The organism is Frigoribacterium sp. PvP054 (genome assembly GCF_040547465.1).
In the GTDB taxonomy this organism is placed as follows: domain Bacteria; phylum Actinomycetota; class Actinomycetes; order Actinomycetales; family Microbacteriaceae; genus Frigoribacterium.
In genome coordinates, this window is sequence record NZ_JBEPPU010000001.1 from 344,751 (window position 1) to 402,421 (window position 57,671).

The 57,671-nt window shown below is 71.0% G+C and carries 51 protein-coding genes (2 of these 51 cut by a window edge); 21 read left to right on the forward strand and 30 right to left on the reverse strand.

Annotation, left to right across the window (positions count from 1 at the left end; all coding sequences use genetic code 11):
- From ABID81_RS01590 to ABID81_RS01610, 5 genes are all read right to left on the reverse strand, one after another.
- A protein-coding gene (locus ABID81_RS01590) for a right-handed parallel beta-helix repeat-containing protein (protein WP_354593090.1) crosses the window boundary here: on the reverse strand, window positions 1-726 show its 5' portion. It extends 519 nt beyond the left edge of the window; the window shows 726 of its 1,245 coding nt (coding positions 1-726); the start codon lies at window positions 724-726; its stop codon lies beyond the left edge, outside the window.
- 1 nt (window position 727) lies between these two features.
- Window positions 728-958, reverse strand: coding sequence for a hypothetical protein (locus ABID81_RS01595; RefSeq protein WP_194594265.1), 231 nt, complete (start codon window positions 956-958; stop codon window positions 728-730).
- Window positions 959-1,012: 54 nt separating this feature from the next.
- On the reverse strand, window positions 1,013-1,864 hold the full coding sequence (locus tag ABID81_RS01600; protein WP_354593091.1) for a M15 family metallopeptidase: 852 nt from the start codon (window positions 1,862-1,864) through the stop codon (window positions 1,013-1,015).
- 114 nt (window positions 1,865-1,978) lie between these two features.
- Window positions 1,979-2,839, reverse strand: coding sequence for a glucose-1-phosphate thymidylyltransferase RfbA (rfbA, locus tag ABID81_RS01605; protein WP_354593092.1), 861 nt, complete (start codon window positions 2,837-2,839; stop codon window positions 1,979-1,981).
- A gap of 6 nt (window positions 2,840-2,845) precedes the next feature.
- Window positions 2,846-3,454, reverse strand: a complete 609-nt coding sequence (locus ABID81_RS01610) for a dTDP-4-dehydrorhamnose 3,5-epimerase family protein (RefSeq protein WP_354593093.1) — start codon at window positions 3,452-3,454, stop codon at window positions 2,846-2,848.
- Window positions 3,455-3,577: 123 nt separating this feature from the next.
- On the opposite strand from ABID81_RS01610, the gene ABID81_RS01615 reads away from it, so the two are divergent.
- The 3 genes from ABID81_RS01615 to ABID81_RS01625 are packed head-to-tail and all read left to right on the forward strand — an operon-like array spanning window position 3,578 to window position 9,098.
- Window positions 3,578-4,930: a rhamnosyltransferase WsaF family glycosyltransferase gene (locus ABID81_RS01615; protein ID WP_354593094.1), complete on the forward strand. Its 1,353-nt coding sequence runs from the start codon at window positions 3,578-3,580 to the stop codon at window positions 4,928-4,930.
- Window positions 4,927-6,456 carry a glycosyltransferase family 2 protein gene (locus ABID81_RS01620; protein WP_354593095.1) on the forward strand — a complete coding sequence of 510 codons (1,530 nt, stop codon included), beginning with the start codon at window positions 4,927-4,929 and terminating at the stop codon, window positions 6,454-6,456. Before ABID81_RS01615 ends, ABID81_RS01620 begins: the two co-directional genes overlap by 4 nt.
- On the forward strand, window positions 6,453-9,098 hold the full coding sequence (locus ABID81_RS01625) for a glycosyltransferase (RefSeq protein WP_354593096.1): 2,646 nt from the start codon (window positions 6,453-6,455) through the stop codon (window positions 9,096-9,098). The genes ABID81_RS01620 and ABID81_RS01625 overlap by 4 nt, the downstream gene beginning before the upstream one ends.
- A 133-nt stretch (window positions 9,099-9,231) precedes the next feature.
- On the opposite strand, the gene ABID81_RS01630 is transcribed toward ABID81_RS01625, so the two are convergent.
- Together ABID81_RS01630 and ABID81_RS01635 are read right to left on the reverse strand one after the other, a co-directional pair.
- A complete protein-coding gene (locus ABID81_RS01630) occupies window positions 9,232-9,912 on the reverse strand; it encodes an ABC transporter ATP-binding protein (protein WP_194594272.1) in 681 nt (226 codons plus the stop codon).
- Between the two features lie 44 nt (window positions 9,913-9,956).
- Complete coding sequence (locus tag ABID81_RS01635) at window positions 9,957-10,775, reverse strand: ABC transporter permease (RefSeq protein WP_354593097.1); 819 nt, start codon at window positions 10,773-10,775, stop codon at window positions 9,957-9,959.
- Between the two features lie 166 nt (window positions 10,776-10,941).
- Between ABID81_RS01635 and ABID81_RS01640 the strand changes: the two genes are divergently transcribed.
- From ABID81_RS01640 to ABID81_RS01650, 3 genes are all read left to right on the forward strand, one after another.
- Window positions 10,942-12,312 carry a glycosyltransferase family 4 protein gene (locus tag ABID81_RS01640; protein ID WP_354593098.1) on the forward strand — a complete coding sequence of 457 codons (1,371 nt, stop codon included), beginning with the start codon at window positions 10,942-10,944 and terminating at the stop codon, window positions 12,310-12,312.
- Window positions 12,309-13,760, forward strand: coding sequence for a glycosyltransferase family 2 protein (locus ABID81_RS01645; protein ID WP_354593099.1), 1,452 nt, complete (start codon window positions 12,309-12,311; stop codon window positions 13,758-13,760). The genes ABID81_RS01640 and ABID81_RS01645 overlap by 4 nt, the downstream gene beginning before the upstream one ends.
- Before the next feature lie 359 nt (window positions 13,761-14,119).
- Window positions 14,120-15,199, forward strand: coding sequence for a glycosyltransferase (locus ABID81_RS01650; protein WP_354593100.1), 1,080 nt, complete (start codon window positions 14,120-14,122; stop codon window positions 15,197-15,199).
- On the opposite strand, the gene ABID81_RS01655 is transcribed toward ABID81_RS01650, so the two are convergent.
- Genes ABID81_RS01655 through ABID81_RS01665 form a run of 3 tightly spaced genes read right to left on the reverse strand, consistent with a single transcriptional unit; the run spans window position 15,140 to window position 20,679 of the window.
- Window positions 15,140-16,990 (reverse strand): glycosyltransferase family 2 protein, encoded by a 1,851-nt coding sequence (locus ABID81_RS01655; protein WP_354593101.1) that lies wholly within the window; start codon window positions 16,988-16,990, stop codon window positions 15,140-15,142. The genes ABID81_RS01650 and ABID81_RS01655 overlap by 60 nt on opposite strands.
- Window positions 16,987-18,546 (reverse strand): polysaccharide pyruvyl transferase family protein, encoded by a 1,560-nt coding sequence (locus ABID81_RS01660; protein ID WP_354593102.1) that lies wholly within the window; start codon window positions 18,544-18,546, stop codon window positions 16,987-16,989. Before ABID81_RS01660 ends, ABID81_RS01655 begins: the two co-directional genes overlap by 4 nt.
- Window positions 18,547-18,588: 42 nt before the next feature.
- Window positions 18,589-20,679: an acyltransferase family protein gene (locus ABID81_RS01665; RefSeq protein WP_354593103.1), complete on the reverse strand. Its 2,091-nt coding sequence runs from the start codon at window positions 20,677-20,679 to the stop codon at window positions 18,589-18,591.
- An 83-nt stretch (window positions 20,680-20,762) separates the two neighbouring features.
- Between ABID81_RS01665 and ABID81_RS01670 the strand changes: the two genes are divergently transcribed.
- The 4 genes from ABID81_RS01670 to ABID81_RS01685 are packed head-to-tail and all read left to right on the forward strand — an operon-like array spanning window position 20,763 to window position 25,532.
- Complete coding sequence (locus ABID81_RS01670) at window positions 20,763-22,487, forward strand: hypothetical protein (protein ID WP_354593104.1); 1,725 nt, start codon at window positions 20,763-20,765, stop codon at window positions 22,485-22,487.
- Window positions 22,488-22,544: 57 nt separating this feature from the next.
- Complete coding sequence (rfbB, locus tag ABID81_RS01675) at window positions 22,545-23,528, forward strand: dTDP-glucose 4,6-dehydratase (RefSeq protein ID WP_354593105.1); 984 nt, start codon at window positions 22,545-22,547, stop codon at window positions 23,526-23,528.
- On the forward strand, window positions 23,528-24,418 hold the full coding sequence (gene rfbD, locus ABID81_RS01680; RefSeq protein WP_354593106.1) for a dTDP-4-dehydrorhamnose reductase: 891 nt from the start codon (window positions 23,528-23,530) through the stop codon (window positions 24,416-24,418). The genes rfbB and rfbD overlap by 1 nt, the downstream gene beginning before the upstream one ends.
- A complete protein-coding gene (locus ABID81_RS01685) occupies window positions 24,408-25,532 on the forward strand; it encodes a glycosyltransferase family 4 protein (RefSeq protein ID WP_354593107.1) in 1,125 nt (374 codons plus the stop codon). The genes rfbD and ABID81_RS01685 overlap by 11 nt, the downstream gene beginning before the upstream one ends.
- 134 nt (window positions 25,533-25,666) lie before the next feature.
- Here the strand turns inward: ABID81_RS01685 and ABID81_RS01690 are convergent, their stop codons facing one another.
- The 3 genes from ABID81_RS01690 to ABID81_RS01700 all read right to left on the reverse strand — a co-directional run bounded on the left by ABID81_RS01690 (window position 25,667) and on the right by ABID81_RS01700 (window position 28,709).
- The gene (locus tag ABID81_RS01690; RefSeq protein ID WP_354593108.1) at window positions 25,667-26,962 is read right to left on the reverse strand and encodes an LCP family protein; all 1,296 of its coding nucleotides are present in this window, start codon (window positions 26,960-26,962) and stop codon (window positions 25,667-25,669) included.
- Between the two features lie 47 nt (window positions 26,963-27,009).
- Window positions 27,010-27,477 (reverse strand): 5-(carboxyamino)imidazole ribonucleotide mutase, encoded by a 468-nt coding sequence (gene purE, locus ABID81_RS01695; RefSeq protein ID WP_354593312.1) that lies wholly within the window; start codon window positions 27,475-27,477, stop codon window positions 27,010-27,012.
- 95 nt (window positions 27,478-27,572) lie between these two features.
- Window positions 27,573-28,709 (reverse strand): 5-(carboxyamino)imidazole ribonucleotide synthase, encoded by a 1,137-nt coding sequence (locus ABID81_RS01700; protein WP_354593109.1) that lies wholly within the window; start codon window positions 28,707-28,709, stop codon window positions 27,573-27,575.
- Between the two features lie 123 nt (window positions 28,710-28,832).
- On the opposite strand from ABID81_RS01700, the gene ABID81_RS01705 reads away from it, so the two are divergent.
- Entirely contained in the window at window positions 28,833-29,339 is a 507-nt protein-coding gene (locus ABID81_RS01705; protein ID WP_354593110.1) for a GtrA family protein, read from the forward strand.
- Between the two features lie 3 nt (window positions 29,340-29,342).
- Here ABID81_RS01705 and ABID81_RS01710 read toward each other — a convergent pair whose 3' ends face one another.
- Genes ABID81_RS01710 through ABID81_RS01720 form a run of 3 tightly spaced genes read right to left on the reverse strand, consistent with a single transcriptional unit; the run spans window position 29,343 to window position 32,035 of the window.
- On the reverse strand, window positions 29,343-30,650 hold the full coding sequence (locus ABID81_RS01710; protein ID WP_354593111.1) for a UDP-glucose dehydrogenase family protein: 1,308 nt from the start codon (window positions 30,648-30,650) through the stop codon (window positions 29,343-29,345).
- Between the two features lie 46 nt (window positions 30,651-30,696).
- Window positions 30,697-31,251, reverse strand: coding sequence for a PH domain-containing protein (locus ABID81_RS01715; protein ID WP_354593112.1), 555 nt, complete (start codon window positions 31,249-31,251; stop codon window positions 30,697-30,699).
- 4 nt (window positions 31,252-31,255) lie between these two features.
- On the reverse strand, window positions 31,256-32,035 hold the full coding sequence (locus ABID81_RS01720) for a biotin--[acetyl-CoA-carboxylase] ligase (RefSeq protein WP_354593113.1): 780 nt from the start codon (window positions 32,033-32,035) through the stop codon (window positions 31,256-31,258).
- Between the two features lie 106 nt (window positions 32,036-32,141).
- On the opposite strand from ABID81_RS01720, the gene ABID81_RS01725 reads away from it, so the two are divergent.
- On the forward strand, window positions 32,142-33,755 hold the full coding sequence (locus tag ABID81_RS01725) for an acyl-CoA carboxylase subunit beta (RefSeq protein WP_354593114.1): 1,614 nt from the start codon (window positions 32,142-32,144) through the stop codon (window positions 33,753-33,755).
- Window positions 33,752-34,015, forward strand: a complete 264-nt coding sequence (locus tag ABID81_RS01730) for an acyl-CoA carboxylase epsilon subunit (RefSeq protein ID WP_354593115.1) — start codon at window positions 33,752-33,754, stop codon at window positions 34,013-34,015. The genes ABID81_RS01725 and ABID81_RS01730 overlap by 4 nt, the downstream gene beginning before the upstream one ends.
- A 283-nt stretch (window positions 34,016-34,298) precedes the next feature.
- Here the strand turns inward: ABID81_RS01730 and ABID81_RS01735 are convergent, their stop codons facing one another.
- From ABID81_RS01735 to ABID81_RS01750, 4 genes are all read right to left on the reverse strand, one after another.
- Complete coding sequence (locus ABID81_RS01735; protein ID WP_354593116.1) at window positions 34,299-35,345, reverse strand: DUF8320 family protein; 1,047 nt, start codon at window positions 35,343-35,345, stop codon at window positions 34,299-34,301.
- Window positions 35,342-36,676 carry a sensor histidine kinase gene (locus ABID81_RS01740; protein WP_354593117.1) on the reverse strand — a complete coding sequence of 445 codons (1,335 nt, stop codon included), beginning with the start codon at window positions 36,674-36,676 and terminating at the stop codon, window positions 35,342-35,344. The genes ABID81_RS01735 and ABID81_RS01740 overlap by 4 nt, the downstream gene beginning before the upstream one ends.
- Window positions 36,666-37,370 (reverse strand): response regulator transcription factor, encoded by a 705-nt coding sequence (locus ABID81_RS01745; RefSeq protein ID WP_194594294.1) that lies wholly within the window; start codon window positions 37,368-37,370, stop codon window positions 36,666-36,668. Before ABID81_RS01745 ends, ABID81_RS01740 begins: the two co-directional genes overlap by 11 nt.
- A gap of 75 nt (window positions 37,371-37,445) precedes the next feature.
- Entirely contained in the window at window positions 37,446-38,687 is a 1,242-nt protein-coding gene (locus ABID81_RS01750) for a class I SAM-dependent RNA methyltransferase (protein ID WP_354593118.1), read from the reverse strand.
- A 26-nt stretch (window positions 38,688-38,713) separates the two neighbouring features.
- Here ABID81_RS01750 and ABID81_RS01755 point away from each other — a divergent pair, with 26 nt between their 5' ends.
- The 4 genes from ABID81_RS01755 to ABID81_RS01770 all read left to right on the forward strand — a co-directional run bounded on the left by ABID81_RS01755 (window position 38,714) and on the right by ABID81_RS01770 (window position 43,828).
- Window positions 38,714-39,403, forward strand: coding sequence for a Maf family protein (locus ABID81_RS01755; protein ID WP_354593119.1), 690 nt, complete (start codon window positions 38,714-38,716; stop codon window positions 39,401-39,403).
- 79 nt (window positions 39,404-39,482) lie between these two features.
- Window positions 39,483-41,240, forward strand: coding sequence for an acetyl/propionyl/methylcrotonyl-CoA carboxylase subunit alpha (locus ABID81_RS01760; RefSeq protein WP_354593120.1), 1,758 nt, complete (start codon window positions 39,483-39,485; stop codon window positions 41,238-41,240).
- A gap of 60 nt (window positions 41,241-41,300) precedes the next feature.
- Window positions 41,301-42,134: a purine-nucleoside phosphorylase gene (locus ABID81_RS01765; protein WP_354593121.1), complete on the forward strand. Its 834-nt coding sequence runs from the start codon at window positions 41,301-41,303 to the stop codon at window positions 42,132-42,134.
- Window positions 42,131-43,828 (forward strand): phospho-sugar mutase, encoded by a 1,698-nt coding sequence (locus ABID81_RS01770; RefSeq protein WP_354593122.1) that lies wholly within the window; start codon window positions 42,131-42,133, stop codon window positions 43,826-43,828. Before ABID81_RS01765 ends, ABID81_RS01770 begins: the two co-directional genes overlap by 4 nt.
- Window positions 43,829-43,910: 82 nt before the next feature.
- Here ABID81_RS01770 and ABID81_RS01775 read toward each other — a convergent pair whose 3' ends face one another.
- From ABID81_RS01775 to ABID81_RS01820, 10 genes are all read right to left on the reverse strand, one after another.
- Window positions 43,911-44,183, reverse strand: a complete 273-nt coding sequence (locus tag ABID81_RS01775; RefSeq protein ID WP_354593123.1) for a PTS sugar transporter subunit IIB — start codon at window positions 44,181-44,183, stop codon at window positions 43,911-43,913.
- Window positions 44,184-44,211: 28 nt separating this feature from the next.
- Window positions 44,212-44,658, reverse strand: a complete 447-nt coding sequence (locus ABID81_RS01780; protein ID WP_354593124.1) for a PTS sugar transporter subunit IIA — start codon at window positions 44,656-44,658, stop codon at window positions 44,212-44,214.
- 2 nt (window positions 44,659-44,660) lie between these two features.
- Window positions 44,661-45,782: an adenosine deaminase gene (locus ABID81_RS01785; protein ID WP_354593125.1), complete on the reverse strand. Its 1,122-nt coding sequence runs from the start codon at window positions 45,780-45,782 to the stop codon at window positions 44,661-44,663.
- Between the two features lie 135 nt (window positions 45,783-45,917).
- Complete coding sequence (locus tag ABID81_RS01790) at window positions 45,918-47,213, reverse strand: thymidine phosphorylase (protein ID WP_354593126.1); 1,296 nt, start codon at window positions 47,211-47,213, stop codon at window positions 45,918-45,920.
- 83 nt (window positions 47,214-47,296) lie between these two features.
- Entirely contained in the window at window positions 47,297-47,734 is a 438-nt protein-coding gene (locus tag ABID81_RS01795; protein WP_354593127.1) for a cytidine deaminase, read from the reverse strand.
- Entirely contained in the window at window positions 47,731-49,020 is a 1,290-nt protein-coding gene (locus tag ABID81_RS01800) for an ABC transporter permease (RefSeq protein ID WP_488627343.1), read from the reverse strand. The genes ABID81_RS01795 and ABID81_RS01800 overlap by 4 nt, the downstream gene beginning before the upstream one ends.
- Window positions 49,017-50,291 carry an ABC transporter permease gene (locus tag ABID81_RS01805; RefSeq protein ID WP_354593128.1) on the reverse strand — a complete coding sequence of 425 codons (1,275 nt, stop codon included), beginning with the start codon at window positions 50,289-50,291 and terminating at the stop codon, window positions 49,017-49,019. The genes ABID81_RS01800 and ABID81_RS01805 overlap by 4 nt, the downstream gene beginning before the upstream one ends.
- Window positions 50,288-51,808, reverse strand: coding sequence for an ABC transporter ATP-binding protein (locus ABID81_RS01810; protein ID WP_354593129.1), 1,521 nt, complete (start codon window positions 51,806-51,808; stop codon window positions 50,288-50,290). The genes ABID81_RS01805 and ABID81_RS01810 overlap by 4 nt, the downstream gene beginning before the upstream one ends.
- 159 nt (window positions 51,809-51,967) lie before the next feature.
- A complete protein-coding gene (locus ABID81_RS01815; RefSeq protein WP_354593130.1) occupies window positions 51,968-53,053 on the reverse strand; it encodes a BMP family lipoprotein in 1,086 nt (361 codons plus the stop codon).
- A gap of 179 nt (window positions 53,054-53,232) precedes the next feature.
- Window positions 53,233-54,351, reverse strand: a complete 1,119-nt coding sequence (locus ABID81_RS01820) for a mannose-1-phosphate guanylyltransferase (protein WP_354593131.1) — start codon at window positions 54,349-54,351, stop codon at window positions 53,233-53,235.
- A 96-nt stretch (window positions 54,352-54,447) separates the two neighbouring features.
- On the opposite strand from ABID81_RS01820, the gene ABID81_RS01825 reads away from it, so the two are divergent.
- The 4 genes from ABID81_RS01825 to sdhA form a co-directional block, all read left to right on the forward strand.
- On the forward strand, window positions 54,448-55,590 hold the full coding sequence (locus ABID81_RS01825) for a glycosyltransferase family 4 protein (RefSeq protein WP_354593132.1): 1,143 nt from the start codon (window positions 54,448-54,450) through the stop codon (window positions 55,588-55,590).
- A gap of 181 nt (window positions 55,591-55,771) precedes the next feature.
- A complete protein-coding gene (gene sdhC, locus ABID81_RS01830) occupies window positions 55,772-56,224 on the forward strand; it encodes a succinate dehydrogenase, cytochrome b556 subunit (protein WP_354593133.1) in 453 nt (150 codons plus the stop codon).
- Between the two features lie 4 nt (window positions 56,225-56,228).
- Entirely contained in the window at window positions 56,229-56,678 is a 450-nt protein-coding gene (sdhD, locus tag ABID81_RS01835) for a succinate dehydrogenase, hydrophobic membrane anchor protein (protein WP_354593134.1), read from the forward strand.
- A 58-nt stretch (window positions 56,679-56,736) separates the two neighbouring features.
- On the forward strand, window positions 56,737-57,671 hold the 5' portion of the coding sequence (sdhA, locus tag ABID81_RS01840; protein ID WP_354593135.1) for a succinate dehydrogenase flavoprotein subunit. Its footprint extends 874 nt past the window's final position; only the first 935 of its 1,809 coding nucleotides appear in the window; it begins with the start codon at window positions 56,737-56,739; the stop codon falls past the right edge of the window.

Sequence of the window (57,671 nt, forward strand, 5' to 3'; positions counted from 1 at the left end):
GTTGTCGTGGATGCAGTTGCCTCCGATGAGGTAATTGCGCGGCGCCGCAGCCGCCAGCTGGGCGGTCGACCCGGAGGCAGTCGTCGCGTTGACCAGCACGTTGGCCACGCCGCGTGTTCCCTGCACCTCGTTGTTGGTGAACGACCACCCGTCGCCGCCCGACATCAGCACCACCGATTGACCGGTCTGGATGGCCGAGTTGTACGTGAAGCGGATGCCGTTGATGGTCCAGTGGTCCGCCGAAGCCATGATGAGCGTCCCGTTGACCTCGACTCGTTCCCCCGGGCTCGCCTGCAGGACGATGGGACGCTCGGCGGTCCCGCGTTGGAGACCCCATCCGATCGCCTCCGCGTAGACGCCCCCTCGCACGACGATCACGTCGCCGGGCCTGGCTGCCCGGATGCCGGCCTGCACCGTCCGCAACGGCGACGATGCCGTGGGTTCGGGGCACCTGTCCTGATACTGGCCGGCGTTGGCGGGGTCCCTGAGGCAGGCGGCACGGTTGTACTGCTTGTAGGTGTCGGAGCCGGTCGTGGACACGTAGACGTGCCGACCGCCCGGCGACGGCTGACTCAACGAGCGCGCTCCGACGCCGTAGGACACGGCTGCCGCCGAGGCGGCTGCCGCCCCGGCCAATGGCGCGCCCGAGATGCCTCCGCCGAGGACCGTCGCGATGACCACGACCGTCGCGGCCAGCAGACGTGAGCGATGGCCGGCCGGGGTCATGTCAGCGACCGGACCAGTCGGCACCGGTCTTCAGGGCGGTGCGAGGGATCGAGAGGGAGCTGAGGGCGGCGTAGAAGCCGGCGGCGTTCAGGTTCTTGTACTGGACCCCGACCGCCTGCATGGCGTTCACCATCTCCATGGTGGTCATGTGCCGGAGCGACCGGACGCCGACCATGCAGACGTAGCCGCTTCCCACCTCGGGCAGGTTGTCGGTGCAACGGATGATGAGCATGTGGAAGTCCTTCGATTCGTGTCGGGCGTGTCGGTCGTGTCGGTCGGGTGCGCGTCAGCGACGCCAGTAGTCCGCGTCCTGGGTGAGTGCCGAGCGAGCGATGCCCAGCGAGTTGATGATCGCGTAGAACTGGTTGCGGTCCACCTCGTAGAACGGGGTGCCGGCGACGCGCATCGCGTTGATCATGTCGATGGTCGACAGGTGTCGCAGGCTGCGGACGCCCACGAGGGCCGTGTAGCCGAGCGCCTGTTCGCTGAGGGCCTGCTTGGCCCGGATGATGATGACCTCGGAGTCCGCGTCGACCTGCAGCGGGATGTCACCGACGTAGGCCGGGGTGTAGTCGAAGTGCCAGGGCTCGGGCCGGCTGAAGGAGTTGCCCGTGGGCATCCAGCCGTACGACGGCGCGTTCGCGTCCATCCACCGTTTGGCCGCCGAGCCGGCCGTGGCGACACCGGCACCGAAGTCGCAGGCGATGCCCCAGCCGTGGTTCGAGGTGCCGGGGTAGGCCGCGAGGTTGCCGGTGCCGGCCTGGTAGGCGTTCCAGTAGTCGACCTGACGGGAGTACGCGCGGTACCCCTCGGTGATGGCCAGGGGACGACCGACGGCGTTCGAGAAGGCGAGGCTGAGGGCGAGGTACTGGCGCGCGGCGTCGGTGCGGAGGTACCCCGAGCCGGCCACGGTCGCCGACACCGGCGTGAGGGCCCTGGCCGGGATGTTGCCGTTGGAGTACCCGCCCCAGGCGCTCAGTTCGGCCACGGCGAGTGCCTCGGCGATGCTGTCCGTGGCGGCGGAGGTCTCGCCGAGGCTGACCGACGCGTGCGCGGCGTCGGGCCGCAGCACGGAGGCCGCGCCGGTGGCGACGACGGAGGCGGCAGCGAGCGAGAGCAAGTGGCGGCGATGGATCATGCGCCCGATCTTGTCCCCCGGCTCTGCCTGATCAACAGAGGAGTCCATACTCCGAAGATCGCACGGATGCCAGCATCCGACCACCCCCCGTGCGGGAGTCGGCAAGAAGGAGGACTAGCCCAGCAACCCCATGAGGTACGCCCCGTAACCACTCTTGACCAGGGGTTTCGCGAGCCGACGCAGCTGCTCGTCGTCGATCCAGCCACGGCGCCAGGCGAGTTCTTCGATGCACCCGATCTTGTACCCCTGACGGTGTTCGATGACGCGGACGTACTCGGACGCCTGCATCATCGACTCGTGGGTGCCGGTGTCGAGCCAGGCGGTGCCCCGGTCGAGCACCTGCACCTGCAGCTTGCCCGCCTCGAGGTAGCGCTCGTTGATCGTCGTGATCTCGAGCTCGCCCCGTGAGCTCGGCTCGATGCCCTTCGCGATCTCGACGACGGAGTTGTCGTAGAAGTAGAGGCCCGGGACGGCGTAGTTGCTCTTGGGGTTCTCGGGCTTCTCCTCGATGGAGCGCGCCGTGAAGGTCTCGTCGAAGTCGACGACGCCGTAGGCCCGGGGGTTCGACACGTGGTAGGCGAAGATGACGCCGCCGTCGGGATCGGTGTTGGCCCGGAGGTTCGAGCCGAGCCCGACCCCGTGGAAGATGTTGTCGCCGAGCACGAGGGCGACCTTCTCGTCGCCGATGAACTCCTCGCCGATGATGAACGCCTGGGCCAGGCCGTCGGGTGACGGCTGGATGGCGTAGGTCAGTTCGATGCCGAGGTCGGACCCGTCGCCGAGGAGGCGCTGGAACTGGGGCGCGTCGTCGGGGGTCGTGATGATGAGGATCTCGCGGATGCCGGCCGACAGCAGCGTCGACAGGGGGTAGTACACCATCGGCTTGTCGTAGATCGGCATCAACTGCTTCGAGATGCCCTTGGTGATCGGGTAGAGACGTGTGCCGGACCCGCCGGCGAGGATGATTCCGCGCATGTCTGCCTAGTTCTCGGTTCGGAGCTGCTGGTAGAAGGCCTGGCACTCGTCCCAGGTGGGCAGGAGGCCGAGGCTCTCGGCCTCGCCCAGGGTGGGCGCCGACGTGTCCTTCGGGGAGAGGAGGATCTCGCCGATGTCGTCGGGGAAGACGAGCCCGATGTCGGAGTCGAGGACGCTGAGGCCCTTCTCTCGCTCGGGGTTGAAGGTCTCGGTGACGAGGTAGTTGACGGTCGCCCCCTCGGTCAGCGCGACGATGGCGTGCCCGAGCCCCTCGGAGAGGTAGACGGCGCGCCGGTCGACGTCGTCGATGACGACGGAGTCCCACTGGCCGAAGGTCGGCGAGCCGACCCGGATGTCGACGACGAAGTCGATGAAGGCGCCCTTGGGGGCCGAGACGTACTTGGCCTGGCTCGGCGGCACGAGCGCGTAGTGGATGCCCCGCGCGACGCCCCGCGCCGACACCGACGTGTTGGTCTGCTTGAGGTCGAGCGGGTGGCCGACGACGTCCTGCAACACGTCGTAGCGGTACTGCTCGAAGAAGACGCCGCGGTCGTCACCGTGTTGCTTCGGGGTGAACTCCCAGGCGCCGGGGATGGCCAGTTCTCGCGTCTGCACCGGTGGAGTCTACAAGCACCCCGGCGTCCCCCGGGCTCGAGCCGCGCATCGATAGACTCCTCCCGGCCCGTCGCCGCAGGCACGGGTGTACCGAGAGACGCGAGGGGAAGCGCCGCGAGTTCCATGGACACCGCCAAGATCCGCCGACTCGTCACCGACCTGGTGCGGGTCAACAGGGACTACCTGACGCGCCCCGAGTTCCGCAACGCCGCTCGCGAGCGCCTCGTCGCGGTCGACAACTCCCCGGTCTCGCGTGCCGAGGCCGCGCTCGTCGACGACGCCGCCCTCCCCTATCTGCACCTCGTCGAGACGAGCACCGCCCTCGCCGGGATCACCGTCTCGCACGACGCGGAGCCCCACCTCGACCTGGTCGTCGGCGAGATCCGGCCGGACGCGACCTTCGCCGGCATCTCGACGGCGCTGTCGGTCGGCCGGACCCTCGCGGCCGAACTCGGACTGCCCCTGCGCATCGTCATGGTGTCGTACACGACCTCCGGCAACTCGTCCGCCGCGGCCCAGGCCTTCGTCGGGGCGCGCTTCCCCGACGTCGAGGCCAGGGTGGTCGCGCGGGAGGACCTCCCGTCGATCCGGTTCTCGCCCGACGACTCGTGGCTCGTCACCCACTGGAAGACCGCCCACGCCGTCGACGTCGCGACCCGCAGCGGACGCATCGCCCGCGAGCGGGTCGCCTACCTCGTCCAGGACTACGAGCCCGGGTTCAGCCCCTGGTCGACCGAGTACGCGGTCGCGGCCTCGACGTACCGACGGGGGTTCCAGCCCATCGTCAACTCGACGCCCCTCCGCGCCTACCTCGAGAAGCAGCAAGGCCTCACCGTCGACGACGACCTGGTGTTCGCCCCCGACCTCGACCTCGACCTCCTCCGCCGCGTCGCCGCGAAGCGGTCGGCGGGCGAGACGACGCGCGTGTTGTTCTACGGACGTCCGAGCAAGCACCGCAACCTCTTCCGGCTCGGGGTGGCGGCGCTCAAGATCGCCGCCCGAGAGCTCGCCGCCTCGGGCCACCCGGTCGAGTTCGTGTCGGCCGGCGAGCTCCACGGCGACACGGATCTCGGCGGCGGCCACACCCTGCGGAGCGTGGGCACCCTGCCCTGGGACGACTACTTCGACCTCCTGGCGTCGACGAACGTCGTCCTGTCGTTGCAGTACAGCCCCCACCCGAGCCACCCGCCCTTCGACGCGGCCGTCTCGGGCGCCCTGGCCGTCACGAACGAGTTCGACGGCACCCGCTCGGGCCTGCACGACCGCATCGACGCCGTGGCCGCCGAGCCGGAGGCCCTGGCCGCGGCCGTCGTCTCGGCCGTCCGGCGGAACGCCGCGGAGGGCCCAGGGGCCTTCGCCGACCTCGCACCCGGTGCACTCGGCGGCACCCTCGCCTCCGCCGTCCGGTCGGCTGCCGAGCGCCTGACCGCCGCACGACCCGAGTCCGACGGCAGCCGTCGAGGAGGAACCCCGTGAGCACCTCCCCCGTCCAGACGTCCCCGGGCGTCACCGTCGTCGTCCCGGTCTACGGAGACCTGCCGTCCCTGCTCGACTGCATCGCGTCCCTCCTCGACCACGTCGACACCTCGCGGCACCGCGTCCTGCTCGTCAACGACTGCGGGCCGGACGCCGACGCGATCGAACGCGCCGTCCTCGAAGCCGTCGCCGGCCGTGACGGGTTCCGCTACGAACGCAACGACCGGAACCTCGGTTTCGTGGGCACCTGCAACCGGGCCGTGACCGAGCTCGACACCTCCGACCGCGACGTGCTGCTCTTGAACAGCGACACCGTCGTCACCGCCGGGTTCGTCGACGAGATGCTCGAGGTCCTCCTGGCGGCACCCGAGCACGGGGTCGTCTGCGCCCGCAGCAACAACGCCACGATCGCCAGCCTGCCGTTCCGCCAGGTGTCCCCCGCCGAGCGCTCGTTCGAACGCACCCTGCAGGTCGCCGCCGAGATCGTCCCCGTCCTGCCCCGATGGTACGTCTCGCCCGTGGCCATGGGCTTCTGCTTCCTGACGCGACGCGACCTGATCCGACGGTTCGGCCTGTTCGACGACGAGTTCGCCCCCGGGTACGGCGAGGAGAACGACTACTGCCTGCGCCTCAACGAGCACGGGTACCTCGCGCTGGTCGCGAACCGGGCCCTCGTGCTGCACGCCGGGTCCAAGAGCTTCGTCGGGGCGCGTCGGAACACCCTTCGTGACGCCCACCAGAAGAAGCTCGAGGCCCGGTACCCCTTCTACGGGTCGGCGACGGCCGCGTTCCTGCGGCACGACGTGCACCCCGCCGATCGGTTCGCCGACGCGCTCGTCCCGGGCGCCGCTCGGGACACAATGACGATCGACCTGCGGGGTGCGGCCGCCGCGGGTCTCGACGACGCACGACGCGACGGCGTCGTCACCCGCGCCTCCCGGGCCCTCGGCGACGCGTTCGCCCTCGAGCTCCTGGTCGACGACGAGGCGGTGTCGGCGGTGTCGGCCCTGGCTCCGACCGCGGTCGTGCGGAGCGACGCGCCGGACGACCAGATCGGCTCGCTCGGGCTGCTCGTCGACGGCCTCGTCGACGGTGACCGACTGCTGCAGGCCCACCGCCGGTACGCCGTCTGGGCGAGCCTCGACCTCGGGCTCTCCGCGCAGCCGGTCCGCTGGAGCGTCGACGGCCCCGCCGCCGGACGCCGCCTCACGGGTGCCGCGGTCGGCGACCACGCCGCGTTCACCGTCACCGACGACGGAGGCGCGGACGCGTCGCCGTGGACCTCCCTGCCCCGGCAGTGGTCGCGTCACCGGGCCACGCCCCTCGCCGACCGCGTGGCCGCGCTGCAGCGGCGAGCCGATCGGATCGGCCTCGCCGACGCCGTGGCGCACCGGTCGGCCTCGACGGACGCTCGGCGCCTGCACCGCTATCGTGACGAGCTCAACCAGCTGAAGGCCAGCCGCAGCTACAAGCTCGCGTCGGTCATCGGACGTGTCGCGTCGCGACTGCCCCGGGGCCGCTCGTGACCGGGCCCGACCGTCGGTCCGTCCCGGCGCTCGTGCGTCGCTCGCTCGCGAGGTTCCGACCCGAGCCGAAGCCGCTCACGGTCGAGGACCGCCTCAAGCGCTGGGCCGACCGCGTCGTCGAGTTCGACCTGGTCGACCGTCCGTACGTCGAGGCGATCACCGGCCGCCCGTTCGGGTCGGACGCCGAGGCGGCCCGCTTCGTCATCATCGGCGACGGCGGGCGTGGGCTCACCCTGTCGCCCCTCGTCGAGCCCGAGTGGCTGCAGGCCCAGCTCACCGACCCGAGGACGAGCTGGTTCGACTTCCTGCACCAGGAGGACGACCGGCTCGTCGAGACGGGTCCCGTCTTCGACGCCGCCGCCTACGTCGGCTCCCTGCCCGAGGCCGACCGCCCCCGGACGACGCTGGACGCCCTGCGGCACTTCCTCGCCCACGCCCGCCCCGAGACGCTGCTGCCGACCCCCGCCGGACGCCTCGGTGACGCGCCGACCTGGGCGGAGCACCGCGAGGCGGCCCTCGCCCGGGCCCGGTCGTTCGCCGCCGACCAGGTGCGCACCCGCCGCCGGTACCGGTCGACCTGGGACGGACTCGACGCTCCAGCGGCCCGTTCTCGCTACCGCCGGGGGCTCGAGAGAGCCGCGGCCGAGCCGCCGGTCGTCTCCGTCGTGCTGCCGACGCGTGACCGGGCCGACTCGCTGCGGGCGGCCATCGCCTCGGTCCGGGCGCAGACCTGGTCGTCGTGGCAGCTCGTCGTGGTCGACGACGGCTCGACGGACGGCACGGCCGACCTCCTGGCGGAAGCAGCCCGAGACGACCCCCGCATCGTCCCGCTCGCGCAGGCGTCGCTCGGCGCGGGTGCGGCGCGGAACACCGGTCTCGCGGCGGCCACGGGTGGTGTGGTGGCCTTCCTCGACTCGGACAACGCGTGGTACCCGACGCACCTCGAGATCGCGGTCGCGGCCCTGCTCGAGACGGGGGCCGCCGCCGTGCACACCGGCCTGCGGATGCGCGGGCTCAACGACCCCGCCGCACGGGACGGTGCCCCCGTCGAGACGTACCGTGGCGAGGACGGCACCTGGGAGGACCTCCTCGCCGGCAACTTCATCGACCTCAACGCCCTGGTCGTGACCCGTGAGGCCGCGGACGCGGTGGGCGCCTTCGACCTGCGGCTCAAGCGGTGGATCGACTACGACTACGTCCTGCGCCTCGCCCGGGCACACGGCGTGCCCACCTACGTGCCCCACCTCGGCGTCGACTACGACAACTCGCACGACGGCGGCCGCATCTCGTCGACCCACCCGGCCTCCTGGCAGGACGTCGCCGTGGCACCCCACCTGATCGACTGGACCGCCCTCGAGGCGTCGGCGGGCGACCGCTCGGACGACCGCGTGTCGATCGTCATGCCCGTCTACCGCGACTGGAAGCTCACCCGACGAGCCGTGGAGGCGGTGCTCGCGTCGGACGACGGAGCCCCGGGCGTCGAGGTGGTCCTGATCGACAACGCCTCCGGACGGTCCGTCTCGGCGATCCTCGACAGCTGGTTCGGCGGTGACGACCGCGTGACGGTCCACCGGCAGGCCCGCAACCTCAACTTCGGCCTCGGCAGCGACGTGGGGCTCGCCCTGAGCACGGGCTCGCGGGTGGTCATGCTGAACAACGACACCGAGGTGCGCCCGGGCTGGCTGGCCCCGCTGCTCGCCGCCCTCGACGACGAGGACGTCCTCGGGGCGCAGCCGCTCCTGCTCTACCCGGACGGCACGGTCCAGGCCGCCGGAACGGTGTTCGGCGGGGACAAGGTCATGCCCTGGCACTTCCTCGCCCACCACCCACGCCTCGACGTCGACCGCGCGGACGCCCGACGGTTCGCGGCCGTGACGGCGGCGGCCGCGGCCTTCCGGGCGCGCGACCTCATCAGGTGGCGGGGCTTCGACCCCGTCTTCGCCAACGGGCTCGAGGACGTCGACCTGTGCCTGCGAGCACTCGACGACCGCCCGGGGTCGCACTTCGCCGTCGTGCTCGAGTCGGTCGTCGTGCACCACGAGAGCACGTCGCCCGGGCGCGACGACGCCCGGCTCGTCAACCGCCGGCTGTTCGACGAGCGGTGGCGCGGACGCTACCCCGACCTCGACGTCGCGGGCTACGAGGCGGCCGGGCTCCGCCTGGTGGGCATCGAGGCCGGCGAGCCGCGAGGGCACGACGTCATGGTCAGGTCGTCCCGTCCCCTGGTCGAACGCGCCCCGCGCTCGGGCCCCTGGGAGCGCGACGGCCTCCGCTGGGCCCTCAAGGCCGACCTCTCGGACACCCGGGCCGCCGCCGCCTGCGCGCGCCTCCGGGGCTACCTCGTCTTCCACGGGCACGACGTCGTCGTCGACGACGTCGCGGCGTTCTACCGGTCGTCGTGCTCGATCGACGACGTCGCCGTGCTCGTCGCGACGGCCGAGGGCGCGCCCCGCTTCGTTCCCCAGCCCGGCGCGGTCAACGCCGTCTGGCTCGACGAGGACGGCCGGGTGGACGACCTGACCCGCGCCTCCTTCTCGGTCCTGGCCGGTCCGGGGGCGGGTGACGACCACCCGGCGGTGAGCGGACGCTCCGCGATCGTCCTCGACCAGCTGCGCGCCGTCGCCGCCGAGGCCTCGTCGTGAGGACCGTCACGACGCTGGGGGTGTTCCCGGTCTCGGGTGACGAGCCTGCCCCGCGAGTCGTCCAGGGGCGAGGAGGCGCGGGCCCGGCCCGGTTCGCCTGACCGGGGCGCATGACGGGACGGTGCGGCCGTGATCAGACGGTGCTCGTGTAGGCGGCGATCACGTCCGAGGCGTCACCGGTCTCGACCAGCCTCCCGGAGTCGAGCCAGGCGACCTGGTCGCACATGTCCTTCACCGTTCCCATCGAGTGGGACACGAGAATGACCGTCTGCCCGTCTCGCTTCATCTCACGGAACTTGGTGCGGCAGCGCTTCTGGAAGGTCGCGTCGCCCACCGAGAGGACTTCGTCCACGACGAGGATGTCGGGGGTGACGCTGACGGCGACCGAGAAACCCAGGCGCACGTACATGCCCGACGAGTAGTTCTTGACCGGTTGGTCGATGAACTTCTCGACTCCGGAGAACGACACGATGTCGTCGAACTTGCCCAGGATCTCTTTCCTGGACATGCCGAGGATCGACCCGTTGAGGAAGATGTTCTCGCGCCCCGACAGCTCTGGGTGGAAACCGCTGCCCACTTCGAGGAGGCTCGCCTGTCTGCCGTTCGCCGTGATCACGCCCGCGTCGGGTTGCAAGATCTTCGCGAGGCACTTGAGCAACGTGGACTTGCCCGACCCGTTCCTCCCGATCAGCCCGAAGGTGGACCCGCTGGGCACTTCGAACGACACGTCGTTGAGGGCCCAGTAGTCCTCGTGGACGCTCCTCCGCCCACGCATCAAGGCGGACTTCAGTGAGTTGTTGTGTTCGTGGTACATGCGAAAACGCTTGGACACGTCATCGACGACGACGGCGGGAGTTGTCACAGGAGCTCTGCCAGTTTCTTCTCGTTCTTCGAGAACGCGAGGAACCCCACCGCGAACGTCACGGCAGCTGCGAGGAAGCAGAAGACGAAATCGGTCGGGTCAGGCCAACGGTTGTCGTAGAGGAAATTCCGGAACACCTCGACGAAGCGTTCCATGGGGTTGAGTCGGTAGACGGTGAGTATCCAGGACCCGTACTTCGCGGACGCTTCTTCGACCAGGTCGATGGGGTAGATGATCGGTGTGAGGTACATCCACATCTGCAAGACGATGCTGACGAGGTGCTGCATGTCCCTGAAGTAGACGTTGATGATGGAGAACAGCATCGCGAAGCCGGCAGCGAACAACGCCAGCAACGCCATCATCAGGACGAGCAGCGGCAACCATGGCAACAGGCGCGATCCGAAGACCAGGAGCGCCAGACTGAGGACGCCCATCTCGATGAGCCAGGTGAAGCCCACCGAGCCGACGGTCGAGAGCGGCAACGCGATGCGCGGGAAGTACACCTTCTTGATCAGCGACCCGTTCGCGACGATGGACGACATGCCACCGTTGACGACCCTGGTGAAGAACATCCACGGCAGGAGTCCGCACATCAACCAGAGGGGGTAGATCGTGATGCCGCTGGGATCACCGGTGACGACGCGGGCGCGGAAGATGAACGAGAAGACGATCGTGTAGACCAGCATCGTCGCCAAGGGGTTGATCAGCGACCAGAGCTGTCCGAAGACGGTCCGCCGGTACTTGCCCTTGACCTCGCGGATCGTCAGGTTCGCCAACAGTTCGCGCGACGAGACGAGCTCGGAGATGTAGGACATGCGTTCCGCTTCCGATGCGATCCTGCAGGCATCGATGTTAGAGGTCAGGGATCGAGACATTCTCGCACGACCGAGGGGCGCCCTTCACCTGCGCACCGCTCGTCCCGTGCCGCACGTAAGCCGTTCCCATACCGAGAGACATGAGGAGGACTTATAGACTTGTCCCGTGCGCGTCATCTTCCTGAACCACAGCACCGCGCCGGTCAACTTGGGCGGGGCCGAGCGATCGTTGCTCCGTCTCGTCGAGGAGTGGTCGGCGCTCCGACCCGACTTCGAACCCTTCTTCATCACCAAGGCCCCCGCCGGGCAGTTCATCGCAGCTCTGAGGGATCGCGGATTGCCGTTCGAGGCGATCCGCTTCCGCGGGTGGGCACTGCCGAGCAAGCAACCGGCGCCACCCAGCGAGGTCGCGACCTTCGCCGCCACCGACTACGCGGCCGTCAGGAAGATGATCCAGGTCATGGAACGGATGCGTCCTGATCTCGTGGTCACCAACACCCTCGTCGCCCCGTGGGCGGCCCTGGCGGCCGCCAGCCTCGGCATACCTCACGCGTGGTTCGTGCGCGAATACGGCGATCTGGACCACGGACTCAACTTCCAGACGGGTCGGGCGTCGACCCTGCACGACATCGGACTGCTGTCCCAGGCGGTCGTGACGAACTCGTTCGCGGTTCGGGAACACCTCGCCGAGTACATCGACGCCGAGAAGATCACCGTCGCCTACCCGCAGGTCGATCTCGACAGGGCACTCGAGCAGTCGCTCGACGAGGCGGCCGTGCCTGCCTTCCCTCAGGCGAACCCGGGCTTGAAGATCACCGTCGTGGGCCGCGTGGAGCACGGCAAGGGCCAGCATCGAGTGGTCGACGCCCTGGGCTCCCTCCGAGCGGCAGGGATCACGGCCTCCCTGTGCATCGTCGGTTCGTGGACCCAGCCCGGCTACGACCTGGAGCTCCTCGATCGAGCCAAGGGCCTCGGCGTGGCAGACCACGTGGTCTTCGTCGGCGAGCAGAGCAACCCCTTTCCCTTCATCGCGGCCGCCGACGTGGCCGTCACCCCGTCGACCATCGAGGCCTTCGGGCGTTCGACGCTCGAGTACATGGCAGTGGGTCGCCCCGTCGTGGCCTCGTCCTCCGGCGGGAGCGCCGAGCTGGTGGAGGTCGGGGTGACGGGCAGCCTCTTCGACATCGACGAACCCTCGACCCTGTTCGATGCACTCAGGGTGTACGCCGACTCCCCTGATCTCGCCGACGAACACGGGAAGGCGGGCGCGCTCAGTATCCGCCAGTTGCTCTCGGGTGAGTTGGGCAACGGGCCGGTCGTCGACCGACTCGAAGGACTCGGAGGCGGCCCGTCCTACCGCCTCCCGGACCTGGCACGCTACTGGTTCGCCCTCCCCGAGGCGTTCTCGGCCGTGGGCGCCACCTCCTCCAAGATGTTGGTCGGTCTCGTCGTCTCTCGACTTCGATCACGCACCGGACTGGTCGGCCGGACGCTGAGACGGCCCCGGGTCACGGTCCGGCGACTGCTCGACCGATGACGTCACTGCCCCCGCGCCGCTCGGTCACCGTCGTCGTGCCGCTCTACGACGACCTGCCCGGCATCGAGGCCTGCCTGGCCTCCCTCGTCGAGAACGTCGACTTCACCCTCGACCGAGTTCTCCTCACGAACGACGCCGGTCCCCTCGCCGACGAGATCGAGGCCAGAGTCGACGAGCTGATCGGTGATCACGTCGGATTCAGCTACCACCGAAACCCTCGGAACCTCGGCTTCGTCGGCAACTGCAACCAGGCCGTGCTGGAACTCGACTCGACCGGCAACGACGTCTTGCTGCTCAACAGCGACACCGTGACGACCAGGGGTTTCATCGACGAACTCGCGGCCGTGCTGGCGCTCTCTCCCGACCACGGAGTCGTGACCGCGCGCAGCAACAACGCGACGATCGCGAGCCTTCCGCACCGGCTGAGGGATGCGGGGTCGCCTCGGTCACCCTCACGGACGCGTCGTACCCACGCTGCCGTGGCAGCTCTCCTGCCGCGGTTCACCATCGCCCCCGTTGCCATGGGCTTCTGCTACCTGGTGCGGCGGGAGCTCATCGACGAGTACGGGTTCTTCGACGAGACCTTCGCCCCCGGTTACGGCGAGGAGAACGACTTCTGCCTGAGGGTCGGTCTGGACGGTCACTCCTCGGTCCTCGCCAACCGGGCGTTGGTGTTCCACGTCGGTTCGACGAGCTTCAGCAGCGACCTGGCACCGCGACTGCGCTTCGGACACGAGAAGATCCTGGTCGAGCGGTATCCGTTCTACGTGGCTGCGCAACAGATGTTCTTCCACCGCGACAGGGATCCGGTCGACACGTTCGCCGACGTCTTCGCGCCGGAGGACGACTCGGTGCGAGTCGCCCTGACGAGCCCCGTCACCGACCGGCCCGACTGGGACGCCCTCTCGCGGGCACTCGCGGACGTCGGCCCCGGAACGGAGTGCACGGTCGTCGTGCCGAGACGATGGACGAGGGGCGCTCGACGACGGTTCAAGGGTGTCGACGTGACCGACAGGGCAACGACCCGAGCCGTGTTCGACGTCGCCGTGCACGTCGGCCGGCTCGACGACGTTCCTGCCGCCCTCGCCCTGAACGACCTCTCACCTCGATGGCTGGTCGTGGAAGGGCCCGAGAAGGTGGGGACGTCCTCTCGCGGTGCCCGGCCGCCCGGCGGCTCCGGCATCCACCACGTCCTGGAGGAGTTCATCGACGCCTCACCAGGACGAGGTGAGCCACGGCCCCTCGGGGTCATCCTCGCTGCTCTGAGTCGTGCTCCGATCGACGCAGAGCGGCTGCGTCGTCGCTGGGACGTCGTGATCGGACTCGCGACGGAGGCCGGTGTCATCACGTATCCGCGCCGAGCGAGCGTCCGCCGCAGGGCGGCACTCGCCTTCGCGTCGCGATGGCCCCAGCTCGCGGACTCCGCGCGGAAGGCTCTCGGTCGATGACCTCCACCTCGCACGATCAGGCAGGTGCTCGATGAGGGCCACGGCCCTTCCGGCCCGGGACGCCGGAGGCGATCGTGACGTGCATCGGTCCTCATGCCGACGGCAAGCTCGAGATGCCAGGGCGAGCCGCCCGGACGGGCTCCTCGTGGCCGTGCCGGAGTCGCGCTCGTGACGCGACGTCGAACCGACGGACTCGAGGTCGTGCGAAGGCGAGCGTGTAGCGTCTCCTTCCACGACGATCGACCCAGGCTCTCGTCGAGGCGCGGGACGGGGCCGGGGCGGACCGAACCGGGGGGCAAGCCACGGGCCGGAGTCGAGACCGTCTTGGACGGCATCGCCAGATCGATGGGAGAAGAACGATGAGGCGAGACGGCAGGGTCCTCGTCTTTCCTGCGTGGAAGGACAACCCGTACCTGAACATGCTGTACCTGGCCCCGCGGGCCGGCGGGCTCGAGACGCTCGAGACCACGACGCTCGAGGGACTGGTCGCGCGTGCCGGCACGCTCGGGCCCGGCGACGCCCTCCACGTGCACTGGACGTCGCCCGTCGTCCAGCGCGCGGTCGACGTCGACGAAGCCCGGAGGAGGCTCGAGCGGTTCCGGTTGACGTTGTCAGCCGCGAAGCGAGACGGGATCGCCGTCGTCTGGACGGTGCACAACGTCCTCCCCCACGACGCCGTGCACCTCGATGAGGAGGTGGAGCTGCACAGGATGCTCGCTGAGACCGCGGACCTCGTCCACGTGATGTCTGCCGGCACCGCCCGGATGGCCAGCGAACACTACGACCTGCCCGCAGACAGGACGACCGTCCTGCCCCACCCGAGCTACCAGGGCGTCTACACGAACAACTGGACCACCGAGGAGGCACGTGAGTCCTTCGGGATCGGTGCCTCTGAGCGGACCGTCTTGTTCTTCGGCCAGATGCGTCCCTACAAGGGGTTGACGGTCCTGATGGACGCTCTGGCGTCGATGCCGGAGGCATCGCGCCCGACACTGCTCATGGCGGGAAAGACCAGCGCCGAGGACGTGGCCATCCTCGACGACCACCTCCCGGCGGGCATCAGGGCTGTCCGACACCACGAATTCGTCGACGACGCCGACGTCGAGCGGTGGTTCCGCGCGGCCGACCTGGCCGTCTTCCCGTACCGGAAGGTGCTCAACAGCGGAAGCATCCATCTCGCCGCGACGTTCGGCACCAGAGCCGTGGTTCCCGGGACGGAGCACATGCGCGACGACTTCGGCGCCGAGGACTGGGTGCACTTCTTCGAACCCGACGACTCTGTCGCGTCCTTGGCGGCGATCCTGGCCGCACCGGAGTCCTATGCGGACGTCGAGGACGCAGCGCGGAGCTTCGCGGACAGGCTGGCCCCCTACCAGGTCTCAGCGCGTTTCGAGAAGGCCCTCCGTGGGGTCTTGACCGCCCCGGGTTCGCCGACCTAGCAGCCGAGCGCCCGCGCCGCGTCCAGCGGCGAGGACCCGGTGCGCCATCGGGGGCTTCCGAAGCCGCTCGACCACCATGCGCCACCCCCTCTTCCGGTCGCTGAAGACGGCGAGGACGTCGTCGTGGGCCGGCACCGGAAGCGGCATCCTGGCCGACACGACGGGCACGCTCACGGAGAAGTCACCCGTCGACAAGGTGAGTTCCACGGAGTAGCGGCCGGCATGCTGTCGTCCCATGTCCGCGATGTCGACACTCCAGGAGGCCTGTCCCGTCTCGACGGGCAACGGGTGCCTGACGTCGTCGCCCGACTGTGCGACCAGGTGGAGCTCGGCCGAGACCGACCGAGCCCAGACGCGAGGCCCCGACATCTGGACACGTCCCTCGTGCAGCCCGACGGCGTCGGTCGTCACCGTCGCGATCTTCTGCAACCCCGAGAGAGCGGCGACCGCCTCGGCGTCCCCACCCAGCACCGAGCGTCCGAGGGCTCGCGCCAGCCCAGCCGGGAGGCTCAGCTCGAGGTCTCGTCCGTCCAGGAGTCCGCTCGAGGCGATGTCACGCACGAGGCCCGACAGCGCGACGGAACCGATCGAGTCGCCGTCGTGGACGAGCGGGACGATGACGGCCTCGGCCACCAGCCTGGGCACGTCGAGTTCGAGCGACGGCTCGTCGGCGAGGGCGCCCGCAAGGACCCGGACCCCGGAGAAGACCGCCCGGAGCCCTTCCACGTCGTAGGCGCCGTCGGCGGCCCTCCTGGCGACGGCGCGGGTCAGAGCGAGGGCTGCCCCCGTCTCGTGGACCCGGAGGAGCCCGAAGAGCAGCCGTTTGTGAGCCGCCGCCCGCAGGAGTCCGCTCCGTGGTGCCGCGTCGAACAGTGCGTCCACCGCGGCCAGGACCTCTTCGGACACGCTCGACCCCTGGAGGCCCAGGAGGTACCCGTGAAGGTGCACCCAGGCGTCGGAGTCGAAGATGAGGGACGAGTAAGCCGACATGACCGCGTCGTCGCCGTGTGAGACGACCAGGCGAGCGCATTCCGCCTCTTGGGTGAGGTAACTCACGGACGCCAGTTCTGCACCGGCCCGGGCCGTCATCGAGGAGGTGCCGGGACGCTGCCGGTAGAGGTACACGCATTCGTCGACGACGTCGACGCGACGTGCAGCCAGGTAGGCCCTGGTCATGGGGACGATGTCGTTCGACCTGGGCACCTCCGGGAACGTGATGTCGTTGTCCGTCAGCAAGGAGCGCCGGAACAGCTTGTTCCAGCACGCCCGCCCGCGGATGAGGGACGGCTCGCTCGCGAACGGCACGGAGCTCCGCCGTGAGCGATGCGCCGGCCAGTTCTTCGTGGGGTTCCAGGTGGACGTCGTCGAGAACTTGAGGTAGTCCCCGAACACGATGTCGGAGCCGGAGCTCTCGGCAGCTTCGACCATGGCGACGTAGGCACCGTGCGGAACGATGTCGTCCCCGTCCGCGAACACGATGTACCGCCCGGACGAGGACGCGACGCCGATGTTCCTCGCCGTGGCGCCCCCCGCGTCCCTCGCCTCGATCACCTTGACGCGCGGATCGAGGTCCGCCCGACGGCGCACCCGCTCGAGGGTCCCGTCGACGGAGTGATCGTCGACGACGATGACCTCCATGCCCGGCAGCCCCTGCGCCAGGACGCTGGTCAGCAATTCGTCGATCCAGGGCTCGACGTCGTGGGTGGGGATCACGACGGTGAGCATCGTCCCGTGCCGGTCGACGGGCGCAGCCCCCGTCAGTGGATCGACGACGAGAGAGAGTGAGTTCACAGTCGGATCCCCCGTTGAGGCTCGTGGTGCAGGACGAGATGGCCTCTGGACGTCCGATCGACCCGGTAGGCGGTGCCGTCACCGAGGCCCCAGCGGTTGAAGCCGAGGTCGGGGGGAACGTCGACCGGAACGACCACCCGGCCGTGGATCGGTGTCGACAGGGTCCAGAGAACCGTGCTCGCGCCCTCTGGCAACCGGACGACGTCCACGCGACATTCCCAGGTCATCGTTCCGGTCGACTCGTCGACGTCGAGGACCGAGATCGGGATGGCCGTGGACGAGAGCTCGTCACCCGCTGCATCATGTGCCACGGCTTCGACGATCGCGTCCGTGGCCCACCACGCGGTGTCCGGGAGCGTGGTCCGGCCACCCAGGACGAGAACACCGTCGTCGCCTGCGCGACGGACGTCCAGGAGGACGGCCCTGTGGCCGGGCCGCGATGCCAAGGCGTTGCGCCGGAGTTCTGCGGTGAACCCGAGGTCGGCCAACGCGACGGCGCGAGAGTACCGAGTGTCGACGTCGGCGAGGGCTCCGTCCCGCCGAGCGGCGTGGAACTCGGCGAGTACGACCGCCAAGGACTCGGGTGCGAACCGATCCGCCTCGTGCGCGAGCGCCCGGAGGACGATCCGCTCTTCGAGGTGTTCGGCAGCGTCCTGTTCGTAGGGAGTCGCGGCCGTCCGCCGGAGGCTGCCGACGTCGGTCACGACGTCCGTGATGCCGCGGTCCGAGCTGCCCCTCTTCGGACGTCCGACCGCCCCTCCGCGATCGTCGGCCCAGAGGTCCGCGGGGAAGGCCTCGACGAGTGCCGTTGAGGACCAACCGTCGATGGGCGCCGCGCCTCCGAGCCGGATCGCCTCGTCCACGTCTGCGGCCACGCCCATGCCGTGACGTCCGGTCCCGGCATAGTAGTCCACGTACTTCATCGGGTGCTCGGCCTCAGGGGCCACGAGCCGTGCCGGCACGCCGAGGGACTCGGCGACGACGATGCCGTGCAGGGACGACCCGACCACGAGGTCGGCAGACGCGATGGCCCGGACGACCTCCCACACCGGCCGTCGCGGCGAGACCATCCGTGCGTCCCCCGTCAACGCGTCCTCGTCGTGCAGGTTGGGGAGGATCACCACTCGTCGGACTTTCTGCTCCGCCCACGACCTGGTCTCGGGGAACAGTTCCGGAAGCAGGAGAGCAGGATCGCCGTAGACCTCGGGAACGTCGAGACCTGTGGCCTCGAGCAGCAGGCGCGAATACGGTCCACGCACCGCGCGCACGTCGAGTCGCGGCAGATCCGAACGGTGTTCCTTGAGCTTGGCGTTGAACCCCGCACCCCAGACGACGTCGCCCGGACGGCCGAATTGCATGATCGAGCCGACGGCGAGGAGTCGCGGGCCCGCCGGATCGAACTCGACGCCGGGGCCACGCATCAGACGAGACGCGATGATCGGGCCCAACAGGTCTCCGAAGTTGTCGACTCGACCGCTGGCGGTGACGCCGTCGTCGCGCCGAGGGTTCCACCGGACGATCGAGACACCGCCCACGCGGTCACAGAGATCGTCCACGGGCATCGATCCTACCCGAGGGCGGGTGCCTCGGCCCTTCCCTCAGGTGGTGGTCGCGTCTTCCAGAGCCGCCACGAGGTAAGGGCCCAGCGTCTTGCTGAACGTGGCGGTGATGTGGTGCAGGTCCCGGTAGACGATGACTCCACCGATGACGACGGGACACGAATCCGCCGTGCAGAAGTGGTCCCGCAGGTCGACGACGGGCAACCCTTCGTCCCGTGCGGCGTGGACGATGTCGTCTCCGGCATCCGATGCGGCGGACGCCGGAGCGGCACAGCTCGTGGGGTCGACGCCAGGCTGAGGCGAGACGACACAGTCGAGGTCGGCCTGCGAGATGAGCGGATTGTCCTGGATCGCGACCACCTGTGTGCCACGACGGAGCGCCGCGTTCCAGACCTCGACGTAGGAGTCCCTGATCTCCTCCGAGACGGCAGCCCGGCGTGCAGGATCGTGGCGGGCGGTGGTGAGGACGATGTCGTAGTCGCCCTCTGCGAGGTGGTCGTCGAGTGCCGTCAGGTACGCCTCCTGGGCGCTGCCGGGCGCGGCCGACGCAGGGTCACGCCACGAGCCGTCGTTGCCCACCAGGACGTCGAGACGCCAACCCATCTCGGCCGCACGGTCTCGCAGCCCCGGGATCAGCATGGCCGCGTGCGAGTCCCCGACGAGAGCGACCCGTGTGGCATCCGGGTCGGTGGAACCGAAGGAACAGGACGTGTTCAACTCGGGATCGTCCTGGGGGCGATAGCAGGAGAACGCCCCGCCCGTGTCCTCGTACAGCGAGGCCGGGTCGGGAAGCAGCGCAGCCCCGGGGTCCACCGTGCAGTCCGATTCGACGAGAGCGCCCGCTCCGAAGCATCGTTCTCCGCTGGCCAACGCCCTGTCGACCGCAGCGACGCTCTGCTCGCGGCTGTCCGCCGTGTAGATCGTCCCGGCGACGGGAAGGAGCATCGCGAGTGCCATCGACGCCCCGACGGCGAGGAACGTCCGGCGAGGTCGCCGAGCCGTCAGCGCGGGCAGCGACCGCACCCGGTCCTCGACGACCTTCTTCGTCAGCGCTGCGAGTCCGAGGGTGGCCACGAGGATGAGCGACTTGTCGACGGTGGTCAGGTCGCGCCCCGTGGCGAAGGGAACGAGGACGATGACGGGCCAGTGCCACAGGTAGAACGAGTAGGAGACGTCGCCGAGCCTCTGGACGGGCCGCAACGAGACGATGCGCGTGGGCGACCACCACAGACCGGGGGTGCCGCCGGCGACGACCATCAAGGTGCCCACGACCGGCACCAGGGCCGTCGCACCGGGGAAGGCGATGCTGCCGTCGAAGGTCGTGACGGCGACCACGACGAGCACCCAGCCGGTCCAGGACGTCCACGTCCGAACCACGTCGTTCGAGAACAGGGGCCGGCTTCCGAGGAGGGCGACCAGCCCACCGGCCGCGAACTCCCAGGCGCGGATGTGGGTGCCGAAGTAGGCGAGCGACGGCGCCGTCGACGTCGTCAGCACGCTCGCGACCAGCGACGCCACGAAGATCAGCCCGATGACCGAGCCCACCACCTGGCTCGGCGTCCACTTCCGGGAACGGGCGGCGACCAGGGCGCCGACGGCGATGAGGACCGGCCAGAGGAGGTAGAACTGCTCCTCGACGCCGAGGGACCAGAAGTGCTGGACCGGGGTGGGCGCGTTCTCCGCGGCCAGGTAGTCGACCGAGTCTCCTGCGAGCAACCAGTTCTCGACGTAGAGGACGCTGGCGCCGATGGCGCGGAAGAACTGCTGCCAGAGGGCACGGGGTACCACGAGGAGGACTGCCACCGACGTGGCCACGAGGACGACGAGAGAAGCAGGCAGGAGGCGGCGCGCCCTCCGGGCCCAGAAGGTCGTGATGCGGACCGACCCCCTGGTCTCGACCTCCCTGAGGAGATGTGCCGTGATGAGGAACCCGGACACGGCGAAGAACATGTCGACACCGACGAAGCCGCCGGGCAGACGGAGTGGCCAGAGGTGGTAGAGAACGACCGCGGCGACCGCGACGGCCCGCAGAGCCTGGATCTCGGGCCGGATTCCGCGCACGACCTCGACGTGCGGCCTACGGTGCGACAGGTCGTCGTGGGTCGCTCGCCGCATCTCTCTCGTCTGCACAGCGGGACTGTAGCAACGATGGCACGGATGTCGTCACCGACCTCCCGGAGATGCCGTGGCACGAGCGCCCCTAAGCTGTCGGGATGTCGAATTACTCCGTGTTCGTGGCTGACGCCGCTCGAGCGGTCAAGCTTCGAGCTTGGCTCGATGCCGAGGCTGCCGAGACGGAGGTCCTGGTCAGCGACCTGAACCGGGGCCGCGTCCTGTTCCTCGTCGCACGGAACGTGACGGACGGCACGCACGGGCGTCACTTCTTCACGGGAACGGTCGTGAGCCCGCGGCACGGACGCATCGCCTTCGGAGCCGCAGCCTGGAACAGGTTGCCGGGCCGCGTGCGACGTGACGACCAGCTCGAGGGCGAGTTCGTCGTGACCGACTGGAACCGGAGACGTGTCCGGGTCCGGCGAGACGTCTTCGCCAACACGGCGCTGCTGCACACGACGGGGCCCGGGGTGGTCGGCATCTCCGACTCCCTGCTGGTCCTCAAGTCCCTCCGGGACCATCTCGGTCTGCCCGTCACCCAGAACTCCCAGGTCCTGCTCGGTCGCTCCCTCACCAACAGCCACAGTGCCCAGCAGATGTCGGGCGACACCTACGTCGACGAGATCGTGTTCGTCCCTGCGGGGCGCCATGCGGACGTCTCACTCGCCCGCCTCGACGTCGCCGAGACCGGGACGGGCATGGCGGACCGCGTCGTCCACGGGTCCCGGTCCGGCCAGAAGGGCCTCGAGACCTGGGCCGGCTTCGCCGTCGGTGCCGTCCGTGCGCTCGCCGAGCGACCAGGTGACCGTCTCGGGATCGGCCTGAGTCGAGCCGCCGGGTCACGGGTGCTGCTGGCTGCGGCGGCCCGGGCCGGGGTCCTCGACCGGGTCGACCTCTGGTCGACGTCGACGAACGCGGCCGATGTCCGCTCCGCCGCCGCCCTCGCCGCCGGCGTCGACTCCAGACTGGCCCGCCCAGCCGGCGAGGACGAGGACGAGGACGACGCTCTCGACCTCACCCACTGGGCGGCCAGTTCGTTGGGCATCCGTGACGCCTTCACCCCTCGCCGGACGACGAGCGACACGACGTCCTCGTCGCTCTTCGGCACCCACGCCGAGGTGGTGTCCGGATCCTGGGGATGGACCGGGCTGAAGGCTCAGCTGATCGAGTTCTCCGCGCTGGCGCCCCTCCGGCGGACGTCCTACGCGAACCAGGTCGCGAAGGGCATCCGACGCGCAGGTGCCGAGACCGGTTGGGCGGACGCGTCCGAGATCCAGTACCTCTCGCATCGTGCCGGCCTCTCCGATGCCGGGCGGACCTCGGTCTCCATGACCAACATCCGGCTCCTGCAGTCGCTGGAGCTCGCGCGCTGGGCCCATGGACGCACGGACGCCGGACGCGGGAACAAGGACAGGCAGGAAGCCACCTTCCGGGGAGCTGGCGATCCGATCGAGACGCTCGTGGGCATGCTGGCCCCGGCCCTCGGTGAAGGCACCGCCTCGACCACGGGCACCGCCCGGCTCCTTCCCGATTCGGCGATCGTCCGCGTCCATGTCGACGGCGCGCGTCAGGACGTCCCCGACGGAGGCACCGCCCTCGGACGGTCCGTCGCGAGACTGCACGGCTACGATCTCGGATCGAGAGCTGAAGACGTGCTGGCCCTCGCGCACGCGGGCGTCCAGGCGATCCGTGACGAGGCCGCCCGCAGAGTCTTCAACGAGGTCGTCGACAATGCCCGCTGGCGGATCGAGACCCAAGGACTACCACTTCGTCAGGCCGGTCCGTCCGTGGCGAAGGCCCTCTCCATGGCGATGTTCCTGCGCTGATCGCGCAGCCCTCGACGAACCACCCTGACGCCCCATCCTCCGAGCAAAGGAACAGCAGTGAAAGTACTCGTCACCGGCGGCGCCGGCTTCATCGGCTCCAACTTCGTCCGTCGCACCCTCGAAGACGCCTACCCGGGGCTAGAGGGCGCCGAGGTGGTCGTGCTCGACGCCCTGACCTACTCGGGCAACGAGGCCAACCTGGCGAGCGTCGCCGACTCCCCCCGCTACACCTTCGTCAAGGGTGACATCCGTGACGGCGCGCTGCTCGACACGCTCTTCCCCGAGGTCGACGCCGTCGTCCACTTCGCGGCCGAGTCGCACGTCGACCGCTCGGTCCGCGACGCGTCGATCTTCGTCGAGACCAACGTGCTCGGCACCCAGCAGCTGCTCGACGCCGCCCTGCGCAACGACCTGAAGCGCTTCGTGCACGTCTCGACCGACGAGGTCTACGGCTCGATCGCCGAGGGCTCGTGGGCCGAGGACCGCCCGCTCGAGCCGAACTCGCCCTATTCGGCGTCGAAGGCCGGCAGCGACCTGCTCGCCCGCAGCTACCACCGCACGCACGGCCTGAACGTGTCGATCACGCGCTGCAGCAACAACTACGGTCCGTACCACTTCCCCGAGAAGGTCATCCCCCTCTTCGTCACGAACCTCATCGACGACCACCACGTGCCCCTCTACGGCGCGGGAAACAACATCCGCGACTGGCTGCACGTCGACGACCACACCCGCGGCATCGCGATGGTGCTCGTGAGCGGCCGCGCCGGCGAGATCTACAACATCGGCGGCGGCACCGAGCTCACCAACGAGGAGCTCACCGGGATGCTGCTCGAGGCGACGGGCAAGGACTGGTCCTACGTCGACCGCGTCCAGGACCGCCTCGGCCACGACCTGCGCTACTCGGTCGACATCTCGAAGATCCGCGACGAGCTCGGCTACGAGCCGCAGGTGCCCTTCGAGCAGGGACTCGCCGACGTCGTGCAGTGGTACCGCGACAACCGCGAGTGGTGGCAGCCCCTCAAAGAACGCGCCGCCCTCTGATGGCGGTGCGCCAGAACGCCCGGTACCTGGTGACCGGGGCGCGCGGCATGCTCGGGTCCGACCTCGCCGAGGCACTCTTCGGCCGTGACGTCACGCTCCTGTCGCGCGCCGACCTCGACGTGACCGACCGCGACGCGGTCTCCGACGCCGTGCGGGGCCACGACGTCGTCATCAACGCCGCGGCCTACACCGCCGTCGACGCCGCCGAGACCGACGAGGACACCGCGCGCACCGTCAACGGCACCGCGGTCGGACTGCTCGCCGAGGCCACGGCGACCCACGGGGCCAAGCTCGTCACCATCTCGACCGACTACGTCTTCGCGGGGGACGCCACCGAGCCCTACGACGAGGACGCACCGCTCGCACCCCTGGGCGCCTACGGGCGCACGAAGGCCCTCGGCGAACGCCTGGCGCGAGAGGGCAACCCCGACGGCAGCTACATCGTGCGGACCGCCTGGCTCTACGGGCGGCACGGTGCGAACTTCCCGAAGACGATGCTCGGCCTGGCGGCCCACCGCGACAGGCTCTCGGTCGTCGCCGACCAGGTCGGGCAGCCCACCTGGACGCTCGACCTGGCCCACCAGATCGTCGCCCTGCTCGATTCGGACGCGCCCGCCGGCACCTACCACGGCACCAACGAGGGCAGCGTCAGCTGGTTCGAGTTCGCCCGCGCGGTCTTCGAGGAGTCCGGTCTCGACGCTGCTAGGGTCGAGCCGACCGACAGCTCGACGTTCGTCCGCCCCGCCCCGAGACCGAGCTACAGCGTGCTCGGTCACGACGCGTGGCGCCGAGCGGGGCTCACCCCGATGCGCTCATGGAGACAAGCCTTGTCCGAGGCCGCCAACACGGGAGTCCTGCAGAACGATGACAACGCTTCGAGTGGTCGTTGACCAGATCCTCGCACCCGTACCCGGCGGCATCGGGCGTTACACCGAAGAGATCACCCGTGCGCTTATCCGCACCGCCCCAGGCGGCTGCACCGTCGAGGGCATCGTCGCGGCGCACCCCCAGGCCGACTACGACCGGCTCACCGACTGCCTGCCCGGCCTGTCGCACCTGACCAAGACCCTGGTCGGCCGGCGAGAGCTGTCGGTCGCCTGGCAGACGGGCGTGATCGGCCCGAGCGGTCGCGGCATGGTCCACGCCACGAGCCTGATGGCCCCACTGCGGCGACACGACCGTCAGCTCGACCCCAGCACGCAGACCGTGGTCACCATCCACGACACCGTGCCGTGGACGAACCCCGAGACCCTCACGCCCCGCGGGGTCAGCTGGCACAAGGCGATGACGAAGCGTGCCCACCGGTACGCGGACGCCGTGGTCGTGCCCACCCACGCCGTGGCCCGCGACCTGGGCGAGTGGTTCGACTTCGGCGACCGCATCCGCGTCATCGGCGGGGCCGTCAGCGACGCCCTGGCCGTCCCCGACGACGCCGACGAGGTCGCGGACTCCCTCGACCTGCCCGAGCGCTACCTCCTAAGCGTGGGAACCGTCGAGCCGCGGAAGGGCATCGAGCCCCTCATCCAGGCCCTCGCACACCCCGACGCCCCCGACCTGCCCCTGCTGATCGTCGGCCCCGAGGGCTGGGGCGACGTCCGCGTCGCCGACATCGTCGAGAAGGCCGGCCTCGCGCCCGACCGCGTCCGCACCCTCGGCTTCGTCTCGGACGCCCAGATCGCCGTGCTCTACCAGCGTGCAGCCGCCTTCGTCTTCCCGAGCCTGGCCGAGGGCTTCGGGCTGCCCGTCGTCGAGGCCCTGAGCTTCGGCACCCCGACCATCGTGTCGGACGCCCCGGCTCTCGTCGAGGTCGCCGCCGACGCCGCGGTCGTCGTGCCGCGAGACGACCCCGAGAGCTACCCCGAGCGCCTCGCGCAGGCGATGTTCCAGGTCGTCAACGACCTCGAGCTCTCGTCCCGCCTCGGCATCGCCGGCCTCGACCGTGCGCGAGCCTTCAGCTGGACCGACTCCGCCGACAAGGTCTGGCAGCTGCACGCCGACCTCTAGGCGTCCCCGAGGTCGCGAGCCGCGCCTCCCGGGTCACGACACCACCGGAGGCGCGGGTCACCGTGCGCCCGGAGCGGCCGACGAGCGTCGGCAGGCGCAGGAGGCGCGGGTCACCGCGCCGACGACGGGTCCGGTCAGCCGGCGGGTGCCACGGCCGTGGCCGCCGCGACGTCGGCGTGGATCACCGTGTAGTCCGGGTAGACGTTCGAGTACGTCGGCGGGACGATCTCGAGGTCGGTGACCTGCTGGTCCTTCGCCTTGAGCGCGAGCTCGACGAAGGCCGTCAGGGCTCCCTGCGGGATGTCGGTGTCGACGGTCTGCGCCCCGGCCGATGCGACGGACTGGAACTTGGTCAGGACGGTCGCCGGCTGGAACTGCGTCAACAACGCCTGCTGGACCTCTCGCTGTCGGGCCATGCGGTGGTAGTCGTCGGACCCGTGACGTGCCCTGGCGTACCAGAGCGCGTGGTAGCCGTCCAGCTTCTGGACGCCCGGCTCGATCCACCCGTCGACGTTCGTCGGCTGGCCGTTCGCGTCGACGCCGCCGTTGATCGGCAGCCGACCCTCGGTGTTGTCGACGGTGATGCCGCCGAGCGCGTCGATCAGGTCGACGAACCCCTGCATGTCGATCAGCACGTAGTACTGCAGCGTCAACCCGGTCACGCCCTCGACGGCGTCACGCATGGCCTCGACGCCCGGGTTGCTGCCCTTCGCCTCGGCGTCGGGGTAGAGGTCGGGGTGCTCTTCGCCGTAGGTGTAGAGGTAGCTCACCAGGCAGTCGTCACCGCAGGTGTAGCCGTCGGGGTAGGCGCCGTAGAGCGGTGAGCCCTTGCTGAAGGGGGCGTTGTAGAGGTTCCGCGGGATGCCGACGATCGTGGTGGCCCCGGTCTCGGCGTCGATGCTCGCCACCGAGATGCTGTCGGGGCGGAGGCCGGTCCGGTCGGAGCCGGCGTCGCCACCCAGCAGCAGGATGTTGTACCGACCGTCGACCGGCGCAGCGGCCGCCTGCTGCGACGTGAAGAGGCTGTTCAGCAGCCCGTGCTGCACGCCGCTGAGGTACGCACCCCAGGCCGCGGGCCCGACGGTGGCCACGAGCAGCAGCACCATGACCCCCGCGAGCAGGCCCCGGGCCGACGGCGCGGTGCGGATGATCCGGATCAACCGGAGCGTGTCGAGGGTGAGCACGAGCCAGAGCACGGCGTAGTAGACCAAGAAGATCTGCACCGCGGTGAGCGCGACGACGCTCGTGGCGACGTCGAACAGGGGCGTGCGCCAGAACAGCGCCAGGGCGACGGTCACGAGCGCCACCGCCCAGAAGACGAGGGTCGAGGCGAGGCCCCAGCGACCGAGCCGACGACTGCCGGCCAGCACCTGCGCCGACCCGGGGATCACGACGTTCAGCAGCACCAGCGTCCACGCCCGGCGGGTCATGAACGGGACCGACCGCGTGTCGGGGTGGCGGACCGGGAGGGCGGCGCTCACAGCGACCGCGAGAGGGCCGCGTTCTTCTCGTCGACCAGCTGCGCCAGGCCCGACGCGTAGTCGGCGAGCTGGTCGGCGACGCCTTGGTCGCCCGACCCGATGATGCGCGCCGCCAGCAACCCGGCGTTGACCGCTCCGCCGATCGAGACCGTGGCCACGGGCACGCCCGCCGGCATCTGGACGATCGACAGGAGGCTGTCGAGCCCGTCGAGCTTCGCGAGGGCGACCGGGACCCCGACGACGGGCAGCGTCGTCACCGACGCCAGCATGCCGGGCAGGTGCGCCGCCCCGCCGGCACCGGCGATGATGACGCGGACGCCGCGGCCGGCTGCCTCCTGGCCGAAGCGGATCATCTTCTCGGGGGTGCGGTGGGCCGAGACGACCTCGACCTCGTGGGCGATGCCGAACCGCGAGAGGATCTCGGAGGCGCCGGTCATCGTGGGCCAGTCGCTGTCGGAGCCCATGACGATCGACACCACGGGCGTCACCGACGGGTCGTTCGGCGAGGCCGGGGTCGGAGAGGTGCTCTTCGGGTCGGACACGGACTAGAGGATAGCCGTCAGTCGGTGAAGAACTCGACAGCGGCGCGCGCCCTGGCGACGCTCTCGTCGAGGTCGTCGCCGATCACCGTGACGTGCCCGACCTTGCGACCCGGTCGGGGCTCCTTGCCGTAGTCGTGGACCTTCACGGCCGGCTGGTCGCGCATCAACGCCGGCAGGCGGTCGGCCATCGTCCCCGTCGCGGGCCCGCCGAGGACGTTCACCATGACGCTGTGGGGGCGGTGGTGACCCGTGTCGCCCAGGGGCAGGTCGAGCACCGCGCGGAGGTGCTGCTCGAACTGGCTGGTGACCGACCCGTCGATCGTCCAGTGCCCGGTGTTGTGCGGTCGCATGGCCAGCTCGTTGATCAGGAGGCGCTCGTCCGTGGTCTCGAACAGCTCGACCGCGAGCACGCCCGTGACCCCGAGCCGCTCGGCGACCGTGCGCGCGATGTCGTGGGCGACGTCGGCCACCCGGCCGGCGCTGGACGGCGCGGGCGCGAAGACCTCGGCACAGACGCCGTCACGCTGGACCGTCTCGACGACCGACCAGGGCACGATCTGCCCGCTCGGCCGCCGGGCCACGAGCTGCGACAGCTCACGCCGGAACGCGACGAGCTCCTCGACCAGGAGCGCGCCTCCCTCGCCGTCCTGCGAGAGCGCCGCGAACCAGTCGTCGGCCTCGTGGCCCGCCGAGACCACGCGGACGCCCTTGCCGTCGTAGCCGCCGCGGGCGGTCTTGACGACGGCACGACCGCCGTGGTCGGCGAGGAAGGCCTCGAGGCCGGCCCGGTCGTGGACCGCCGCCCAGTCGGGGACGGGCAGCTCGAGGGCCGTGAGCCGCTCGCGCATGACGATCTTGTCCTGTGCGACGGCCAGGGCGGCGGGCCCGGGGTGGACCTCGACGCCGGCCTCGACCAGGGTGGCGAGCACCGACTGCGGCACGTGCTCGTGGTCGAAGGTGACGACGTCGACTCCCCGCGCGAAGTCGAGCACGACGTCGACGTCGTGGTAGTCGCCGACCCGGGTCGCGGCGAGCCGCGCCGAGCTGCCCTCGGTCTCGGCCAGGACGCTGATCTCGACGCCCAGGTGGACGGCCGGCGGCACCATCATGCGGGCCAGCTGCCCTCCACCGATCACTCCGACGCGGTAGGCCATCTCGACTCCTGACTGCGCGACCGCCCCGCGGATGCGAGGATGGCGGGCACGCGAACGAACGCGGTGGACCCGAAACCGTCCGGTCGGGCCCGAACCATCTTGGCCGATCCCCGAAGGAGATGCATGCTGCGCCTCGCCCGACAGCTCGTCCGGTACGGGCTGATCGGCCTGTGCGGCCTCGTGGTCGACCTCGGGGTCTTCAACGCCCTGCGCCTGACGGTGTTCGACCCCGAGGTCACGGCCGGCGGGCCCGTCCTGGCGAAGGTCGCGTCGAGCGTCGTGTCGATCGTGGTCGTCTGGTTGGGCAACCGGTACTGGACCTTCGGCGACACCCGTAGGGACCGGGCCGTGCGCGAGGCCGTCGAGTTCTTCGCGGTCGCCCTCGGCGGCATGGTGATCGGGCTCGCCTGCCTGTGGGTGTCGCACTACGTGCTCGGGTACCGGTCCGCCCTGGCCGACAACGTCGCGTCCAACGTCGTGGGGCTCGCCCTGGGCACGGTGTTCCGTTTCACGCTCTACCGGCTGTGGGTGTTCCACCCCGCACGCACCCGGCCGGCGTCGTCGGACGTCGACCCCGCGCCCGCCGACGACCTGCGGCTCGAGGACTCGACGAGGGTCGGACGCGCCTGAGCGCTAGGGACGCCCGAGCGCCCGGTACTCGAAGCCCGCGTCGCGCCACGCGGCCGGGTCGAGGACGTTGCGGGCGTCGACGAGTCGCGGGTGCGCGACGAGAGGGAGCACGTCGGCCGGCCGGAGGGCCTTGAACTGCTTCCACTCGGTCAGGACGAGCACGAGGTCGGCACCGGACAGGGCCGACGCCGCGTCGTCGACGTACGACAGGTCGGGCGCGATGCGGGCGGCCGTGTGGTTGGCCTCGGGGTCGAACACCACGACCTCGGCCCCGGCCGCGTGCAGGCGCCGGGCGACGTCGAGCGCCGGGGAGTCACGGACGTCGTCGCTGTCGGGCTTGAAGGCCACGCCCAGCACGGCGACCCGTTGACCCCGGACGTGACCGCCCAGCAACTCGTCGGCCAAGGCCACCACCCGGTCGCGGCGGCGCAGGTTGACGGCGTCGACGTCGGCGAGGAAGTCGAGGGACTCGAGGCCCAGCTCGCGCGACCGGGCCTGGAACGCCCGGATGTCCTTCGGCAGGCAGCCGCCCCCGAAGCCCAGGCCGGCGTTGAGGAACCGCCGACCGATGCGGGCGTCGTGACCGATGGCGTCCGCCAGCTGCGTGACGTCGGCGCCGGTGGCCTCGGCGATCTCGGCCATCGCGTTGATGAACGAGATCTTCGTCGCGAGGAACGCGTTCGCCGACACCTTGACGAGCTCGGCCGTCGCGTAGTCGGTGACGAGCCGGGGCGTGCCGGTGGCCAACGCCGTGGCGTACACCTCGTCGAGCACCGCGGTGGCCCGCTCGCCGGCGTCGCCGGACGGCACGCCGTACACGAACCGGTCGGGCGAGACGGTGTCGGCCACGGCGAAGCCCTCGCGCAGGAACTCGGGGTTCCAGGCCAGGTCGGCCCCCGAGGAGGCGCGGACCAGGTCGGCGAGGCGGCTCGCGGTGCCGACCGGCACGGTGGACTTGCCGACCACGAGGTCGCCGTCGGCGAGGTGCGGCAGGAGCCCCTGGACCGCGGCGTCGACGTAGGTCAGGTCGGCGGCGTCGCTGCCGGCCGTCTGCGGGGTGCCGACGGCGACGAAGTGCACCTGGGCCCCCGCGGCGTCGGCCGGGTCGGTCGAGAACCGCAGCCGCCCCGAGTCGAGGGCCCGGCGCAGGGCCTCGGGCAGGCCCGGCTCGAAGAAGGGGGCGTGACCCGACGCGAGCATCTCGATCTTGCCGGGGTCGACGTCGATGCCGACCACCTCGTGCCCGAGATCGGCCATGCACGCTGCGTGCACGGCGCCGAGGTAACCGCATCCGATGACTGACATACGCATGCCGTCAACCCTAGGGCAGGCCGGAGCCGAGCTCGTCCCGAGGGGGTCAGCGACCGAACGGCCCGTCCCCACCCCACGAGGTGGTGTCGTCGTGCCCGGCCGCCTGCTGGTGCTGACGACGCTGGGCCACGCTGTTCTGGTTCGCCTCCATCAGGTCGTGCAGAGCCGACTGCACGAGGTCGGCCGACGGCACGTCCCAGAGCACCAGCGGCCGGTCGAGCCCGGTGTTGACCAGGACGTCGCCGCTGCGGAACAGGCTCTGCACCGAGTTCTTGCGCACCGTCAGGTCGTATCCGCGACTGTGCAGCAGTTCGTGGCGGGTGCGCACGAACAGCCCCCGACGCACGACGAGCCGCCGCGAGGTGACGACGTAGCGCCGGCTCAGCCAGAGCAGCACCGGGACGAGCCACAGCAGCACGATCAGCGCGAGCGCCGCGCCCAGCAGCACGTAGTTCTGCCAGTCGACGTCGAACCGGCCGCCGAAGTACCCGGTCGCGGCGCAGATGCCGACGAGGGCGAGCGACGGCCAGAACAGGACGCGGGCGTGCGGCCGGAGGCGCGCGACGACGTACTCGGTCGGCTGCGGTCCGTCGGTGCTCACAGGCTCATTCATACCGCAGATGCGTGACGTCGCCCGATGCCACGGCCGTGGTCCCGCCGCTCGTGGCGGAACGCACGACCAGCCGTCCCGCCTCGTCGACGTCCACCGCCTCGCCGACCAGCACCGCGCCTCCCGGCAGCTCGACGCGCACCTCGCGACCCAGGGTCGCGCACGCCTCGCGCACCGCGTCGAGGGCGCCGCTCGCGGCGGCGTCGCCCCCGGCAGCCGCGAGGTCGCCGACGAGGCGCCCGAGGTCGGCGACCCACGACGAGAGCACGGCGTCGGCCAGGTCGGGTGCCGACCCCGTCGCGCCGTGCAGGCCCAACGACGTGGCGGTCGGCGTGGGCAGTTCGTCGGCGGGCACCGTGAGGTTGACCCCGGCCCCGACGACCACGGCGCTCGCGTCGGGCCGCAGCTCGGCGAGCAGCCCGCAGACCTTGTCGCCGCCGACCTGCACGTCGTTGGGCCACTTGAGGGTCACGTCCGCGCCCTCGACGACCCGACGGACGGAGGCGCGCATCGCCACGCCCGCGAGCAGCGGCACCCAGCCGAGCGACTCCGTCGGCAGGTCGCCCCGGTGCAGCAGCACGCTGGCCGCGAGCGAGCGCCCGGGCGTGGTCACCCAGCGACGGTCGAGCCGGCCTCGGCCGGCGGACTGGTCGAGCGTCGCCCAGGTCGCCAGGTGCGGCTCGTCGACGGCGGCGAGCAGGTCGGCGTTGGTCGACCCCGTCGACCCGAGCACGACGAGGTGAGGGCTGACGGCCGAGGTCAGGGGGAGGTCCATCGGTTCAGCCTAGGGGCGCCAGTTGACGAGTCCTACGACGTCCGGGCGCGTCCACGCGTGGAAACCTCCAACGGTGGGCCGGGGGCCGGTCAGTAGAGTGAAGCGCGTGACTCCTGACTCCGCGCCCCTCACCGACGCCGCGCCCGACCTGCACACCACCGCGGGCAAGCTCGCCGACCTCAAGGCCCGCTACCACGAGGCCGTGACGGCCAGCGGCGAGGCCGCCGTCGCGAAGCAGCACGCGAAAGGCAAGAAGACGGCGCGCGAGCGCATCGACGAGCTGCTCGACCCGGGCTCGTTCGTCGAGCTCGACGAGTTCGTCCGGCACCGCACCCACGCCTTCGGCATGGAGGCCAAGCGCCCCTACGGCGACGCCGTGGTGACGGGCACGGGCACGATCCACGGCCGCCAGGTGGCCGTCTACTCGCAGGACTTCACCATCTTCGGCGGGTCGCTCGGCGAGGTCGCCGGCGAGAAGATCATCAAGGTCATGCAGTTGGCCCTCAAGACCGGCGTGCCCATCATCGGCATCCTCGACTCGGGCGGGGCCCGCATCCAGGAGGGCGTCGTGGCGCTCGGCAAGTACGGCGAGATCTTCCGCCTGAACACGGCCGCGTCGGGCGTCATCCCGCAGATCTCGCTCATCATGGGCCCGGCGGCGGGAGGCGCGGTGTACTCCCCCGCGCTCACCGACTTCGTGATCATGGTCGACAAGACGAGCCACATGTTCGTCACCGGGCCGGACGTCATCAAGACCGTGACCGGCGAGGACGTCGGCTTCGAAGAACTCGGCGGGGCCCTGACCCACAACAAGGTCTCGGGCGTCTCGCACTACCTGGCCAGCGACGAGGACGACGCCCTCGACTACGCCCGGTCGCTGCTGTCGTACCTGCCCGACAACAACCTGGCCGACCCGCACGTCTTCGACGTGCCCGTCGAACTCGAGACCACCGACCTCGACCGCCAGCTGAACACGCTGATCCCCGACAGCCCGAACCAGCCCTACGACGTGATGACGGTCATCGAGCACGTCGTCGACGACGGCGAGTTCCTCGAGGTGCAGCCGCTGTTCGCCCCCAACATCGTCGTCGGCTTCGGCCGGGTCGAGGGCCGCCCGGTGGGCGTCATCGCCAACCAGCCCTCGGCCATGGCCGGCACCCTCAACATCGAGGCGGGCGAGAAGGCGAGTCGGTTCGTGCGCTTCTGCGACGCGTTCAACATCCCGATCCTCACCCTCGTCGACGTGCCCGGCTACCTGCCCGGCACCGACCAGGAGTGGACCGGCGTGATCCGTCGTGGCGCCAAGCTGCTCTACGCCTACGCCGAGGCCACCGTGCCGCTGGTCACCGTGATCACCCGGAAGGCCTACGGCGGCGCCTACATCGTCATGGGGTCGAAGCAGCTCGGCGCCGACATCAACCTCGCCTGGCCGACGGCCGAGATCGCCGTGATGGGCGGGCAGGGTGCCGTCAACATCCTGTACCGCAACGAGATCAAGGCCGCCGCAGAGGCCGGCGAGGACGTCGCCGCCGTCCGCACGCGCCTCGCCAACGAGTACACGTACAACGTCGCGAGCCCGTTCCTGGCCGCCGAGCGCGGCGAGCTCGACGGCGTCATCGAGCCGGCGGCGACCCGGGTCGCGGTGATCAAGGCCCTCCGGGCCCTCAAGACGAAGCGCGCCACGCTGCCGCCCAAGAAGCACGGGAACATCCCCCTGTGACCGGGCGACACGCGGCCGAGTCCGCCGACCCGCCTGCCGGCACCTCGCCCGCCCCCGTGCTGCGGGTCGTGGCCGGCGACCCGACGCCGGACGAGCTCGCCGCCGTCACGGCGTTGCTGGCCGCCGTCCAGGCCGGTCGGTCGGCCTCCGTCGGGGCCGCACCCGTCTCGACCCCCACCTCGGCCTGGACCCGGTCGGCCAGGGCGCCGCGCCTTTCGATCGTGGCCGGAGGGGGCCGCTGGCGCGGATTCTCGGGCTGACGTGCCCCGGAGGGGGGTGGACGGGGCCATCCTCCCCCGCCTGTCCCCCTAAATGACGACTGCACACCGGGCGTCGAGGGGTCATGCTGTCTCTTGCTAGGTGTCTCTCTCAGAGTCACACCACCGCGCAGGAGCCGACTAGGGTAAGCGGGTTCCTGCCGGGGGGAGTCAGGGCGACATTCGGGTTGCCGCCCTGGCTCAGGGTCTCGGAAGGGCCGGACGATCGTCCGGCCCTTCTTCCTGTGCCCGGCCCGGCGTCGGGCAGGGTGCCGGACGGCGTGGGTCAGGGAGCCGAACGGGGGATCTGCAGCCAGAGCTGCACCTCGTCGCCGTCGTCGTCCTCGTCGGCGTCGGCCGAGACGCCGCGACCGAGTGCGCTCGACGCGAGGTCGACCGACCCCAGGCCCACGACCGTGACGGCGTCGTCCCCGCCGCCCTGGACGGTCCGCACGACGATGCGGTCCGCGGCCGAGTCGCGGAGGGCCTCGGCGAGCACGCCGTGGACGCGGCGAAGGTCGGCCGGACCGAGATCGTCGATGCCGCCCTCGTCGAGGAGACTCACGACGGCCCCGCGGCGACGGGCCGCCATGACCTCGCGCCGCACGTCGTCGTCGAGCAGCCGCCGCCCGCGGATCTCGTCGCGGATCGCCCCCTCGAGGTTCAGGCACTCCCGGCGCTCGTCGGGGGTCAGGTCGCCGTGGCGTCGGACGATCGTCTGCAGCATCGGGCGGGCCGTGCGGCCCGTCTGCAGCAGTCGGTACTGGCGCTCGTTCACGTGCGCCTCCTGCGCGGCCTGCCAGTCGGCCGCCTCGTGCTCGGCGAGGATGAACTCGCGCGTCTCACGCCCGGCCCGCGTCAGCGTGCTCGACATGGCGTGGCTGAACGCCACCCAGACGACGCTGCCCACGATGCCGAGCTCGGCGATCTGCTGGACCCCGGCCCAGAGCACGCCGTGCACCGCCATGAACCCGACGCCGAGCCAGGCGAACCCCTGCCGCCGCCGGGTCGAGACGATGACCATGAGCGTGCCCACGGCGGCGACGTACCACGTGGCGTACCCGTTCTTCACCGAGGCGTCGAGCTGCGACGTCACCACCAGGGGGAGGACGATGCTCACGGCCAGGCAGAACGAGGCCATCCAGACGGGCATGATGACGTGCCTGCTCGGCCACAGCACGGCCACGGTCGCGGCGGCGTAGAGGCCCATGCAGGCGAGCACCGGCAACGGATCCGCGACGCGGTCCACCGACGCCGCGGCGAGGACGAGGTGGTAGGCCGAGAAGACGGCGGCCAGCGAGACGATCAGCCAGCGGGGCACGGAGACCCTCATGCGGGCCTCCCCGACGGCTCGGACGGGGTGGACGGCCCCGTCGGGCCGGACGCGACGGCCTCGCCGGACGGGCCCTCGATCGAGGGCACGCCCGCGGGTGCCTGGTCGACCGGCCAGCGGAGACGGACGACGGTGCCGCGTCCCGGTGCCGACTCGATGGTGGCGAGCCCGCCGGCGTTGTTCAGTCGCTCGTGGATCGACACGCGCACCCCCAGGCGCTCGGTCGGCACCGACGCCGGCTCGAACCCCTTGCCCGTGTCGCCCACCTCGACGGTGGTGAGCCCGTCGCCGTCGTGACGGACCTCGACCCAACGGTCGACGCCCGGGCCCTCGCCGGCGTGCTGCGAGCTGTTGACCAGCGCCTGCATCGCCGCCGAGTAGAGCGCCTCGGCGGCCGTGGAGGGGATGCCCTGGTCGTCGAGTCCGCGCCGGCGCACCTCGACCGGGACGCCGAGGTCGGCGACCGCCGCCTCGACGCGGTCTGCCATGCTCGCGAGCGTCGTGTCGGACTCGTCGAACGGCGTCGTGCTCGCCGCCGCCGAGAGGTGGGACATGGCGTTCCGGGCCATGTTCGTCGACAGGTCGCGCTCGTCGGGCGACCAGGCCCTGGCCGCCTGGATGAAGGTCGTGAGGACGCTGTCGTGGACGATGGCGTCGACCTCGACCCGCTCGAGCTCGGTCGCGTGCTCGCGGATGGCCTCGGAGTAGCGGGCGACGGCGGTCGCCTGGGCCTGGTCGACGTTCGCCGCCGCCTGCCGCAAGATCACCACGAGGATCAGCACGGCCCCGCCGAGCAGGATGGCGTAGACGGAGTCGAGGGTCGCCCGCTGCGGGGACACCGCGCCGCCCGAGGGCGTGAGCCGGATGAAGCCGTAGACGGCGGGGGCGACGAAGAGGTAGCCGCTGGCGATCCAGGTCGAGAACGCCGACGCCGCCGACGCGGTGGCGACCGTGCAGAGGTACCAGAGCCAGGGCACGCCCGACTGGATGCGACTCGGATCGTCGACGGCCAGCGGCCAGGTCACGAGGGCGATGAGGTAGGCGACGGCGACGAAGGCCTCGACGGTCGTGACGCCGCGCTGCACGAGGCTCGCCACCACGAGGGCCAGGAAGCCGCCGAACATGGCCAGGCCGATGACCCAGGCCCAGGCGAGTTGCATGTCGTCGACCTGACGGATCATGTCGGGCAGCGCCTGCAACCCGAACACGAGCCCGGCCGCGGCGATGATCCGGCCCAGCACCTTGTCGAGGAGGGCGCGGCTGATGGGGTTGCGCGGGGGCCGCAGGGCCCCGAGGGGGATCGGGGCGCTCAGGCGGCCCTCACCGGCCATCGCCGCCGTCCGCGTCGAGGCCCGGCAGGATGCCGTCCTCGACCGCGCGGCGCAGCAGGTCGACCTTGGTCGGCGCCGGACGCCCGACCTCGACGTACTTGACGCGGATGCGGTCGAGGTACTCGCGGGCCGTCGAGTAGCCGATGCCGAGCTGCTGGGCGGCGAGCTTCAGCGGCAGGCCCGAGGCGTAGAGGTGCAGGATCTCGCGTTCACGGCGGCCGAGCTGCGCCTTGGCGAAGTCGCGGTCGGCGTCGATGGCGCTCGCCCACTCGAGGTTGTTGAGGACGTCGCCCCGCGCGACGGTCGCGACGGCGGCCATGACCGTCTTCGTCGCGGACGACTTCGGGATCACCCCGGCCGCACCGGCGGCGAGCGCCTCGCGGACCGACGCGACCCGGTCGGCGATGCTGTGCACGAGGACGGCCGACCCGGTGGCCTGCACCCGCTTGACGTTCTCGGTGACGGTCGACCCGTCGCCGAGGGACAGGTCGAGGACGACGACGTCGACCTCGCGTCCGGCGAGGTTCTCGACGAACTCCTGCACGCCGGCGGCCGTCAGGACGACGTCGAAGCCCTCGTTCTGGCAGGCGGCCTGGATGCCGAGCCGGACCGACTCGTGGTCGTCGACGATGGCGACCCGGACGGGAGCCGTCGGGCGGGGCGCGGTGGGGGTCTCGGTCGAGAGGTCTGACACGGTGATCCTTCGTTCGGCGTGCGTCTGGCCCTGAACCCCAGGCGTGCACGGGGTACATCGTAACGGGATCGGTGCTCAGGCAGGCAGCAGGCGCACCACCGTCTCGACGTGGTGCGTGTGGGGGAACAGGTCGTAGGCCTGCAGGGCGTCCAGCCGGTAGCCGCGCTCGGCGAAGAGGGCCACGTCGCGAGCGAGGGCGACGGGATCGCAGGCGACGTAGACCACCTGGGCCGGGCCGAGGGCGGCGATCTCGGTGACCACGTCGCGACCGGCGCCCGACCGGGGCGGGTCGAGCACGATGGTCGCGTTCGCCAGACGCTCGCGCTCGGCGCCGCCGGCCTGCGACGCCGTCTGACGGAGCCAGCGCTCGACGCGTCCGGTCACGGCCGACGCTCCGATCCACTCGGCCAGGTTCTCGGAGGCGTGCTCGGTCGCCCGCTCGTCGCTCTCGACGCTCGTGATGCGCGTGCCCGCACCGAAGCGGTCCCCCACGGCCGCGGCCAGCAACCCGACGCCACCGTAGAGGTCGAGGTTGGAGGCCTTCGGGTCGAAGCGCCCGGGGTCGATCATCGTCTGCACCGCGGTGGTGAGCGTCGCGGCGGCCTCACGGTGCACCTGCCAGAACCCGCCGTCGTCGAGGCGGAACTCGCGGTCGCCGACGACCTCGGTGATGGTCGACCGGGCCTGACGACCGATGATGAGGCGGGCGCCGCCCACGCTCGGGGCCACGACGTCGACGTGCTCCTCGCCGGGGAAGGCGTCGCCGAGCGGGGCGACCTCGGCGACCTCGGGCGACGCGAGGGGCAGGTCGGGCACGTGGACGACCCGGTGCGACCGCGCGGCGTACTGCCCCGGGCGACCGTCCTCGTCGAGGTGCAGACGCAGGCGCGTCCGCCACCCGGTGCCCCCTCGCTCGTCGTCGCCGGGCAGCGCCTCGACCGTGACGCGCCCGTCGGCGTCGGGGACGCCGCCCATCCGTGAGAGGGCGTCGACGACCACCCGCCGCTTCAGCTCGCGCTGGTGGGCCAGCTCGACGTGACCGAACTCGGCGCCGCCCGCGCGGTCGGCGGGGTCCACCTCGAGGGCGGCCGCGCCCCAGACGTGCGGGCGACGGTGCTCGCTGGCCTCGAGGACGCTCACGGTGTCGGCCCGCCAGAACGACTTCTTGCGGTCGTCGGCGATGCGCGCGACGACCTTCTCGCCGGGCAGCGTGTCGGTGACGAACACCACCCGCCCGTCGAGGCGGGCCACCGAGATGCCCCCGTGTGCGATGCCCGTCACGTCCAGTTCGACCTCGCGGCCCAGCATGTCTCCCATGCGTCGAGTCTGACAGGCTGGGCGGCATGACCGTCCCGCTCTACCTGGCCAGCACCTCCCCCGCCCGTCTCGCCCTGCTGCGCGCCGCGGGCGTCGAGCCGGTGCTCATCAGCCCCGGCGTCGACGAGGAGGCCGCGGTCGACGTCGAGGCCGGCCGGCTCGGTCGGCCGCTCACGGCCGCCGAGACCGTCCGGCACCTGGCCCGCCTCAAGGCCGAGGCCGTGCTCGACGTCACGGTCGACGGGCGCCCGCTCGACGGGTTGGTGCTCGGCGGCGACAGCGCCTTCGAGTTCGACGGCGAGGTGCACGGCAAACCGCACGAACCCGCCCTGGCGCTCGAGCGCTGGCGGCGCATGGCCGCGGTCGGCCACGGCACCCTCTGGTCGGGCCACTGGCTGATCGACCACCGCGGTGGTGCGCCGCGCACCAGCGACGAGCACCCCTCAGGAGGCGCGGGCCGGGTCGCGAGCGCGTCCCTCACCTTCGCCGACGACCTCGACCCGCGCGAGCTCACCGCCTACGTCGAGACCGGCGAGCCGCTCGAGGTCGCGGGCGCCTTCACGATCGACGGCCGGGCGTCGGCGTTCATCACGCACATCGAGGGCACGCCGAGCGCCGTGGTGGGCCTGTCGGTGCCCGTGCTGCGATCGCTCGTGCGGGGCTTCGGCGTGCCGTGGCACGAGCTGTGGACCTCGCCGACCGCAGGCTCCTTGTAGGTTCTGCCTCGCGCCTCCTCGTCCTTTTTGTGCACGTCAGCCAAAGGCGAGTGCGGAGCGCGCAATAGGGTGGGGAACTATGCCGCGTATCAGCAAGGTCCTCATCGCCAACCGTGGAGAGATCGCCGTCCGCGTGATCCGGGCCGCACGTGACGCCGGGATCGGCTCGGTGGCGGTCTACGCCGACCAGGACCGCGACGCCCAGCACGCCCGCCTCGCCGACGAGGCCTACGCCCTCGGCGGGACGACGAGCGCCGAGACGTACCTCGTCATCGACAAGATCCTCTCGGTCGCGCGCCGCTCGGGCGCCGACGCCGTCCACCCCGGCTACGGGTTCCTCGCCGAGAACGCCGACTTCGCCCGTGCCGTCCAGGCCGCCGGCCTCGTCTGGATCGGGCCCTCCCCCGAGGCCATCGAGCAGCTCGGCGACAAGGTGTCGGCCCGCCACATCGCCGAGCGCGTCGGGGCACCCCTCGCCCCCGGCACGCTCAACCCGGTCTCGGGTGCCGACGAGGTGCTCGAGTTCGTCGACCAGCACGGCCTCCCCGTCGCCATCAAGGCGGCCTTCGGCGGGGGCGGACGCGGCCTCAAGGTCGCCCGCACCCGCGACGAGGTGCCCGAGCTCTTCGAGTCGGCCACCCGCGAGGCCGTCGCCGCCTTCGGGCGCGGCGAGTGCTTCGTCGAGAAGTACCTCGACCAGCCGCGCCACGTCGAGACCCAGTGCCTCGCCGACGCCCACGGCAACGTCGTCGTCGTGTCGACCCGCGACTGCTCGCTGCAGCGTCGCCACCAGAAGCTCGTCGAGGAGGCCCCCGCCCCGTTCCTGACCGACGAGCAGACCACCAAGCTCTACGAGTCGTCGAAGGCCATCCTGCGCGAGGTCGGCTACGTCGGCGCCGGCACCTGCGAGTTCTTGATCGGCAAGGACGGCACCGTGTCGTTCCTCGAGGTCAACACCCGCCTGCAGGTCGAGCACCCCGTGTCGGAAGAGGTCACCGGACTCGACCTCGTCCGCGAGCAGTTCCGCCTCGCCGAGGGCGGCGTGCTCGACTACGACGACCCCGAGGCCCGCGGCCACTCGTTCGAGTTCCGCATCAACGGCGAGGACGCCGGTCGCGGCTTCATGCCGGCCCCCGGCCCGATCCACGTCTTCAAGGCCCCCGGCGGCCCCGGCGTCCGCGTCGACAGCGGCGTCCAGGCGGGCGACGAGATCAGCGGCTCGTTCGACTCGCTGCTCGCCAAGCTCGTCATCACCGGCTCGTCGCGCGAGGACGCCCTCGAGCGCTCGCGCCGCGCCCTCGCCGAGTTCGAGGTCGCCGGCCTGCCGACCGTGCTGCCGTTCCACCGCGCGATCGTCGACGACCCGGCCTTCGCGCCCACCGACGGTCGGCCGTTCTCGATCTACACCCGCTGGATCGAGACCGAGTTCGACAACACCCTCCCGGCGTGGAGCGGCGAGGCCGAGGCCCCCCGCCCGGCCGACGAGCGTGACACGGTCGTGGTCGAGGTCGCCGGGAAGCGCCTCGAGGTCTCGCTGCCCGCCGGTCTCGGGTCGCGCACCGCGCCTCCCGCCGTCGCCCCCAAGCGCCGCGGGGCGTCCCGCTCGACGGTCGTGACCGCGACCGGCGCCGAGGTCAAGGCTCCGATGCAGGCCACCGTCGTCAAGCTCGCCGTCGAGGCGGGCCAGCAGGTCGTCAAGGGCGACCTCGTGCTCGTGCTCGAGGCCATGAAGATGGAACAACCCGTCGCCGCCCACCGCGACGGCACCGTCTCGGGCATCTCGGCGGTCGTCGGCGAGACCGTCTCGTCGGGCCACGTCCTGCTCAGCATCGACTGACGCGCGGGCCGGGCCCGGCACGACCGGGGTGGCGGGTCGGCAGACCCTAGAGTGGACGGCATGTCTGAGACCACCACGCACCCGCTCGACGACCGCGCCGCCGACCCCTTCGAGGTCGCCCGGACCGCCGCCGCCGAGATCGCCGAGAAGACCGGCGTCGCCCGCCACGACGTCGCCCTGACCCTGGGCAGCGGTTGGGCCAAGGCCGCCGACCTGATCGGCGAGACCGTGGCCGAGATCCCGGCGACCGAGATCACCGGCTTCGCCGCGTCGGCCGTCGTCGGCCACACCAGCTCGATCCGCAGCATCGCCCTGCCCTCGGGCAAGCACGCCCTCGTCATGGGCGCCCGCACGCACTACTACGAGGGGCACGGCGTCCGCCGCGTCGTGCACGGCGTCCGCACCGCCGCCGCGACCGGTGCCACGACGATGATCCTGACGAACGGCGCCGGCGGCATCAAGGAGACCTGGAAGCCCGGCACGCCCGTGCTGATCAGCGACCACATCAACCTCACGGCCGATTCGCCGCTCGAGGGGGCGACCTTCGTCGACCTGACCGACCTGTACTCGTCGCGCCTGCGTGACGTCGCCCGGAGCATCGACCCCGACCTCGACGAGGGCGTCTACACGCAGTTCCGCGGGCCGCACTACGAGACGCCGGCCGAGGTGCAGATGGCCAAGGCCGTCGGCGGCCACATCGTCGGCATGTCGACGGCGCTCGAGGCCATCGCCGCGCGCCAGGCCGGCATGGAGGTGCTCGGCATGTCGCTGATCACGAACCTCGCCGCGGGCATCCAGAAGACCCCGCTCAGCCACGCCGAGGTGCTCGAGGCCGGCCGCGACGCCGAGGCGAAGATCAGCGACCTCCTCGCCCGGATCGTGGCGGCCCTGTGAGCGGCTCGGTGAGCGGCCCGGTGACCGGCGACCTCGACGGGTTGCTCGCCACGGCCACGGCCTGGCGCGACCAGGACCCCGACGACGAGACCCGCGACGAACTCGACCGCCTGGTGACCCGGGCGACGTCGTCCGACGACGAGGCCCTCGCCGAGCTCGCCGACCGCTTCGCGGGTCGCCTGCAGTTCGGCACCGCCGGGCTCCGCGGTGCGCTCGGCTCGGGCTCGAACCGCATGAACCGCGTGCTCGTCGCCCAGGCGGCGGCCGGCTTCGCCGCCTTCCTGCTGGGTCGCGAGTCGCACCCCTCGATCGTCATCGGCTACGACGGCCGCAAGAACTCCGACGTCTTCGCCCGCGACACCGCCGAGATCATGGCGGCCGCCGGGGTGGCCGCGACCATCCTCCCCCGGGCCCTGCCGACCCCGGTGCTCGCCTTCGCCGTGCGGCACCTCGACGTCAGCGCCGGGGTCATGGTCACGGCCAGCCACAACCCGCCGCAGGACAACGGCTACAAGGTCTACCTCGGCGGCGTCGACGCCGGGTCGCAGATCGTGTCGCCCGTCGACGGCGAGATCGCGGCCGAGATCGAGGCGGCCGCGCAGTCCCCCGTCACCGACCTGCCCCGTTCGGACGACTACCGCGAGGCGGGTGACGACCTCGTCATGGAGTACGTCCGCCGGACGGCCGCCGTCGCCGGCACGGCCTCGACCGGCCGCCAGCCCCGCGTCGTCTACACGGCGATGCACGGCGTCGGGTGGGAGGTCGCCCGCCGGGTGTTCGCCACCGCGGGCTTCGCCGAACCCATCCCGGTCAGCGAGCAGAGCGCCCCCGACCCGGCCTTCCCCACCGTGGCGTTCCCGAACCCGGAGGAGCCCGGCGCGATGGACCTCTCGTTCGCGACGGCCGACCGCGTCGGGGCGGACCTGATCATCGCCAACGACCCCGACGCCGACCGTCTCGCCGTGGCCGTCCCCGTCGACGGTGGCTGGCGTCGACTCAGCGGCAACGAGGTCGGCTCGTTGCTCGGCTGGCGCGCCGCCGAGCGTGCCCGCCGCGACGACCGTGACGGGACGCTCGCCGCCAGCATCGTCTCGTCCCCCGCCCTGCGCGAGATCGCCCGCGTCCACGGTCTCGACTACGTCGACACGCTGACGGGCTTCAAGTGGGTGTCGCGCGTCGGCGGCCTGATCTACGGCTACGAGGAGGCGCTCGGCTACCTCGTCGATCCCGACGTCGTCCGCGACAAGGACGGCATCTCGGCGGCCGTCGACCTGCTCGCCCTCGCGACCGAGCTGCACGCCGCGGGATCGAGCCTGTCCGAGCACCTCGTCGCCTTCGACGAGCGCTTCGGCGCCTACGCGTCGTCGCAGATCTCGATCCGGGTCGACGACCTCGCCACCATCACGGCCCTCACGTCGCGCCTGCGGCAGCAGCCCCCGTCGACCATCGGCTCGCACCGGGTCGACCACGTCGACGACTTCCGCGACGGGTTCGGGTCGTTCCCCGCCGGCGACGTGCTGCGGTACTGGCTGACCGACGGCTCCCGGGTCATCGTCCGGCCGAGCGGCACCGAGCCCAAGCTCAAGGTCTACATCGACGCGTCGAGCACCGAGGGCGACGCCGTCGCCCGGCGGGCCGCCGCCGAGGCGGCCGTGGCCGACCTCGACGCCGGCATGCGCGAGCTGCTGGCCTGACGCCCGGGGCGGCGACCGCCCCGACGACGTGAGAGACCCCGGAGCCGCAGGTCGCGCCTCCGGGGTCCGTCACGTCGCGGACTCAGCCGAGCGACTTCTGCAGCTTCTCGGTGAGCTCGGCCTGGTCGAAATGGTTGCGGATCACGATGACGTCGGCGAAGGTCGAGCCGATCGCCTCGACGAACTCGGCCGAGGTGAGGATGACCTGCGCGTCGTCGCCGACGGACGCAATCGAGCCGATGTCGGCGGCGACCACGTCGGCCTCGATGTCGAGCTTGGCCAGGACGCGCTCGGCGTTGACCTTGAGGATTCCGCTGCTGCCGATGCCGGCGCCGCAGATGGTGACGATCTTCATGGGGGTGTCTCGATCTGTCGGGGGCGGATCAGGCGGGGACGCCCATCAGCCGGCGCACCTCGTCGACCGAGGTGGCGGCTGCGAGGGCGGGGATGACGGACGCCTCGTTGAAGACGTTGGCCAGGTCGGCGATCGATTCGAGGTGACCCCCGACGGTGACGATCGCCAGGCCGAGGACGACGCTGACCGGGTCGTTGTGGGGGTGGCCGAACGGCACCGGTTCGGCGAGGGTGACGACCGCGAGGCCGTCGCGCACGACGGCGTCGCCGGGACGCGCGTGCGCGAGCACCAGCCCCGGGGCGATGACGACGTAGGGGCCGTGCTCGTCGATCATGCGGACCATCTCGTCGCCGTAGCCCTCGTGGGCGGCACCGGAGTCGACGAGCGCGCGGCCGGCGACGTGGACGGCCTCACGCCAGTCGGCGACGTGTGCGCCGATGACGACGGCTTCGTCGGGCAGCGGCGGAAGCGGCATGCTCAGGCCCCCTCGAAGCCGGCCGTGATGCGGTCGGCCAGCGCCTCGCGCTCTTCGAGGGGCAGGAAGCACGACGCCGCGGCGTTGAGCTGGAACGTCTCGTGGTCGTCGAGGTCGTAGTCGAAGGCCTGGCTGAGCAGGGCGAGCTCTTTGCACAGGCTGGTGTCGCTCATCAGGCGGTTGTCGGTGTTCACCGTGACGCCGTAGCCGAGCTGGTAGAGCAGGTCGAAGGGGTGGTCGTCGAGGTCGGTGCCCCAGGCGGCGATCGCACCGGTCTGCAGGTTCGACTGCGGCGACAGCTCGAGCGGGATCTCGCGGTCGCGCACCCACGACGCGACGGGCCCGATCTCGACCGTGGTCGCGGAACCCTTGCTCGCGACGACGCGGATGTCTTCGGCGATGCGGACGCCGTGCCCGAGGCGCAGCGCCCGCCCGTCGAGGAGGGCACCGCGGATGCTGTCGAGACCGTCGGCCTCGCCCGCGTGCACGGTGACCGGCATGAACTCGCGGGCCAGCAGGTCGAAGGCGACCCGGTGGTCGGCGGCGGGGTGCCCGGCCTCGGGCCCGGCGATGTCGAAGGCGAGCACGCCCGACTCGCGGTGGCGGACGGCGAGCTGGGCGATCTCGAGCGACCGGTCGCCGTGACGGAGTGCGCTGAGGATCTGGCCCACCGAGATCTGGTGGCCGTCGGACGCGAGCGCGCTCACGGCCGACGTGAAGCCCGCCTGGACCGCCTCGACGGCCTGGTCGAGCGTGAGCCCCTGACGCTGGTGCTGTTCGGGGGCCCAGCGCACCTCGGCGTGGACGACCCCGTCGGCCGCCAGGTCGAGGACGAACTCGTGGGCGACGCGCGTGAGCTGGTCGGCGGTCTGCATGACGGCGACGGTCAGCTCGAAGGTCGCGAGGTAGTCGACCAGGTTGCCGGAGTCGGCGTTCTCGACGAACCACCGGCGAAGACCTTCGGGCTCGGAGGCGGGCAGCTCGACGCCGGCCTCGCGCGCCAGCTCGACGACCGTCTCGGGTCGGAGGCCCCCGTCGAGGTGGTCGTGCAACGACACCTTGGGCAGGGCCGCGAGGCGCGGGCCCCCGTTCGGCAGCCGGTAGTCCTTGTCGGGAGCGCTCATGCCCCCAACCTACTAGCGGTCCGGCCGACGACTCTGGACGCGCGCCACGAGAGGGGCGGGTGCGCCACGAGAACCGGCACCGCGCCTCCCGGACGGAGGCGCGGTGCCGGTGGGACGTGCGTCGGGCGAGCCCGCTCAGCCGATCCGCTCGGCGACGATGGTGCGCGCCGCCGGAGCCTCGTCGCCGATCGTCCACGCGCCGTCGACGGCCTCGAGGGCACGCTCGAAGCGGCCGGGCTCGTCCGTGTGCAGCGTGAAGAGGGGCTGGCCCTCGGTGACGCGGTCGCCCGGCTTCGCGTGCAGCTCGATGCCCGCGGCCGCCTGCACCGGGTCCTGCTTGCGGGCCCGACCGGCACCGAGGCGCCAGGCACCGATGCCGAACGGCAACGCGTGCTGCTCGGTGAGGTAGCCGGTGCCCGAGGCGGTGACGACGTGCGTCTCGCGGGCGGTCGGCAGGGCGGCGTCGGGGTCGCCGCCCTGGGCGCGGATCATGCGCTTCCAGGCGTCCATGGCGCGGCCGTCGTCGAGGGCGGCCTCGACGTCGGCGTCCGGGCGACCCGCGAGGGTCAGCATCTCGCGGGCGAGCGCGACGGTCAGCTCGCGGATGTCGGCGGGCCCGCCACCGGCGAGGGTCTCGACCGATTCGCGCACCTCGAGGGCGTTGCCGATGGTCAGGCCGAGCGGCACGTTCATGTCGGTCAGCAGGGCCGTGGTCGCGACCCCGGCGTCGGTGCCGAGGTCGACCATCGTGCGGGCCAGCTCGCGCGACCGCTCGATGTCCTGGATGAAGGCGCCCGACCCGAACTTGACGTCGAGCACGAGGGCCGCGGTGCCCTCGGCGATCTTCTTGCTCATGATCGACGACGCGATCAGCGGGATGGCCTCGACCGTGCCCGTGATGTCACGCAGCGCGTAGAGCTTGCCGTCGGCGGGAGCGAGGCCGGACCCCGCGGCGCAGACCACGGCTCCGCTGTCGGCCATGATCTCGCGCATGCGCTCGTTCGAGATCGAGGCCTGCCAGCCCGGGATCGACTCGAGCTTGTCGAGCGTGCCGCCCGTGTGGCCGAGACCGCGGCCAGAGAGCTGCGGGACGGCGACGCCGAACGAGGCCACCAGCGGTGCGAGCGGCAGGGTGATCTTGTCGCCCACCCCGCCGGTCGAGTGCTTGTCGACGGTCGTCTTGCCGAGCCCGGTGAAGTCCATCGTCTCGCCCGAGCGGATCATCGCCATGGTCATGTCGCGGATCTCGCGACGCTCCATGCCGTTCAGGAAGATCGCCATCGTCAACGCCGACATCTGCTCGTCGGCGACGTAGCCCCGCGTGTACGCGTCGATCAGCCAGTCGATCTGCTCGGTGCCGAGGGCGCCCCCGCCGCGCTTGACGCGGATGAGGTCGACGGTGTCGAAGGGTTCGACGGCGTTCTGGGTCACGGTGGGGCTCCTTGCGGTGGTGCGATCGGTGGTGCGGCGGCGCGACCACGAGGTCGCGTCCGGGACGGACGAGGAGGCGCGGGTCAGCCCTGCGAGGCGCGGTACGCCTCGAGTTGCCGCGGCCCGAAGGCGTCGGGGATGACCTCGTCGATGGTCTTGAAGCCCGACACGGTGTCGAGCACCATGGCCTCGTCGGAGTGTTCGTAGAGCAGTTGGCGGCACCGACCGCAGGGCATCAGCACCCCGCCGTTGCCGTCGACGCAGGCGAAGGCGACCAGACGGCCGCCACCCGACATCACGAGGTCGGACACGAGCGAGCACTCGGCGCACAGGGTGATGCCGTACGACGCGTTCTCGACGTTGCAGCCCGAGACGATCCGCCCGTCGTCGGTGACGGCGGCGGCGCCCACCGGAAAGCGGGAGTACGGCACGTAGGCCTTGCGCATGGCGGCCCTGGCCGCCTCGCGGAGGGCGTCCCAGTCGGTCTCGGCGACGACCGACGCGCTGCTGCGGCCCGTCACGACTTGACGTAGGGCTTGCCGGAGGCCGCCGGGCCCCGGGACTGCCCGACCAAGCCGGCGACCGCGAAGATCGTCACGACGTACGGCAGCATGAGCATGAACTCGCTGGGCACCGGCGAGCCGATGGCCCCGAGCACGTTCTGCAGGTTGCTCGCGAAGCCGAACAGCAGCGCGGCGAGCGTGGCCCGGATGGGGTCCCACCGGCCGAAGATGACGGCCGCCAGGGCGATGAAGCCCGCGCCCGCCGTCATCTCCTTCTGGAAGTTGCCGAGCGAGCCGAGGGTGAAGTAGGCGCCGCCGAGACCGGCGACGGCACCGGCGAGCGAGACGTTCCAGAACCGGGTGGCGTTGACCTTGATGCCCACCGTGTCGGCCGCCTGCGGGTGCTCGCCGACCGACCGGAGGCGCAGCCCCCAACGGGTGCGGAACAGACCGTAGAAGACGACCGCGATCGCGACGTACATCAGGTACACGATGATCGTCTGACGGAAGAAGACCGGGCCGACGATGGGGATCTGGCTGAGGACGGGGACGTCGAGCTGCGGGAAGCGCACGCCGCGGTTGAGCGAGTCGGACTTCGACAGCACCTGCGAGTACAGGAAGCTCGTCAGGCCGGTCACCAGCACGTTGAGGACGACGCCCACGATGACCTGGTCGACGATGTAGCGGATGCTGAAGACGGCGAGGACCATCGACACGAGCACGCCGGCGATCATGGCGCCGACCAGGCCGACGTAGGCCGACCCGGTCGCCGAGGCGATCGTCGCCGAGACGAAGGCGCCGGCCAGCAGCTGACCCTCGATCGCCACGTTGACGACGCCCACGCGCTCGCTGATCACGCCGCCGAGGGCGCCGAAGATGAGCGGCGTGCTGAGCGCCAGGGCACCGAGCAGCAGACCCGGCACCGGGATCGTCTGGCCGGCGCTCGCCCACGTGAGGAAGCCCAGCAGGAAGAGCACGCCGAAGACGGCGACCAGCCAGATCGGCACCTTCTCGTAGCGCACGGCCCGGAGGACCGCGACGACGGTGATCACGGCCAGCAGCACCGTGAGCACGACCCCGGTGACGGTCGACGGGAGGACGGCGTCGGGCAGGGCGAAGAAGTCCGTGGCGGTCGAGAGCCGGAAGGTGCTCTCGCCGTCACGGGCCAGGCCGACGAACAGCACCGCCGCGACGACGGTGAAGATCGCGAAGGCGATCGGGGCCTTGAGGCTGCGGGTCGAGGCCCGGGCCAGGTCGGGCGACGGCGCGGCGGGGACCGCGGTGTCGGGGGTGAGCGTGCTCACTTGGTGACCACCGCCTCCTTGGTCGAGGCCTTGCGCACCGGGCGGACGCCCGGGGCCGGCAGACGGAAGATCGCTCGGACCAGCGGGGGCGCGGCCACGAACAACACGATGAGGGACTGCACGACGAGCACGATGTCGATCGGCACGCCGTTCGCGGCCTGCATGGAGTACCCACCGGCCTTGAGCGCGCCGAACAGGACGCCGGCGCCGAACACACCCCAGGGCCGTGACCGACCGAGCAACGCCACGGTGATGGCGTCGAAGCCGATGCCCGCGTCGATGCCCGAGGTGAAGCCGCTGGTCAGCGTGCCGAGCACCTGCGTCGAACCCGCGACGCCCGCCAGGGCGCCCGAGATGAGCATCGCGTAGAGGTAGATGTTCTTGACGTTCATGCCCGCCGTGCGCGCGGCGTGCGGGTTCTCGCCCACGGCCCGGAACCGGAAGCCCAGCGTCGACCGGTTGATCAACCACCAGACGACCGCGGTGATGACGATGACCAGCACGAAGCCCCAGTTGAGGTTGTACCGCGAACCGAACAGGTCGGGCAGGATCGCCGTGTCGAGCGTCGCGGGCGACTTCGGGTTCGCGCTGCCCGGGGCCTGCAGCAGGCCCTGGGTCCGCAGCATGAAGGCCAGCAGGTAGAAGGCGATGTAGTTGAGCATGATCGTGAGGATCACCTCGTGGGCGCCGGTGCGGGCCTTCAGCAGACCGACGATGCCGCCCCAGAGCGCACCCGCGGCGATGCCGGCCGCGAGGGCGAGCGGCAGGTGCACGGCCAGGGGCAGGTGGAACGAGAAGCCCACCCACCCGGCGGCAGCCGACGCCATGAGCATCTGACCGCGGGCGCCGATGTTGAACAGGCCGACGCGGAAAGCCACGGCGACGCCGAGGCCGGCGGCGATCAGGGGCACGGCGTAGTTGAGCGTCTCGGTCAGGGGGCGGATGCCCGCCGCGAAGCCGTCGACCCGGAAGTTGTAGATCGCGCCCTGGAACAGCGACGAGTACGACCCGCCGACCGACGTCCAGAACGCCTGGAAGAAGTCGGCCGGACGCGAGAAGAAGTAGCCCAGCGTGCCCTGGACGGTCGTGTCGGTGAACCCGATCAACAGGCCCGAGACGACGAGCGCGAGCACGACGGCGAGCACCGAGATGGCGGCGTTGCCGGTCGTGATCTCTCGCAGGAGGCGCGAGCCGCGTCCCTCGGTCGACTCCGGTGACGACGGGGCGGGTGGCGTGCCCGGCCCCTGCGTGGTGGTCGTGGCGTCGGTCACGCTGCCTGCTCCGTTCCCTGCGGCATCTCGCCGGCCATCATGAGCCCCAGCACGTCGCGGGGGGTGTCCGCCGGCACGATGCCGACGATGGTGCCGCGGTACATCACCGCGATGCGGTCCGCGAGGGCGGCGACCTCGTCGAGCTCGGTCGAGACGACGATGACGGGCACGCCCTGGTCGCGGGTCTCGACGATGCGCTTGTGCACGAACTCGATCGAACCCACGTCGATGCCGCGGGTGGGTTGCGCCGCGACGAAGAGCCGGAGGTCGCGGCTGAGCTCGCGCGCCAGGACGACCTTCTGCTGGTTGCCTCCCGAGAGGCGACCGGCCGGGGTGGTGATGCCCTGGGTGCGGATGTCGAACTCCTTCACCTTGGCGACCGCGAACGCCGCCAGCTCGGACAGCTTGAGCGACCCGCGCCGCACGAACGGGCCCGACTGCGAACGGTCGAGCATGAGGTTCTCGGCGACGGTGAACTCGCCGACGAGGCCGTCCTGGTTGCGGTCCTCGGGGACGAAGCCGACGCCGGCGTCGAGCACCTGGCGGACGCTGCGGCCCGTGATGTCGCGTCCGTCGAGCGCGACCCGGCCCTCGACGCGGGGCTGCAGGCCGAGGATCGCCTCGGTCAGCTCGGTCTGGCCGTTGCCCTGGACCCCGGCGATGGCGAGGATCTCGCCGCGGCGGACCTCGAACGAGACGTCGTCGACGACGACCTGCCCGATGGGGTCGACGACCCGCAGGTTCTCGACGACGAGGGCGGCCTCGCCGGCCTCGGCCGGCGCCTTCTGGACGGTCAGCTCGACGGCACGGCCGACCATGAGCGAGGCGAGCTCGGCGTTCGAGGCGCTCGGCTCGGCCTCGCCGACGACCTTGCCGAGGCGGATCACGGTGATGCGCGTGGCGACCTCGCGGACCTCGCGGAGCTTGTGGGTGATGAAGACGATCGCGGTGCCCGCGTCGCGGAGCTGGCGCATGATGACCATCAGCTCGTCGGTCTCCTGCGGGGTCAGCACGGCCGTCGGCTCGTCGAAGACGAGCACCTTGGCGTCGCGCGAGAGGGCCTTGATGATCTCGACCCGCTGCTGCACGCCGACCGGCAGCTCTTCGACGAGGGCGTCGGGGTCGATGTCGAACCCGAACCGACCGCTGATCTCGCGCACCTTCGCGCGGGCCGCGGCGAGGTCGAGCCGTCCGCCGGCCCTGGTCTCTTCGTGGCCGAGCATGACGTTCTCGGCGACCGTGAAGACGGGGACGAGCATGAAGTGCTGGTGCACCATGCCGATGCCCGCGTTCATGGCGTCGCCGGGGCCCGAGAAGTGCTGGACGGCGTCGTCGAGCAGGATCTCGCCCTCGTCGGCCTGGTACAGGCCGTAGAGCACGTTCATCAGCGTGGACTTGCCGGCCCCGTTCTCGCCGAGGAGGCAGTGGATCTCGCCGGGCTCGACGGTCAGGCTGATGTGGTCGTTGGCGGTCAGGGCGCCGAATCGCTTGGTGATGCCCCGCAGTTCGAGCTTCATCTCAGGTGGACACCTCGGGTCTAGGCAATCGGGTGGAGGGCGGGCGGTGCCGGATCGGGCGGCCCGCCCACGGGCGTGGACAGGGCCGGGAGCGACGGGGTGACCGTCGCTCCCGGCCCTGGGTCAGTCGATGCTAATCGATGACGGGAGGTGCGTTCGTCAGCTCGTCAGGGCCGACGGCGACTCGACCGTGATCGAACCGTCGATGATGCCGGCCTTGATCGTGTCGAGCTCGTCCTGCAGGCCGCTGTCGACCTTGTCGGCGTAGTCGTGGAAGGGCGCGATGCCGACGCCGTCGTTCTCGAGGGTGCCCACGTACGGGGTGCTCGAGAACTTGTCCTCGCTGGCCTGCGTGACGACCGCGTCGGTCGCCTGCTTGATGCCCTTCAGCACCGAGGTGAGGAAGAGGTCCTTGTTGGCGCTGTCGGTCTCGTAGGTGTCGCTGTCGGCACCGACCAGGACGACGTCCTTGCCGGAGTCGCGGATCGCCTCGGCGGCGCTCTGGTAGATCGGGCCACCGACCGGCAGGATGACGTCTGCGTTCTGGTCGATCAGCGTCTGGGCGCTCTGCTTGGCCGTGGTGCCGGCCTCGAAGCCACCGGTGAAGGTGCCGTTCTGCGAGGCGACGTCCCAGCCGACGACCTTGACGTCCTCGCCCTTCTGCTCGTTGTAGTACTTCACGCCGTCGGCGAAGCCGTCCATGAAGATCGTGACGGTCGGGAACTGCATGCCGCCGAAGGTGCCGACCACGCCGGTCTTCGAGTAGCTTGCCGCCGCGTAGCCCGCGAGGAACGCGGCCTCGGAGGTGTTGAACGTGATGGGCTGGACGTTGTCGGCCGTGATGGACGCGTCGTCGATCGTGGCGTAGTCGATGTTCGGGTTCGCCTCGGCAGCGGCCTTCGTGGCGTCGGCGAGCGCGAAGCCGACCGTGACGATCAGGTTGCAGCCCTGGTCGGCGAGGTTCGACAGGTTGGCGTCGTAGACGGTCTCGTCGGCGGACTCGACGGTCTTCGGGGTGGCACCGATGGTGTCGGCCGCCTCGTTGAGGCCCTCGTAGCCGAGCTGGTTGAACGACTTGTCGTCGAAGCCGCCGGCGTCGGAGACCATGCAAGGGACGAAGTCGCTCGAGGCGCCGCTGGTCGAGCCAGAGCCGCTCTCGGGGGCCGAGGCACAGCCGGCCAGGATGACGGCGGTGCTCGCCAGGGCGAGGCCGCTGAGCACGGCCTTGCGCGCAGTTGTAGTCAAGTTGTCCTCCAGGGTGCAGCCCGGCACGAGGCGCGCCGGGTGGGTATGGCTGACAGGTTACCTACTGTGACGGGCGCCGATGACCGCGGGGTGCTAGTGATGCCGAGGCGTTACACAGTCGCGACCACGACGTAACGAACGCGAAACCTCGACGGCCCCCCGACGCCCGACGCGACCGGTCAGAGGACGTCGCTGCGGCCGCTGAGCTTGAGGGCGTCGACGACGCCCTTCACCCGCTGGGCGTTGGCCGTCGTGGTGACGAGCAGGGCGTCGGGGGTGTCGACGACGATGATGTCGTTCACCCCGATGAGCGAGATGAGGCGTCCGCTGTTCGCCACGACGATGCCGCTCGAGCTGTCCGCGAGCACGCGGGCGTTCTCACCGAGGATGGCCAGGTCGCTCTTGCGTCCGCCGGCGTGCAGCTTCGCGATGGAGGCGAAGTCGCCGACGTCGTCCCAGTCGAAGTCGCCCGGCACGACGGCCAGGCGGCCGGAGGCCGCGGCCGGCTCGGCCACGGTGTAGTCGATGGCGATCTTCTGCAGCCCCGGCCAGACCTTGTCGACCACGGCACCGCGCCTCGGGGTGTCCCACGCCTCGGCCAGCTCCTCGATGCCGGCCAGCAGCTCGGGGCTCGTCTCACCCAGTTGCTCGAGCAGGCGGTCGGCGCGTGCGATGAACATGCCGCCGTTCCAGAGGTAGTCGCCGCCCGAGACGTACCGCTCGGCCGTCTCGAGGTCGGGCTTCTCGACGAACGACTCGACCGTCCGCGCGCTGGGGGCCCCCTCGATGTGCAGGGGCGCGCCGACGTGGATGTAGCCGAACCCGATGGCGGGTTCGGTGGGGGTGATGCCGATGGTGGCGATGTAGCCCTCGTCCGCCGCGACGATGGCCTCGCGGACGGCCCGGGCGAAGCCGCGGGTGTCGGCGATGACGTGGTCGGCGGCGAACGACCCGATGATCACGTCCGGCTCGCGGCGGCGGAGGACCGCCGCGGCGAGGCCGATCGCGGCGGTGCTGTCCTTCGGCTCGCTCTCGAGGACGACGTTGTGGTCGGCGAGGCCCGGCAGCTGCGACTCGACGGCGGCCCGGTGCGCCCGACCGGTGACGACCATGATGCGCTGGTCGCCGTTCAGCGGGGCCAGGCGGTCCCAGGTGCCCCGGAGCAACGTCGAACCGCTGCCGGTCAGGTCGTGCAAGAACTTCGGCGCGTCGGCACGGCTGAGCGGCCACAGACGCGACCCGATGCCACCGGCGGGGATGATGCTGTAGAACCGGTCGAGGCTTTCCTGGATCGTCATGCGTTCACCTTATCGACGCCCCTCCTCCATTCCGCCGCTCCCCTCCCGCCACCGTCGCCGGTGATGCTCGCACCACGAGCAGTCCGAGGAGGACCGATGCGAGTCGCAGTCGTGACCGAGAGCTTCCTGCCCACCGTCAACGGGGTCACCACCAGCGTGCTGCGCGTGCTCGACCACCTGGCTCGACACGGGCACGAGGCCCTCGTCGTCGCGCCGGCCGGTCGGGGCACGACGAGCTACGCGGGCTTCCCGGTGCACCGGGTGCCCTCGGTCGCCTACCGGCAGTTCCCCGTGGGGCTGCCGAACCCGCAGGTCGCGGCCGCCATCGCCGCGTTCCGGCCGGACGTCGTCCACGTCGCCTCGCCGTTCCTGCTCGGAGCCCAGGCCATCGCCGCCGCCGCCCGCCTCGGCGTGCCCTCGGTCGCCGTGTTCCAGACCGACGTCGCCCGGTACGCGGGGACGAACGGCCTCGGTCTCGGCTCGGCCGTCGCCTGGCGGCTCGTGCGCCGCATCCACGACCAGGCGACGACGACGCTGGTCCCCTCGCGCGCCTCCCTGCGGGACCTCGAGACGGCGGGCGTCCGACGACTCGAGACGTGGGGTCGCGGGGTCGACTCGGCCCTCTTCCACCCCAACCGGAAGTCGGGAGGGGCCGTCCGCTCACTGCGTGAGTCGTGGGGAGCACCCGGGCAGGTGCTCGTGGGCTACGTGGGACGCCTGGCGCCCGAGAAGCAGGTCGAGCGGCTCGCCGCCCTGCGGCCCCTGCGCGGGGCCCGACTCGTCGTCGTGGGCGGCGGTCCGTCGCTGCCGGCCCTCCGCCGGCGCCTGCGACACCTCGACCCGGTCTTCACGGGGCCGCTGCACGGGGAGCACCTCGCCGACGCGTACGCCGCGCTGGACGTCTTCGTGCACACCGGGTCGACCGAGACCTTCGGACAGACCGTGCAGGAGGCCCACGCGAGCGGACTGCCGGTCGTGGCCCCGGCCGCCGGCGGGCCCCTCGACCTGGTGCGCCACGGCGTCGACGGGTTCCTCTTCGACCCGCGCCACGACCACTCGCTGCGGCGGGGCGTGCGGGCGCTGGTCGACTCGGACGACCTCCGGGCGCGCTTCGGCGAGGCAGGGAGGCGCGCGGTCGTCGGACGCACGTGGGAGGCCCTCGGCGGAGAACTCGTCGAGCACTACCGCCGGGCGATGGCGACCGTCCGCGACGGGGCCGAGCGCGCCTCCGTCGGCTGACCCCGCCGGCCGGGGTGCCGTCTTGTCTCGACGTCGAACGACTTCGGCGGGGCGGGGCCGCGGCCCGACTCGACGGGACCGTAGACTGAACGGGTTCTGAGAACGCCACCAGCGGACACGGCTGTCCCTCGTACCGACCGAGTGAGAGCGTCGTCCGCCCCATCCGCGAGGAGAAGTGCTCATGGCCGAGCAGTCGACGGGAACGGTCGCATCACCGGCAGGCAGACCGGATGCGCCGAAGATCAGCGCGCCCAAGGCGCCCGGCAAGATCGCGGGCACCCTGTACCGCGGTCGCGAGGGCATGTGGTCGTGGGTGCTGCACCGCATCACCGGCGTGAGCATCTACTTCTTCCTGCTCGTGCACATCCTCGACACCGCCCTCGTGCGCATCAGCCCCGAGGCCTACAACGCGGTGATCGGCACCTACAAGAACCCGATCATGGGGCTCGGCGAGACCGGCCTCGTGGCGGCGATCCTGTTCCACGCCCTGAACGGCCTGCGCATCATCCTGATCGACTTCTGGGGCCCGGGCACGAAGTACCAGCGCGTGATGTTCTGGGTCGTCATCGGCCTCGCCGTGGTCCTGTTCGCCGGCTTCGCGCCCCGCCACCTGATGAACGTCTTCTCGGAGTAGGACCATGACCACCCAGACCGTCGAAGCCCCGCGCTCGGCCCGCACGGCCCAGCGCTCCACCAACTACGAGAAGTGGGGCTGGATCTACATGCGCGCCAGCGGGCTGTTGCTCGTCGTGCTCGTCTTCGGCCACCTCTTCATCAACCTGCTCGCGAGCGAGGGCGGCGTCAAGGCCATCGACTTCGCCTTCGTCGCCGGCAAGTGGGCCAGCCCCTTCTGGCAGGTGTACGACACCCTGCTGCTCTGGCTGGCGTTGATCCACGGCACCAACGGCATGCGCACGATCGTCAACGACTACGTCTCGAAGCCCACCGTCCGCAAGGTGCTGCTCGTCACGCTGCTCGTGTCGACGGTCGTCCTGCTCGTGCTCGGGACGCTCGTGATCTACACGTTCGACCCGTGCCCCGCGAACGCCCCGGCCGACCTGCTGCCGTCGTTCTGCACCGCCGGCTAGCCACCCGGCCCACCGCCCGCCCCGGCCTCCGGCCGCACGTCCCCCACCGGAAAGAACCGTGACCACACCCTCCCCCGCCTCCGCCAGCACCGTCGTCGACGGCGTCCACTACCACCAGCACGACATCGTCATCGTCGGGGCCGGGGGTGCGGGCATGCGGGCGGCCATCGAGGCCGGCCCGAACGCCAGCACCGCGGTGATCTCGAAGCTGTACCCGACCCGTTCGCACACCGGTGCGGCCCAGGGCGGCATGGCGGCGGCCCTCGCGAACGTCGAGGACGACAACTGGGAGTGGCACACCTTCGACACCGTCAAGGGCGGCGACTACCTCGTCGACCAGGACGCGGCCGAGATCCTGGCGAAGGAGGCGATCGACGCCGTCCTCGACCTCGAGAACATGGGCCTGCCGTTCAACCGCACGCCCGAGGGCAAGATCGACCAGCGCCGCTTCGGCGGGCACACGGCCGAACACGGCAAGAACCCCGTCCGTCGCGCTTGCTACGCGGCCGACCGCACCGGTCACATGATCCTGCAGACGCTGTACCAGAACTGCGTCAAGCACGGCATCAACTTCTTCAACGAGTTCTACGTGCTCGACCTGATCATGGGCGAGATCGACGGCGAAGAACGCCCCGCCGGCGTCATCGCCTACGAGCTCTCGACCGGCGACCTGCACGTGTTCCAGGGCAAGGCCGTCATCTTCGCCACCGGCGGCTTCGGCAAGATCTACAAGACGACGTCGAACGCGCACACCCTGACCGGCGACGGCGTGGGCATCATCTGGCGCAAGGGCCTGCCGCTCGAGGACATGGAGTTCTTCCAGTTCCACCCGACCGGCCTGGCCGGTCTCGGCATCCTGCTCAGCGAGGCCGCACGCGGCGAGGGAGCGATCCTTCGCAACAGCGAGGGCGAGCGCTTCATGGAGCGCTACGCTCCCACCATCAAGGACCTCGCACCGCGCGACATCGTCGCCCGCTGCATGGCGACCGAGAT

Bases quoted from the DNA above. Each gene is read 5' to 3' on its own strand.
- ABID81_RS01760 (WP_354593120.1), top strand. From the start codon at position 39,483: ATGCCGCGTATCAGCAAGGTCCTCATCGCCAACCGTGGAGAGATCGCC.
- ABID81_RS01650 (WP_354593100.1), top strand. From the start codon at position 14,120: ATGAGGCGAGACGGCAGGGTCCTCGTCTTTCCTGCGTGGAAGGACAAC.
- ABID81_RS01735 (WP_354593116.1), bottom strand. From the start codon at position 35,345: ATGAGGGTCTCCGTGCCCCGCTGGCTGATCGTCTCGCTGGCCGCCGTC.
- ABID81_RS01720 (WP_354593113.1), bottom strand. From the start codon at position 32,035: ATGGACCTCCCCCTGACCTCGGCCGTCAGCCCTCACCTCGTCGTGCTC.
- ABID81_RS01765 (WP_354593121.1), top strand. From the start codon at position 41,301: ATGTCTGAGACCACCACGCACCCGCTCGACGACCGCGCCGCCGACCCC.
- ABID81_RS01740 (WP_354593117.1), bottom strand. From the start codon at position 36,676: ATGGCCGGTGAGGGCCGCCTGAGCGCCCCGATCCCCCTCGGGGCCCTG.
- ABID81_RS01615 (WP_354593094.1), top strand. From the start codon at position 3,578: ATGGACACCGCCAAGATCCGCCGACTCGTCACCGACCTGGTGCGGGTC.
- ABID81_RS01785 (WP_354593125.1), bottom strand. From the start codon at position 45,782: ATGAGCGCTCCCGACAAGGACTACCGGCTGCCGAACGGGGGCCCGCGC.
- sdhC (WP_354593133.1), top strand. From the start codon at position 55,772: ATGGCCGAGCAGTCGACGGGAACGGTCGCATCACCGGCAGGCAGACCG.
- ABID81_RS01755 (WP_354593119.1), top strand. From the start codon at position 38,714: ATGACCGTCCCGCTCTACCTGGCCAGCACCTCCCCCGCCCGTCTCGCC.
- purE (WP_354593312.1), bottom strand. From the start codon at position 27,477: ATGGGCTCCGACAGCGACTGGCCCACGATGACCGGCGCCTCCGAGATC.
- sdhD (WP_354593134.1), top strand. From the start codon at position 56,229: ATGACCACCCAGACCGTCGAAGCCCCGCGCTCGGCCCGCACGGCCCAG.
- ABID81_RS01825 (WP_354593132.1), top strand. From the start codon at position 54,448: ATGCGAGTCGCAGTCGTGACCGAGAGCTTCCTGCCCACCGTCAACGGG.
- ABID81_RS01630 (WP_194594272.1), bottom strand. From the start codon at position 9,912: ATGTACCACGAACACAACAACTCACTGAAGTCCGCCTTGATGCGTGGG.
- rfbA (WP_354593092.1), bottom strand. From the start codon at position 2,839: ATGCGCGGAATCATCCTCGCCGGCGGGTCCGGCACACGTCTCTACCCG.
- ABID81_RS01810 (WP_354593129.1), bottom strand. From the start codon at position 51,808: ATGAAGCTCGAACTGCGGGGCATCACCAAGCGATTCGGCGCCCTGACC.
- ABID81_RS01595 (WP_194594265.1), bottom strand. From the start codon at position 958: ATGCTCATCATCCGTTGCACCGACAACCTGCCCGAGGTGGGAAGCGGC.
- ABID81_RS01645 (WP_354593099.1), top strand. From the start codon at position 12,309: ATGACGTCACTGCCCCCGCGCCGCTCGGTCACCGTCGTCGTGCCGCTC.
- ABID81_RS01780 (WP_354593124.1), bottom strand. From the start codon at position 44,658: ATGCCGCTTCCGCCGCTGCCCGACGAAGCCGTCGTCATCGGCGCACAC.
- ABID81_RS01705 (WP_354593110.1), top strand. From the start codon at position 28,833: ATGCTGCGCCTCGCCCGACAGCTCGTCCGGTACGGGCTGATCGGCCTG.
- ABID81_RS01750 (WP_354593118.1), bottom strand. From the start codon at position 38,687: ATGGGAGACATGCTGGGCCGCGAGGTCGAACTGGACGTGACGGGCATC.
- ABID81_RS01820 (WP_354593131.1), bottom strand. From the start codon at position 54,351: ATGACGATCCAGGAAAGCCTCGACCGGTTCTACAGCATCATCCCCGCC.
- rfbD (WP_354593106.1), top strand. From the start codon at position 23,528: ATGGCGGTGCGCCAGAACGCCCGGTACCTGGTGACCGGGGCGCGCGGC.
- ABID81_RS01670 (WP_354593104.1), top strand. From the start codon at position 20,763: ATGTCGAATTACTCCGTGTTCGTGGCTGACGCCGCTCGAGCGGTCAAG.
- ABID81_RS01600 (WP_354593091.1), bottom strand. From the start codon at position 1,864: ATGATCCATCGCCGCCACTTGCTCTCGCTCGCTGCCGCCTCCGTCGTC.
- ABID81_RS01635 (WP_354593097.1), bottom strand. From the start codon at position 10,775: ATGTCCTACATCTCCGAGCTCGTCTCGTCGCGCGAACTGTTGGCGAAC.
- ABID81_RS01690 (WP_354593108.1), bottom strand. From the start codon at position 26,962: ATGACCCGCCGGGCGTGGACGCTGGTGCTGCTGAACGTCGTGATCCCC.
- ABID81_RS01710 (WP_354593111.1), bottom strand. From the start codon at position 30,650: ATGCGTATGTCAGTCATCGGATGCGGTTACCTCGGCGCCGTGCACGCA.
- ABID81_RS01700 (WP_354593109.1), bottom strand. From the start codon at position 28,709: ATGGCCTACCGCGTCGGAGTGATCGGTGGAGGGCAGCTGGCCCGCATG.
- ABID81_RS01775 (WP_354593123.1), bottom strand. From the start codon at position 44,183: ATGAAGATCGTCACCATCTGCGGCGCCGGCATCGGCAGCAGCGGAATC.